Raw genomic sequence first — 43,076 nt, 5'->3', positions numbered from 1 at the left:
AGCCCGTGCCCGGCCTCGTCCTGCACCTTGGCGAACAGGATCGCCTTGCGGCGCAGCGACGGGGCACGGGTGATCCACTCCCCCTCGGGCTGCATACCGATGATCTCCGAGTGGGCGTGCTGCGCGATCTGCCTGATCAGCGTCCTGCGGTAGCCCTCCGGCATCCAGTCCCGCGGCTCGATCCGCTGGTCACGCGAGAGCGTCGCATCGAAGTGCTCCTGGAGCTGCCCCTCCGGGGGTGCCTCGGCGGCGTGTGACGCGGCCATCTGTACCACCTTCCCTACCGACCATTCGTTCGGTCGGCATCATGGTTGAGTTCTTCGTGGTCTGACAAGTGACGTCAGCCGGCTCAGCGTCCGGTGAAGGACGGCTGCCGGCCCTCGAGGAAGGCCCGCACCGCGGTCCGGTGGTCCTCGGTCCTGCCCAGCCGCTCCTGGGCCGCCGCCTCGCGTTCCAGTACCACGGGCAAGGCCGCCCCGTCGGTCCGCAGCAGCGCCTTGACCTCGGCGTACGCGGCGGTGGGGCCGGCGGCAAGACGCTTGGCGAGGGCCAGGCCCTCCGCGGCGGCGCCGCCGTCCGGCACGACGCTGTGGACGAGGCCCCACTGTTGTGCCGCTTCGGCGTCGAAGCGGTCGCCGAGGAGCATCAGGGAGGCGGCTCGCGACCGGCCGACCGCCTGTGCCAGAGCCCCGCTCAGACCGCTGTCGGCGGCCAGGCCGATCCCGGTGAAGGCGGTCGAGAAGCGAGCCCCGGCTCCCGCGACCCGCAGATCGGCACAGAGCGCGAGCCCCAGCCCCGCTCCAACGCAGGCGCCCTCGATGGCCGCGACTACAGGCTGCGGCAGCGCGCACAGTTCCTCGACGAGCGGGTTGTATTCGTCCCGGACGATGGCGAAGGCGGAGGCGGGGGCGCTCTCCAGGGCTCGCGCGTGCTCCTTGAGGTCCTGTCCGACGCAGAAGTGCCGACCCTCGGCGGTGAGCAGCACCGCCCGGACGAGGTCGCCGTCGCCGCGCACCCGGCGTATGGCGGCGCTCAGTCCGGCGCGCAACGACACGTCCAAGGCGTTTCCCGCAGAGGGCCTTCGGAGTTCGATGACGGCAACGCCGCCGTCCACGGTGTAGCCGACGCCGTGCCGCGTCTCGTCGGCCGGAAGCGGGCTCGTAACGCTCATTCCCACGTGTAGAACCCCTTTCCGGTCTTGCGGCCGAGCTCCCCACGGGCGACCTTCTCGCGCAGCAGCCGGGGAGGGGCGAAGCGCTCGCCGAGTGTGGCGTGCAGGTGCTCGGCGATGGCGAGGCGTACGTCGAGTCCGACCAGGTCGGTCAGGCGCAGCGGTCCCATGGGGTGCTTGTAGCCGAGCCGCATGGCGTCGTCGATCGCGTCCGGTTCCGCGACGCCCTCCTCGACCATGCGGATCGCCTCCAGGCCCAGCGCCAGGCCGAGGCGGCTGCTGGCGAAGCCGGGCGAGTCCTGGACGACGACGTCCTTCTTGCCGAGGCAGTGGGTCCAGCCGAGGGCCGCCTCGACGGTGTCGGCCGCGGTGTCGGGTGCGACGACGATCTCGACCAGTTCGGAGGCGGGCACGGGGTTGAAGAAGTGCATGCCCAGAAAGCGGGCGGGCCGGGTGAGGGCGGCGGCGAGGTCGGTGACCGACAGGGAGCTGGTGTTGCTGGCCAATATCGTGGTCGGGCCCACCGTCTGCTCGGCGGCGGCGAGGAGCCGGGCCTTGAGCGCGGCGTCCTCGGGAACGGCCTCGACGACCAGGTCGGCGTGCGGGGGCAGGGCGTCGACGGACGGAACCGTCGTCACCCGGGCCAGCACCTCCTCCGCGGGCTCGGCCAGTGCGCCCCGTTCGGAGGCTCTGTTCAGCCCGGCGGCGACGCGGTCCAGCGCCGCGGCCGCGGCCTGCTCGCCGCTCTCCACGACGGTCACGGCCGAACCGGCCGTCGCGAAGGACTGTGCGATGCCGGCGCCCATGCGTCCGCCGCCGATCACCGCGACGACTGTGGGGGCTGAGGTCATGCCCGGCTCCTCTTCTCCAGGAAGCGTGTCATGCGGTCCTTCTTGTCCTGTCCCTCGAACAGCACGGCCTGTGCCAGGTCGTCGGCGACCGGGTGGGCACCGGGTGAGTCGACGACGAGCTTCGTCAGCCGCAGGGCGGTGGCGGAGGAGCGGGCCATGCGGTCGAGCAGGGCGTGCGCCTCGTCCAGCAGCCTGTCCGCCGGTACGACACCGATGACCAGGCCCGCCGCCAGTGCCGCGGGCGCGTCGAGGTTCCGCCCGGCGAGCAGCACCTGCTTGGCGATCGACTCGCCGACCAGCTCGGGCAGGCGCCAGCAGGCCCCGGCCGCGGCGAGGATGCCGAGCCCGGGCTCGGGGTTGCCGAAGACGGCGTCCGGTCCCGCGATACGCAGGTCGCAGGCGTACGACAGTTCGGCGCCGCCGCCCAGCGCCCAGCCGTCGACGGCGGCGAGCGTGGGCATGGGGAGTCTGCGCACGCGCTCGAACAGGCGGCTGTTGATGCCCTGCAGGGCATCGTTCCGGCCGCGCCGCAGCAGCTCGGCGATGTCGGCGCCGCCCGCGAAGACACCGCCGTGCCCGGTGAGCAGCAGCAGCTTCGGATCGGCTTCCAGCAGACCGCACACCTCGTGCAGTTCGGCGATCATGCGGCCGCTGATGGCGTTGCGGGCCTCGGGCCGGTGCAGGGTGACGACGACCCGGTCCTCGCGTTCCTCGACGAGCAGCGTCTCGTAGGCGGTTGCGGTGCTCATACGCGCTCCACGAGCATCGCGACGCCCTGGCCGACTCCCACACACAGCGTCGCCAAGCCCCGGCGGGCGTCCTCGCGCTCCAGCCGGCCGAGCAGCGTCAGCAGAATGCGGGCGCCGGAGCAGCCGAGGGGATGGCCGAGCGCGATGGCGCCGCCGTCGGCGTTGACCCTCTCCTCGTCGAGCTTGAGACGGCGCATGACCGCCAGGGCCTGCGCGGCGAACGCCTCGTTCAGCTCTACCGCGTCCACGTCCCGGGCCTGCCATCCGGCGCGGGCCAGGGCCTTCTCCGTGGCGGGAACCGGGCCGAGGCCCATGACATGGGGCTGGACGCCGGCCGACGCGGAGGTGACGATCCGCGCCCGCGGGGTGAGCCCGTACCGCTCCACGGCTTCGGCGCTCGCGACCACCAGCGCGGCGGCGCCGTCCGACAGCGGCGAGGAGGAACCGGCGGTGACGATGCCGTCCTTGCGGAAGATGGTCCGCAGAGCACCGAGCCTCTCCAGCGTCGTGCCGGGGCGCGGCCCCTCGTCGCGGGTGACCTCACCGTCCTTCACCGGAACCGGCACGATCTCGCGGTCGAAGCGCCCCGCCTCCCGTGCCGCCACGGCCCGCTGGTGACTGCGCAACGCGAACGCGTCGGACTCGGCACGCGTGATGCCGTCCAGGGCCGCGACCTCCTCGGCCGTCTCCCCCATCGCCAGGGTCACCTTGACCGTCTCGGGACCGGCCCCCGCGGGCACCGCCCGGTCGGCGGCGGCGAAGCGCGGGTTGGTGAAGCGCCAGCCCAGCGAGGTGTCGTGCACCTCCCCCGGCTTGGCCCAGGGGGTGCCGGGCTTGGCCATCACCCAGGGGGCGCGGGTCATGGACTCCACCCCGCCCGCGACCACCAGGTCCGCTTCCCCGGAGCGGATCGCCTGGGCGGCGCTCGCGACCGCGGTCAGCCCGGAGGCGCAGAGCCGGTTGACCGTGTAGCCGGGGACGGTGTGCGGCAGCCCCGCCAGCAGCACGGCCATGCGCGCCACGTCCCGGTTGTCCTCACCCGCCTGGTTGGCGGCCCCCAGGACCACCTCGTCCACGGCCTCGGCCGGGATCCCGGCACGGCGCACGGCCTCAGCCACCACCAGGGCGGCCAGGTCGTCGGGACGCACGGAGGCCAGTACGCCGCCGTAGCGGCCCTGCGGGGTGCGCGCGCCGTCGATCAGGAAGACGTCGTCAGACATGGGCGGACTCCTCGAAGGGAACGGGCCGACGCGACTGCAGCGTCGCGAAGCGGCCGGTGACGAAGGCGGGGTCGGACAGGGTGGCGCTGGCTGCCGGGTTGGCGGCACTGCCGTGGAAGTCGCTGAAGGCGGCGGACTGGTTGACGAAGACGGCGCCGGTCAGGTTCTCCGACAGATGCACGCCGGCGTCCAGAGCGGTCTCGCGGGCCGCCGCCAGCACGTCGTCGTCGGTGGTGTACACGGAGGCGGTCAGCGCGCCGTACCGCCGGACGGTTTCGTGCAGGAGCCGCAGGCCGTGCGCGGTGGAGTCGGTGCCGATGACGAACGAGACCGGGCCGAACCACTCGCTGGTGTACGTCTTCTCGTCGGCACCGGCGTCGAGCCGGGCCACCAACGGGGTGCGGACGACCGCGTCGGGGTGTTCGGGGTGCGCCACCTCCCGGGAGGGGTGCGCGATACGGCCGCTGAGGACCGTCGCCGCTTCCTCCAGCCGGTTCAGGACGCCCTCGTTCACGATCGCGCCCAGGGTGCCGGCGGCACGCGCGGGGTCGCCGAGCAGCTTGTCCAGCGCCGTACCCAGGTCGGTGGCGAACTCGTCGGCCGTGCGCGGCCCCTGGTCGGTGGTGAAGCCCTCGCGCGGGACCAGGATGTTCTGCGGGGTGGTGCACATCTGGCCGCTGAAGAGGGCGAGCGAGAAGGCCAGGTTGCGCAGCAGTCCCGCGTAGTCGTCGGTGGAGTCGACGAGGACGGTGTTGAGTCCGGCCTTCTCGGTGTGCACGGCGGCCTGGCGGGCGTTGGTCTCCAGCCAGTCGCCGAACTCGCTCGACCCGGTGAAGTCCACGATGCGCACATCGGGGTGCGTGGCCAGGGCGGTGGCGGTGCGCTCGTCGGGGCGCTGGGCGGCGAGCAGTACCACGTCCGGCTCGAATCCGGCCTCCGTCAGGACCTCACGGGCGATGCGCACCGTGATGGCCAGCGGCAGCACGGCCCGCCGATGCGGCTTGACGATCACCGGGTTGCCGGTGACCAGGCTCGCGAACAAGCCCGGGTAGCCGTTCCAGGTGGGGAAGGTGTTGCAGGCGATCAGCACGGCGACGCCGCGTCCGACCGGGGTGAAGGTCTTGTCCATGGCGAGCGGGCCGCCCCTGCGCTGCGGCTTGCTCCAGCGGGCGGTGGCCGGGTGGCGCTTCTGCTCGTACCAGGCGTACGCCACCGCTTCGAGCCCGCGGTCCTGGGCGTGCGGGCCACCGGCCTGGAAGGCCATCACGAACGGCTGGCCGGTGGTGTGCTGGACGGCGTGCGCGATCTCGAAGCTCGCCGCGTTCAGCCGGGCCAGGATCTCGGCCGCGACTCCGGCCCGGGTGTCGGGGCTGGCGGCGCGCCATGCCGTGGCAGCGGCCTTGGCCGTGGCGACGGCCGTGTCGGGGGCGAGGTAGGGGTAGGTGACGTCGAGCGGGAAGCCGTAGGGCGAGAACTCGGTGGCGGGGACGGTGCCGGCGGTGGGGTGTCCTTCGAGGGGGAAGGCGTTGCCGAGGAGGGCGCGGAAGGCGGCCTCGCCCTGCTGGGGCGCCTCGGCTCCGTAGTCGGAGGTGCTGGGTGTCTCCGGGTACGGAGTCCAGTAGCCGCGGTCGGCGGCGTGCTCCACGGCCTGCTGGAGCAGGGCTGCGTGGCGGGCGTAGAAGTCGGTGGACATGGGGAACTCCTGGCCGAACGTTCGGTAGATCGATGGACGTAGTCCGCCCAGGGGCGGATGCGCGGAAGGCTGGAGGTCAGGGACTGAGAGTCGAGGCTGAGGAGTGTTGGGCCGGGCTGAGGCCTACGGATGAGGTCGGCGGATCAGACGTCCGCGAGCAGGATCGCCGGGCGCTCCACGCAGTCGGCCACGAAACGCAGGAAGCCACCGGCCACTCCGCCGTCGCAGACCCTGTGGTCGAAGCTGAAGGAGAGCTGTGTGACCTTGCGGACCGTCAACTCGCCGTCCACGACCCAGGGTTTGTCGACGAGGCGGCCCACGCCGAGGAGGGCGGCCTCCGGGTGGTTGATGATCGGTGTGGATCCGTCGACGCCGAACACCCCGTAGTTGTTGAGGGTGAAGGTGCCTCCGGTCAGCGCGTGCGGCGGCAGGTTCCCGCCGCGGGCGAGCTCGGTCAACCTGGCGAGTTCGGCGGCCAGTTGGACGGTCGTCATGAGGTGGGCGTCGCGGACGACCGGGACGACCAGCCCGCGTTCGGTCTGGGCGGCGAACCCCAGGTGCACCTCGTCGTAGCGGAGGATCTCCCGGCGCTCGGTGTCGACGGTGGAGTTCAGCTCGGGGAAGCGGCGCAGTCCGGCCACACAGATGCGGGCGAACAGCGCCAGCAGGCCGATGCGGGTGCCGGTGCCGGCGGACTCCAGCGCCCTCTTGGCCTCGAGCAGCCCGGTCGCGTCCACGTCGACCCAGGTGGTGGCGTCGGGGATCTCGGTCCGGCTGCGGGAGAGCTTGTCGGCGACGGCGCGGCGGACTCCGCGCAGGGGGATGCGCTCGGGGCCGGCCGCCGTGGTCGGCTCCTGCGGTGCGGGGTCGGGGGCCGCGGCCCCGTCGGCCGGGTTCGGGCTCGCAGTCTGCCCGGCCCGGGCGATGGCCTGCTCGACGTCCCTTCTGAGGACGACTCCCGCCGGGCCGGACGGTGACACGCCGGTGAGGTCGATGCCGTGGTCCCGGGCCATCCTCCGAACGAGGGGCGAGATCGCCCGGGGGGCGTGCGATGCGGTGGCGGTGGCGGCCGAGGTGTCGGGTGCGGGGTGCGACGCGGATACGGCGCCGCCCGCCGGTGCGGCACTGTCGACCGCGCCGGATCGCTGCGCGGCACTGGCGCTCCGGGCGGCTCCGGCAGACGCGGTGCTCGCGGACGGGCCCGCTGCCGCTGCGGCGCGCCGACGGCGGCGGCGCGAGGTCGTCGGGCCGTGGCCGGTGCCGTAGCCGATCAGCACATTGCCGGATCCGGCCTGTTCCTCCTCCCGGTAACGCTCCGCCGCCGCGTCGGCCGGCACCACCGGCTCCGGTGCGCCACCCGTCTCCTCGGACCGGGGCCCGCAGGCGGACCCGTCGGCCCCGGCGGGGGCGCCCGCCCCCACGGTGATCAGCGGCTCCCCCACCGCCAGCGCCGCGCCCGCCTCCGCGTGCAGCCGGAGCACGGTGCCCGCGTACGGGACCGGCACCTCGACCGCGGCCTTGGCGGTCTCGACCTCGACCACGACCTGGTCGACGGTCACGGTGTCGCCGACGGCGACCTTCCACTCGACGATCTCGGCCTCGGTCAGCCCTTCGCCGAGGTCGGGCAGCCGGAACAGCTGCTCCAGGCGCGTTGCCGTGGTCATGCGACCGCTCCCTTCAGCAGATGCCGGGTGTCCGGTTCGTCGCCGAACTGGAGGCGATCGACGGCGTCGAGGACCCGGTCGACACCGGGCAGATGCGCGTGCTCCAGCTTCGGTGGCGGATACGGGATGTCGAAGCCGGCCACTCGCAGTACGGGTGCGGCCAGCGAGTGGAAGCAGCGTTCCTGGACGCGCGCGGCGATCTCCGCCCCCACCCCGGCGAAGCCCTGTGCCTCCTGCACGACCACACAGCGCCCGGTCCGCCGTACGGAAGCCGTCACCGTCTCGTCGTCGAAGGGGACGATCGTGCGCAGGTCGACGACCTCCAGCTCGATGCCCTCGGCCGCCGCGGCCTCGGCTGCGGCCAGCGCCACCGGGACCGACGGCCCGTACGCGACGACCGTGGCGTCACGCCCCTCCCGCCGTACGGCAGCCCGCCCGAACGGCAGCGCACCGCGCCGCTCCAGGTCGGTGTCCTCCCTCGACCAGTACAGCTTCTTCGGCTCCAGGAAGACCACCGGGTCCGGGTCGGCGATGGCGTCCCGCAGCAGCCAGTACGCGTCCTCGGCGGTGGCCGGGGTGACGACCTTCAGGCCGGGGGTGTGCGCGTAGTAGGCCTCGCTGGAGTCGCAGTGGTGCTCGACTCCGCCGATCCCGCCCGCGTACGGGACGCGGATCACCATGGGCAGCGTGAGCCGCCCCCGGGTCCGGTTGCGCAGCTTGGCGACGTGGGAGGCGATCTGCTCGAACGCCGGGTAGGCGAAGGCGTCGAACTGCATCTCCACCACGGGCCGGAAGCCGCCCATCGCCATGCCGACGGCGAGTCCGACGATGCCGGCCTCGGCGAGCGGGGTGTCGAAACACCTCTCCTCGCCGAAGTCGCGGGTCAGTCCGTCGGTGATGCGGAAGACGCCGCCGAGCGGGCCGACGTCCTCGCCGAAGACGAGCACGCGGTCGTCCTCGCGCAGTGCGTCGCGCAGCGCGGCGTTGAGCGCCTGCGCCATCGTGACCTTGGCGGCCTTGGTGGCCTTTGTGGTCTCGGCCATGGGTCAGTCCTCCTGAGTCAGGGCGGTCTCGGCGAGCTCGGCCGCCAACTGGGCGCGCTGCTCCAGCAGTTGAGGGGTGGGCTCGGCGTAGACGTGGTCGAAGAGCTCCATCGGGTCGGCGGTGGTGTCCGCGTTCATGCGGGTGCGCAGGTCCGCGGCCAGGGCTTCCGCCTCCTCCCGTACCGCCGCCGCGTCGGCGTCGGTGAGGGCGCCACGGGCCCGCAGGTGTGCCTCCAGCCTGCTGAGGGGGTCCGCGGCGCCCCAGCGCTCGACCTCCTCGGCGTCGCGGTAGCGGGTCGCGTCGTCGGCGTTGGTGTGCGCGTCCATGCGGTAGGTGTGCGCCTCGACCAGGACGGGGCCGTGCCCGGCGCGGGCGTGCGCGACGGCGTCGGTGAGCACCGCGAGCACGGCGACCAGGTCGTTGCCGTCGACCTGCTCGGAGCGCACCCCGTAGCCGATGCCCTTGTAGGCGAGGGCGGGCGCCGCGGTCTGCCGGGCCAGCGGGACGGAGATCGCGTACTTGTTGTTCTGGACGAAGAAGACGACCGGCGCGCGGAGGACGGCCGCGAAGTTGAGCGCCTCGTGGAAGTCGCCCTCGCTGGTGGCGCCGTCGCCGATCAGGGCCATCGCCACGCCGTCCTCGCCCTTGCGGCGCTGCGCCTCCGCCATGCCGGTGGCGTGCAGCACCTGGGTGGCCAGCGGGGTGCACTGAGGGGCTACGCGGGTGGCGGCCGGGTCGTAGCCGCAGTGCCAGTCGCCGCGCAGCAGGGTGAGCACCTCGACCGGGTCGATGCCTCGGGTGACCAGGGCGACGGAGTCCCGGTAGGTCGGGAACAGCCAGTCGTCCGGGCGCAGTGCGAGCACGGCGCCGATCTGGCAGGCCTCCTGGCCCCGGCTGGACGGGTAGACGGCGAGCCGGCCCTGCTTGGTGAGCGCGGTGGCCTGCGTGTCGAAGCGGCGCCCCAGGACCATCCGCCGGTAGGCCTCGCACAGGGCCTCCGCCGAAGGCTCGTGGTAGCCGGCCGGGGGCTTGGCCACGGGGGTGCCGTCCTCGGCCACGAACCGCACCGGCGTGAGGGACGGCAGGAGGCCTTGGACCGTCTGTCGGAGGCTCTTCACGGACATGGAGGGCGCTCGCTTTCTCTGGACGCTTGACAGGAGAATGGTGACGACGAGGGAATATGTGTTCAAGACTTCGCGTGAACCGCAGATGAAGTGCCGAATTCCGATGTTCTGGAGAGCAATGTGTCCGAGATGGACTCACCGGCGGGGGCCGTGCCCGGACGAACTGCCGTCCCGCTCGACGACACCGACCGCCAGATCCTGGCCCGGCTGCTGAAGGACGCCCGCCAGTCGGTCCGCGCGCTGGCCGAGCAGGTGCACATCTCGCGCGCCAACGCCTACACGCGCATCGGCAGGCTGATGGCCGAGGGGGTGATCACCGGCTTCACCGCGCAGCTGAACCCCAAGCGGGCGGGCCTCGGCACGAGCGCCTACATCACGTTGAGCACCGAGCAGGCCGCCTGGCGGGACATCTCACGCGAGCTGCGCGAGATCCCGTACGTGGAGCATGTCTCCCTGGTGACGGGCGACTTCGACGTCCTGGTGCTGGTGCGCGCGCCGGACAACGAGGCGTTGCGCTCGGTCGTGCTGGAGAGCATCCAGGGCGTTCCCGGGGTGCGTTCGACACGGACCTGGCTGGTGTTCGACGAGGTGCGGGGGCGCGGGGCGGACTGGACGGGCTGACCGGGGGTACCGGCCGGCCCGTCAGGCGCCGACGAGTTGCTCGGGGTCGCGCACGGCCGGGCGTACGGCAGTGGCGAGGCGGCCGCGCGAGCGCACCACCCGGAACCGTCCGGTGACGAAGTGCGCGCCCCCGCCCGGCGGTTCGGGCGCGGCCGAGGACGGGTCGGCAGGGAGGTCGTCGGCGAGGTTCTCCACCAGGTGGACCCCGGCGTCGAGCGCCGCCGCCTCGGTGGCCGCCAGCACCAACGGGTCGGTCGAGTGCACCACGGCGAACAGCGCACCGTGGCGGCCGACCGTGCGGCGGAAGATCTCCAGGCTGTGCGAGGTCGAGTCGGTGCCCACCAGAAAGGAGACCGGCCCGGGCCACTCCCGGGCGTAGACCCGTTCGTCCCGCGCCCCCAGCCGGACCACGAGCGGGCTGCGCAGGTCGGCGCCGGGATGGTCCGGATGGTGCAGCGCCCCGGAGGCGTGCACCACCGCGCCGTATCGCGCGGCCTGCGTCAGCCCCATGCGCACCTCGTCGTCGACGATCGCGCCCAGCAGCCTCGCCACGCGTGCCGGGTGCCCGAGCAGCCGGTCGACGGCCTCGCCGAGGTCGGCGCCGAGGTCACGGAGGGTCTTGCGCCCCTCGTCGGTCGCGATGCCCGTCGCGGGCACCAGGATGTTCTGCGGTGTCGTGCGGACCGTTCCGTTGCACAGGCACAGGGAGAGCGCGAGGCCGTGCAGCAGGCCCCGGTAGTCCTCGGTGGAGTCGAGGACCACGGTGTTCAGCCCGGTCCGGTGGGCGAACACGGCGGCCTGCCGGGCGTGTTGCTCCAGCCAGTCGGCGAACCGGGCCGGGCCGGTGAAGTCGACGATGCGCACCGCCGGGTCCGTGGCCAGCCGCTGCCGCAGGGGCTCCCCGGGTGTCGCCACCGCCAGGGTGACGAGGTCGGGGTCGTGTCCGGCCTCCGCCAGCACCTGCCGCGCGACGCGCACGGTGATCGCCAGCGGCAGCACGGACCTGGGATGCGGGGCCACGATCACCGGGTTGCCGGTCACCAGGCTGGCGAACAGGCCCGGCCAGCCGTTCCAGATCGGATGCTCGGGGCAGCCGACGAGCAGCGACACACCGCGCGGCGCCAGTGCGCAGGTGCCCGCCATCGCCAGCGGTTCCTTGCGGCGGCGCGGACTCTCCCAGCGCAGGTCCGCCGGAACGCGCTCCGACTCGGCGAACGCGCGGGCCACCACCTCCAGTGCGCGGTCCTGGGCGGGTGGCCCGGCGGCCCGGAAGGCGGCCGCAAGGGACCGGCCCGTGGTGTGGTGCACGGCGAGCGCCAGTTCATGGCTGCGGGTGTTCAGCCTGCGCAGTATCTCCACCGCCACCCCGGCCCGCTGGTACGGCCCGGCGGCCCGCCAGCCGGCCATCGCCCGGCCGGCGGCCGCGACCAGCGCCGCTGGGTCGCACCGCGGATAGCCGATGTCCATGGCGATGCCGTACGGCGAGGACTCTGTGCACACCCGGCCGAGTTCACCGGGCTGGCCGAGCTCGAAGGCGCGGCCCAGCAGCGAGCCGAACACCTTCTCCGCGGTCCGTGTCGACCTCATGCCCGCGTCGGTGCCACCCCGCCCCGCGCGGGTGAACGGTGCGCAGCACTCACCGGCCGCCACGGCCCGTACCGCCTGCTGGAGCAGCTCGCGATGCCGCTCGTACGGCCCCACGCGCATGGCTGTCAGCCTCTCCAGCTCGCGGCGAGCGCGAGCAGGGCGTCGTTCTCCGCCCGCAGCCCGATCGTCACCCGGACGCCCTCGCCGACGAACGGGCGCACGACGACGTCGTCGGCGAGGCAGTGCAGGGCGAAGTCCCCGCTTTCACCGGCGAGCGGCAGCCAGACGAAGTTGGCCTGGGAATCAGGGACTTCGAAGCCGATGGCACGCAACCGCCGTGTCACCCGTTGCCGTTCGGCGACGGTGATGGCGGCCCGCCGGACGACCTCCGCGTGCTCGCCGAGGGCGACCATCGCCGCCTCCTGGGCGAGCGCGCTGACGCTGAACGGGATCTGGGTCTTGCGGACGTGCGCGGCGATGCCGGGCGGGCCCACGCAGTAGCCGACCCGCAGCCCGGCCAGGCCGTACGCCTTGGAGAAGGTCCGCAGCACCACCACGTTCGGCCGGTCGCCGAGCAGCGCGAGGGCATCGGGGACCAGCTCGGGGTCGGCGTACTCCCGGTACGCCTCGTCGACGACGATCAGTACGTCCCCCGGCACCCGGTCCGCGAAGTCGCGCAGCGCCTGCTCGCCGACCGCGGTGGAGGTGGGGTTGTTGGGGTTGCAGACGAAGACCAGCCGGGTCCGGTCACTGACCGCCTCGGCCATGGCGTCGAGGTCCAGCCCGTGCGCACGCAGTGGGACCTGCACCGCCGTACCGCCCGCCACCGTCGTGAGGATCGGGTACGCCTCGAAGGACCGCCAGCCGAAGACGACCTCGTCGCCGGGCCCGACGACCGAGTGCAGCAGCTGTGCGCAGACCTCCGAGGACCCGGCGCCCACCGCGATCCGCTCGACCTCGACGTTGTGGTGCTCGGCGAGGGCCTGTACGAGTGCCGTGGCGCTCAGGTCGGGATACCGCGACACCCCGCCTGCCATTTCCGCGAGCCTCGCCGCGACACCGGGCAGCAGCCCGTACGGAGACTCGTTGCTGGCCAGCGCGACCGCACCGGGCATTTTTCGGCCGGGGACGTAGGCGGGCAACTGGGCCAGGGACGAACGGACGCGCACCATGCTCGACTCGCTTCTGCAGCGGCGGGGCCGGAAGTCGTGCCTCCGGGCACTTGACAGGAGAATCGTGGACAGCAATCGACAAACGTTCAACCAATTGGGAAATCAGGCGACAGACTGCCGCTCCGCCACTCCTGTACCAGCAAGTAGTCCCGCCGAGCCCCCGTCGGAACCGCTCCCGCAAGACGGACTGCCCAGCCCCCCAAGCGTGTGTTGATCACAAGTCGGCTACATGCCCCTTCCCGGTCCCCCAGCCGCCGCCGCGCTCCGCAAAGACTGCCCCCACTCCGCGAGGCCGCCGGCGCCTCGCCCGCGCCGATCGAGGGAGACCATGTCCAGGCCCCAGCTCGCCCACGGGTCGTTGACGTCACTGGCGGCAGCTCTGACGCTGCTGACAACCGGCTGCGCGGAAAAGGCCGACGGCGCACAGGCCGCCGCCGACGCCTGCCGAGCGGACGGTGGCTGGTCGGCCGAGAAACAGGCGGAGTGGCTGCGCCAGGAAGTGTCGTTCCCCGACGAGGCGGCGGCCGAGGGCGCGGCGGTGGTGGTCGGTTCGCACACCGGCACGCCCCTGTGCGAACCGATCGCGGTGCAGGTTCAGTTCTGGGAGGCCACCGCCACGACGACGGGGATGGACCTGAGGTCAGTCCTGCGCATCCGCCTGACCACCGACGGAAGCAAGCCCCGGACCATCGGCTTCCCGGCGGGCCTCTCCCCGGAGGAACGCGACGACTGCACCGGCGTCCTCATGGCGACGTACCCGGGCGCACCCCTGGCGCAGACCGAACTTCCCGCCGCCACAGCCCGCTTGACGCCTGCCTCCACAACGGCGGACACCACATTCGGCACCACCCGAGTCGCCGCCCAGCGTCTCCTCCCGCCGACGACCGCGTGCAGCACACACGGAGGGCCCACACCGAACCCGTGGGGCGTCAACCATCCGTGACCCACTTCACCGACAGAACCTGTCCGTCGAGCTTCGACCCTGGCTGGACCGTGGCGCAACGAGTGCGCCCCGATGTGGGGCGATTCACCGCCGGGGTCCCACTGGGCAGGTGGGCCATGGCCATGGGTGTTCCCGTGGCCACCGGCAGTGATCGAAAGCCGTAGGCTTCTGTCACTTCCTCCAGTTCCTTCCGCAGCGCTCGAAGACCCGCAGTCGACGCAGCACGGGCATGAGCACCTCGTCGTGGCGCAGACGCAGGGATGACCACCAGGAGTGACCGCCCCGGGAGACGGAGATCCGCATGCTCCGGGCCTACCCTTGGGCATGCGCACGCCCCGCGCGCCGCCGAGCATGGAGGTGACCGGCGGGAACGGCCCAGGAGGAGCCATGCCGACTCTGCACATCGAGCATCCGATCAAGGACTTCGCCACCTGGAAGTCGGCCTTCGACCGCTTCGCCCCGCAGCGCGCGGACGCGGGCGTCCGCCACTACCGCGTCCAGCAGCCCGTCGACGACCCCAACTATGTCGTCGTGGACCTCGACTTCGACGAGGTCGCCGACGCCGAGCGGTTCCTGGGGTTCCTCAGGACGCGGGTGTGGTCCTCCGCCGAGAACGCGCCGGCGCTGGCCGGTGCGCCCCGGACGCGGATCCTGGAGACCGCCGACGAGGGATGAGTCCTCCCGGAGCTACGTCAGCGCCCCCAGCGGATCGTCCAGCACCGGCTGCCACGCCAACTCGGCCGCGCCGACCAGGCTGTTGTGGTCGAGGGTGCAGGCGAGGATCGGGACGCCGCCGCTCTGGCCCCACAGGCTGCGGTCGGCGACGACCGCGCGCAGGCGGTCGGGGTCGGCGTCGAGGAGGGTGCGGTGCAGGCCGCCGAGGATGATGCGGTCGGGGTTGAGGATGTTGACCAGGCCGGCCAGGCCCAGGCCGAGGCGGTCGATGAGGGCCTCGGTGGCCGTGCGGACCGCCGGGTCGTCGTACTGGGTGCGGATCAGGTCCTTGGCCTGCTGGAGCAGGGAGACCTCGGGCCCGGGCTCGCGTCCGGCCGCGGTGAGGAGGGCCAGCGGATCGGCCTCGACGTCGAGGCAGCCGCGGCTGCCGCAGTGGCAGGGGCGGCCCTCGGGGTTGACGGTGAGGTGGCCGACCTCCAGCGCCAGGCCCGAACTGCCGGTGTGCAGGCGGCCGTCCAGCACGAGTGCGCCGCCGACGCCCCGGTGCCCGGTGGCCACGCACAGCAGGTCGCGGGCGCCGCGGCCCGCGCCGTGCCGGTGCTCGGCGAGCGCGGCGAGGTTGACGTCGTTACCGGTGAAGGCGGGTCCGGTGATGCCGGCCTCGCGCACGCACTCCGTGAAGATCCGGCGCACGGGCGCGCCCACGGGCCAGGCGAGGTGCAGCGGATTGAGAGCCAGGCCGTCGGGTTCGGCGACCGCGGAGGGGACGGCCAGGCCGGCGCCGACGCAGCGTCTGCCCGTGGTGCGCAGGAGCTCGGCACCCGCCTCGACCACCGAGCCGAGGACCTTCGCCGGATCGGCGTCCACGATCTCGCAGCCGGGCGTGGTGGCGACGATACGGCCGCCGAGACCGACCAGCGCCGCCCGGAACCCGTCGGCGTGCACCTGCGCGGCGAGCGCGACGGGCCCGTCCTCGGCGACCGCCAGCCGGTGCGAGGGCCGCCCCTGCGAACCGGCCGCCGCGCCGGGCCGGGCATCGACCCGGATCAGCCCGAGCGCCTCCAGTTCGGCGGCGACCGCGCCGGCCGTGGCCCGGGTCACGCCGAGCTCGGCGGTGAGCACGGCACGGGTGGGCGCGCGTCCGGTGTGCACGAGCTCCAACGCGGGCCCGAGCGCACCGCGCCCCCGGTCCAGCCGCGTCCTCGAGGTGGTCCCTTCCCCCGCCGGCCGGGGGTCCGCCTTGCCGCTCATGAGGGCGAGTCTCCCATGATCCGCAGGTGTGGCGGCCTACAGCCCGCTCACTCTGAGCGTGATGTTCAACCGCCCGGTCAGCCCCAACTCCGGCGGTGCGGTGCCGGGCTGCACCTTCGGTACGCCGTGGTAGGCGAGCCGCGAGGGGCCGCCGAAGACGAAGAGGTCGCCGCTGCGCAGCTGAAGGTCCGTGTACGGCCGGGTCCGGGTCTCGGTGTTGCCGAAGCGGAAGACGCAGGTGTCGCCGAGGCTCAGGGACACCACCGGGGCGTCCGACTTCTCGTCGCTGTCGCGGTGCATGCCCATGCGGGCGTCGGCGTCGTAGAAGTTGATCAGCGCGATGTCGTACGACGTGTCGGAGCACGTTGCCTGCGACTCGCCCAGCGCCTCCCGCACCGCGCGGCGGCCCAGCTCGCCCAGCCACCCGGGGAACGGCTTGACCGGAGCGCCGTCGCCGTCGACGACCGTGCCGGCGTAGCCGTACGGGTACCAGTGCCGGCCCAGGCAGACCTGCCGGGCGGTCATCGTGCCGCCGCCGGGCGTGCGGACGGTGCGCAGGCCGGCCGGTGGGCGCGCCCATGCGCGGCAGGCCTGAAGCAGCTCGCGCTGGCTCCCGGCGTCCAGCCAGTCGGGCACGTGCACCGCGCCCGGCGCGACCTGCGTACGCTCCCGGGGGAACAGCTCGGCGTCCATGCCTTCCATCCTCCCCCACCGGCTGTGAGCTGCGGCTCGGCCGGCAGCGGGTGCGGATGTGTCCCCGGGGTCGCTTAGCCTTGACGCACGATGAACGACCGTATGACGACGCCGTGGGGCGAGCTCGCGCCGACCCGTTTCCCCGAGGACCCGCGTGACCGGCTGCGCGCCTGGGACGCCTCCGACGAGTACCTCCTCAGGCACCTGGCGGAGCAGGAGATCCCGCTGTCCGGCACGGTCGTGGTGCTCGGGGACCGCTGGGGCGCCCTCGTCACGGCGCTCGCGGCGCACCGGCCGGTGCAGATCACCGATTCCTGTCTGACGCAGGAGGCCACCCGGGCCAACCTCGCCCGGCAGGGCGTCGAGCCCGGTGCCGTCCGGCTGCTCACCACGCAGGATTCGCCGCCGGCCCGCATCGACGTCCTGCTCGTGCGGGTGCCGAAGAGCCTGGCGCTGCTGGAGGACCAGTTGCTGCGGCTGGCGCCCGCGGTGCACGAGGGCACGGTGGTCGTCGGCACGGGCATGGTGAAGGAGATCCACACCTCGACGCTGCAGTTGTTCGAGCGGATCATCGGCCCGACCCGCACCTCGCTCGCCGAGAAGAAGGCCCGGCTGATCTTCTGCACGCCTCAGCCGTCGTCGGAGCGGCCCGCGAACCCGTGGCCGTACACCTACACCCTCCCGGACGGCATCGGTGCCGTCTCGGGGCGCACGGTCGTCAATCACGCCGGGGTCTTCTGTGCCGACCGGCTCGACATCGGGACGCGGTTCTTCCTGGGGCATCTGCCGGGTGGGCAGGGCGCCCGGCGGGTGGTGGATCTCGGGTGCGGCAACGGGGTCGTGGGTACGGCGGTGGCGCTGGCGAATCCGCAGGCCGAGGTGCTGTTCGTCGACGAGTCGTTCCAGGCCGTGGCCTCGGCGGAGGCGACGTACAAGGCGAACGGGGTGCCGGGGCACGCCGAGTTCCGTGTCGGGGACGGGCTGGCGGGTGTGCCGGCCGGGAGCGTCGACCTCGTGCTCAACAATCCGCCGTTCCACTCGCACCAGGCGACGACCGACGCGACGGCCTGGCGGATGTTCACGGGGGCGCGGCGTGCGCTGCGGCCGGGCGGTGAGCTGTGGGTGATCGGCAACCGGCATCTCGGGTATCACGTGAAGCTGCGGCGGCTGTTCGGCAACAGTCGACTGGTCGCGAGCGACCCGAAGTTCGTGGTGTTGAGGGCTGTCAAACGGTAGGCCTCACGGGGACCCCAGCACCTGGATGATGCGGGCCACCGCCTGCACCATCGCCTCCCGCCCCACACTCAGGTACTTGCGTGAGTCGACCGCCTCGGGGTGGGCGGCGAGGAAGTCGCGGATGGCTGCCGTCATGGCGATGTTGAGGGCCGTGCCGACGTTGACCTTGGCGATGCCGCCCGCGACCGCCGCGGTCAGTTCGGTGTCGGGCACGCCGGAGGAGCCGTGCAGGACGAGGGGGACGTCCAGCGTGGCGGCAAGGCGTTTGAGGAGGTCGTGATCGAGGGTCGCGGTGCGGGTGGTCATGGCGTGGGAGCTGCCGACGGCGACCGCGAGGGCATCGACGCCGGAGTCGGTGACGAAGGCGTGGGCCTCGGCGGGGTCGGTGCGGGCGCCGGGGGCGTGGGCATCGAGGGGCGGCTCACCGTTCTTGCCGCCGAGGCGCCCCAACTCGGCCTCGATCCAGAGGCCTTGGGCGTGCGCCCAGTCGACGGCCGCCTTCGTCGCGGCCAGGTTGTCGGCGTACGGCAGGCGCGCCGCGTCGTACATCACGGAGCTGAAGCCGGCAGCTGGGGCCTGGCGCAGGAGGTCGTCGCTCTGGACGTGGTCGAGGTGCAGGGCGACCGGGACGGCGGCGCGCTCGGCGGCGGCGACGGCGGCGCGGGCCAGCGGCAGCAGCCGTCCGTAGCGGAACTTGACGGCGTTCTCGCTGACTTGGAGGACGACGGGTGAGCGCACGGATTCCGCACCGGCGATGACGGCCTCGACGTGCTCCAGGGTGATGATGTTGAAGGCGGCGACGGCGGAGCGGGCCTGTGCGGCGCGGCTGATGAGCTCACCGGTGGTCACGAGGGGCACGAGCTCTCCTTAGGGCGCGAGGATGACCGAGCGGGTGAGGTGGCGCGGCCGGTCCGGGTCCAGACCGCGCAGCGCGGCGACGGCGACCGCGAGCCGCTGGGCGCGCACCAGTTCGGCGAGCGGGTCGAGGCGGCCCTCGATCCACCACCCGCCCGTGGCGCGCACCTGGTCGGCCAGCCCCTCGGGTGCCTCGCCGAACATCCAGGTGGCGGTGGAGTCCGTGGTGATGCTGATCGGGCCGTGCCGGTACTCCATCGCCGGGTAGGCCTCGGTCCAGGACAGCGACGCCTCGCGCATCTTCAGCCCGGCCTCATTGGCCAGGCCGACGGTCCAGCCACGGCCCAGGAAGGTGAACTGGGTGCACTGCGCGAGCCCTTCGGGCAGGTCGGTGGCGAGCGCGGTGCGGGCGTCGGCCACGGCCGCGTCGGTGTGCAGGCCTAGGTGGGCGCGGAGCAGGGTGAGAGCGGTGGTGGCGAACCGGGTCTGCACTACGGACCGTTCGTCCGCGTAGTCCAGGACGACGACCTCGTCCGCGGACGCCATGACGGGCGTGTCCGGGTCGGCGGTGACGGCCGTGGTGCGCGTCCGCCCCTTCAACCGGTCGAGCAGGTCGAGGACCTCGGTGGTGGTGCCGGAGCGACTGAGGGCGAGGACCCGGTCGTAGGCCCGCCCCTGCGGGAACTCCGACGCGGCGAAGGCGTCCGTCTCCCCCTGGCCCGATCCCTCGCGCAGTGCGGCGAACGCCTGCCCCATGAAGTACGACGTCCCGCAGCCGACGATCGCGACCCGCTCCCCCGGCGCCGGCAGGACCCCGCCGAGGCCGGTCGCCTCCGCCGCGGCGCGGGTCCAGCACTCGGGCTGGCTGCTCAGCTCGTCCTCGACATGTGTCATACCGCCACCCTCCCCGATCCTGATTGTTCCTGCAAGATATCGCCGAGTTTCGAGCAACATCAAGCAATTCTGCAGGAGTGGTGTGCGCTAAGGTCGCCGGAGATCGAGGAAGGGAGGGCGGATGTCGCGCGATGACCGCTGGAAGGCGCTGCTGGAGCTGCTCGTCGAGCGGGGCCGGCTGGACGTCGAGCAGGCGGCCGCCGAGCTGCAGGTCTCGGCCGCCACGATCCGGCGCGACTTCGACCAGCTCGCCGAGCAGCAGATGCTCGTCCGCACGCGGGGCGGCGCGGTCGTGCACGGGGTGTCGTACGAACTGCCGCTGCGCTACAAGACGGCCCGGCACGCCTCCGAGAAGCAGCGCGTGGCGAAGGCGGTGGCCGGCCTCATCGCGCCCGGCGAGGCGGTCGGGCTGACCGGCGGGACCACGACCACCGAGGTGGCGCGCGCCCTGGCCGTGCGCGGCGACCTGGCGTCCGGGACGCCCGCGCTGACCGTCGTCACGAACGCGCTCAACATCGCCAATGAGCTGGCCGTGCGACCCCAGTTCAAGATCGTGGTGACCGGCGGGGTCGCGCGCCCCCAGTCGTACGAGCTCGTCGGACCGCTCGCGGACGGGGTGCTCGCCCAGATCACGATCGACGTGGCGGTGCTCGGCGTCGTCGCCTTCGACGTCACGCACGGCGCCGCCGCGCACGACGAGGCGGAGGCGGCGATCAACCGGCTGCTGTGCGAGCGGGCCGAGCGGGTGATCGTGGCCGCGGACTCCAGCAAGCTGGGCCGACGGGCGTTCGCCCGGATCTGCGCGGCCGACGCGGTGGACACGCTGGTCACGGACACCGCGGTCGACACGGAGACGGTGCGGCGCTTCGAGGAGGCGGGTCTGAAGGTCATCGCGGTCTGACCGGCGGTCCCGCGCCCGATCCGGGCACTCGTCCGCCCGATGCGACCTACGCTGGGTGCGAGGCGCATGGCGGGCCCCAGGGAGGCTGCGATGAGCACGACACCGATCGACCACGGCGGACCGGCGGCTTCGCGGTATCTGCCGATCGCCGAGCACGGACTGATCGGCGATCTGCGCAGTGTGGCCCTGGTCGGGACGGACGGCACGATCGACTGGTACTGCTGCCCGGCCTTCGACGCTCCGAGCGTCTTCGCGGCGATCCTGGACGCGGAGCGGGGCGGATGCTTCGAGCTGGCGGCCGCGGTGCCGGCGAAGACCAAGCAGTTCTACTTCCCCGACACCAACGTCCTGATCACACGGTTCTTCACCGCCGACGGCGTCGGCGAGGTGCAGGACTTCATGCCGGTCGACGGCGACTCGGTCGAGGCGGAACGCCACCGGCTGATCCGGCGTGTGGTGTGCGTCCGCGGGTCCATCCCGTTCCGGACGCGCGTGGCGCCGCGTTTCGACTACGGCGCCGCGCCGCACACCGTCCGGATGGTCGGCGACGTCGCAGTCTTCGAGTCGGAGAAGCTGTCGCTCGGGCTGACCGCGACCGTGCCGCTGGAGGTCGACGGCCTGGACACGTGCGCCGAGTTCAAGCTCGCCCAGGGCGAGTCGGCGGTGTTCGCACTGGACCAGGTGGGCGGCGAGCTGACCCCGCGCCGGTGCGCGCGGATCGAGGCCGAGGAGCAGTTCAACAGCACGGTGGCGTACTGGCGGCGCTGGCTGTCGGCCTCCAAGTACCGGGGCCGCTGGCGGGAGATGGTGCACCGCTCCGCCCTCACCCTGAAGCTGCTCACCTACGCGCCCACCGGCGCCATCGTGGCCGCACCGACGGCAAGCCTGCCCGAGCAGCTCGGCGGCGAGCGCAACTGGGACTACCGGTACGTGTGGGTGCGCGACGCCGCGTTCTGCGTGTACGCCCTGCTGCGGCTGGGCTTCACGGGTGAGGCCGAGGCGTTCATGAGGTTCCTGACCCAGTACGTCAGCCGGGGCGACGGCTGTCACGCCGGTCCGCTGCAGATCATGTACGGCATCGACGGCCGCACCGATCTCACCGAGCGCGAACTCGACCACCTGGAGGGACATCGCGGATCCGCCCCGGTGCGGATCGGCAACGCCGCGGCCGACCAGCTCCAACTGGACATCTACGGCGCGCTGATCGACTCCATCTACCTCTACGACAAGTGGGCGGAGCCGATCTCCAGCGACCAGTGGGACGACGTGTGCGGACTGGTGGACTGGGTGTGCGCGAACTGGGACCAGCCCGACGAGGGCGTCTGGGAGACCCGTGGCGGCCGCAAGAACTTCCTGTACTCGCGGCTGATGTGCTGGGTGGCGATCGAGCGGGCCATCCGCATGGCCAACCGGCGCGGCCTGCCCGCCGATCTGCCGCGCTGGCGGGAGTGCCGGGACGCCATCTACCGGCGGATCATGAAGCGTGGCTGGTCCGAGCGGCGCCAGGCCTTCGTCCAGCACGAGGACGGCGACGTGCTCGACGCGGCCGTGCTGATGATGCCGCTGTCGAAGTTCATCGCGCCGACCGACCCCAAGTGGCTGTCCACCCTGGACGCCCTCACCCAGGAGCTGGTGTCCGACTCGCTGGTCTACCGCTACGACCCGACGGCCAGCCCCGACGGACTGCGCGGCGACGAGGGCACGTTCTCGATCTGCTCGTTCTGGTACGTCGAGGCCATGGTCCGGGCCGGTCGGATCGACGAGGCCCGGCTCGCCTTCGAGAAGATGCTGACGTACGCCAACCATCTGGGCCTGTACGCCGAGGAGATCAGCCGGACCGGCGAGCAACAGGGCAACTTCCCGCAGGCGTTCACCCATCTCGCGCTGATCAGTGCGGCCTTCAACCTGGACCGTGCCCTGGGATGAGACGCGCGGTCAGGTGCCGCCCTGGAGATAGATCCCGGCGGTGACGTCGGGGCCGGTCTCCACGCGCGTGGTCGCGGGAGATGGGGGACGGCGTGGCGGGCGGCCTCGGGTGCACATCCAGCGCACCCCTCAGTGCCCGTGTCCGGGGGTTTCCGCGTGCGCGGACTCGGTCCCCTCTGCGGACTCGTGCGCTGACCCCCTTGGCTTCTGTGCGGTGGCCGAGGTTCCGGCCCGCACCGTGAACGCCGCGGTGTGCACCTCGCCCTCGTGCTTGAAGTCGAGGAACAGGCGGTACGTGCCGCCGCTCGGCGCCGTGGCCGTGAACGAGATCTCCGGGCCGGGCTTCGTCGTGCCGTCGCCGGGTTCGCCGTTCGGGTGGACGTGGAGGTAGGCGAGGTCGCCGGAGCGCAGGGCGACCAGATGGCCGTAGGCACCGAGGTAGGGCTGGAGGTTCGTCACCGGGCGGCCGCCCCGCGAGACGTTCAGCTTCAGCTCGCTCGCCTTGCCGGGGAGCAGACCTCCGCTCAGACGGACCTCGTAGCCGTCGATCCTCACGGTGGAGTTCGACGCGGGCAGTTTCTGCGGCCGGTAGGAGCCCGAGGCCGCCAGGTCGGCGCCGAGGGTGAGGTTCTCGGCACCCTTCTTCGCCGGGGTGAAGTCGGCGAAGACGCGGTAGCCGCCCGCGCGGGGCAGTTCGAGCGGGATGCTCCAGGTGCCGTCGGCGGCGCGGGTGGGGTGCAGATGGCGGTAGGTGACCAGATCGCGTGAGGCCACGATGAGGTGGAGTTCCTTGTCGTGCTCGCGCTGGTAGGCGGTGACGGCGCGGCCGCCGCTGTCGCGGATGACGAAGCGCAGGTCGGCGCGGGTCCCGGCGGTGACGTTCGGGGTCCTCAGGTCGAGGGTGTAGCCGCCCTCGGAGATCTGCAGCCCGCCGGGCGGCTCGGCCTGATGCCCGCCGTGGCCGCCCCCTCCCTCCGGCGCCGACGACGCCTCGGTGTGGCTGTCGTGGCGGGCCGGCGTGGGGTCATCGACCACGGGGTCGAGGCCCTTGCCCACGCCGTAGGCGGTGCCGAAGGTCGCGGCCAGCGCGGCGGCGAACGCGGTGATCTTCAGTCCGGCATGCATGGCGGTCTCCTGTGGTCCAGGCCCTTCGGAAGGACGGGGTATGGGCTTTCAATGCAGCTCACCATACCCCCGGGGGGTACTAAGTCAAGCCCGATTCAGACCTTGCATTACTTACCCCCTGGGGGTATACAGGACTCCGGCAAGCATACCCCCGCCCCGTATGGCATGCCTTATCGGGGCCGACACGCAACCGCACACCCGGGAGGACCCATGTCCACGACCACCTACGCCGTCTCCGGTATGAGCTGCGGCCACTGCAAGGCCACCCTCACCAAGGTCATCGGCGAGCTGGACGGCGTCACCGAGGTGGGCGTCGATCTCGCGGCCGGCCAGGTCACCGTCACCAGCACCGCCGAGCCCGACGACGCCCGGATCGCCGAGGTCGTCGACGAAGCCGGCTACGAGCTGACCGGCCGCGCCGCCTGACCCGCCCCCGAACCGTCCGGGGCTCGGCCGCACCGGGCCCCGGACCCCACCCCGCACGAGGAGCAGCGATGACCACCACCGCGTCCCACCCCACCACCGAGGTAGAACTCGCCATCGGCGGCATGACCTGCGCCTCGTGCGCGGCGCGCATCGAGAAGAAGCTGAACCGCATGGACGGCGTGACCGCCACCGTCAACTACGCCACCGAGAAGGCCAAGGTCAGCTACGGCGGCGACACCTCCGTCCAGGACCTGATCGCCACCGTCGAGGCGACCGGGTACACCGCGCAGGAGCCTGCACCGCCCGTGCGCGACGCCCCGGAGCACAGCACGGACGACGATGAACTACGGCCCCTGCGGCAGCGGTTGGTCACCGCCGTGACGCTGGCCGTCCCCGTCATCGCGATGGCCATGGTCCCCGCCCTGCAGTTCGAGTACTGGCAGTGGCTGTCGCTGACTCTGGCGGCGCCCGTCGTGACGTACGCGGCATGGCCCTTCCACAAGGCGGCGTTCACCAATCTGCGGCACGGCGCCGCCACCATGGACACGCTGATATCGGTCGGTACGTCGGCCGCGTTCCTGTGGTCGCTGTGGGCGCTGTTCCTCGGCAGCGCGGGCGAGCCGGGCATGACGCACCCCTTCGAGCTGACCATCTCCCGCGGTGACGGCTCCGGGAACATCTATCTGGAGGCGGCCGCCGGAGTCACCGCCTTCATCCTGGCCGGGCGCTACTTCGAGGCCCGCTCCAAGCGCAGGGCGGGCGCCGCGCTCAAGGCCCTGCTGGAACTGGGCGCCAAGGACGTCACCGTCCTGCGCGCCGACGGCACCGAACAGACCGTTCCGGTCTCGGAGTTGAAGGTCGGCGACCGCTTCCTCGTGCGTCCCGGCGAGAAGATCGCCACCGACGGGACGGTCGTCGAGGGTTCGTCGGCGGTGGACGCCTCGATGCTCACCGGCGAGTCCGTGCCGGTCGAGGTCGCCGAGGGCGACCCGGTCACCGGCGCCACGCTCAACGCGGGCGGTCGCCTCGTCGTCGAGGCCACCCGCGTGGGCGCCGACACCCAACTCGCCCGGATGGCCGCGCTGGTGGAGGACGCGCAGAACGGCAAGGCCGCGGCGCAGCGGCTCGCGGACCGGATCTCCGCCGTCTTCGTGCCGGTCGTCATCGCCCTCGCCCTCGGCACCCTCGGCTTCTGGCTCGGCAACGGAGCCGGACCGGCCGCAGCCTTCACCGCCGCGGTCGCCGTACTGATCATCGCCTGCCCGTGCGCCCTGGGGCTGGCCACGCCGACCGCGCTGATGGTGGGCACCGGGCGGGGTGCCCAGCTCGGCATCCTGATCAAGGGCCCGGAGGTGCTGGAGTCCACGCGCAAGGTGGACACGATCGTCCTCGACAAGACGGGCACCGTCACCACCGGCCGGATGACGCTGCTGGCGGTGCACGCCGCGGACAACCCCGGCGAGGCCGAAGTCCTGCGGCTCGCCGGGGCGCTGGAGCACTCCTCCGAGCACCCGATCGCCCGCGCGGTGGCCGACGCCGCGCTGGAGAAGCTGGGGTCGCTGCCGACGCCGGAGGACTTCGCGAACGTGCCCGGTCTCGGCGTCCAGGGCATCGTCGACGGTCACGCCGTCCTGGTGGGCCGGGAGCGGCTGCTGGAGGACTGGGCGATGGAACTGCCGGAGGACCTGCGGCGGGTCAAGTCCGAGGCCGAGGCATCCGGTCGTACCGCCATCGCGGTCGCCTGGGACGGGGAGGCGCGGGCGGTCCTGGAGGTCGCCGACGCGGTGAAGGAAACCAGCCCGGAGGCGATCCGCCGGCTGCGCGCCCTGGGCCTCACCCCGATCCTGCTGACCGGCGACAACAAGGCCGTCGCCGACGCCGTCGCCCGTGAGGTCGGCATCGCGCCCGAAGAGGTCATCGCCGAGGTGCTGCCGCAGGACAAGGCCGATGTCGTCAAGCGGCTGCAGGGCGAGGGCCGTTCGGTCGCCATGGTCGGCGACGGCGTCAACGACGCGGCCGCACTGGCCCAGGCCGACCTGGGCCTGGCCATGGGCACCGGCACGGACGCCGCGATCGAGGCCGGTGACCTGACCCTGGTGCGCGGTGACCTGCGCGTCGCCGCCGACGCGATCCGCCTCGCCCGCAGGACGCTGGGCACCATCCGGTCGAACCTGTTCTGGGCCTTCGCCTACAACGTCGCCGCCCTGCCGCTCGCCGCGGCCGGACTGCTCAACCCGATGATCGCCGGAGCGGCCATGGCCTTCTCGTCGGTCTTCGTCGTGGCCAACTCGCTGCGGCTGCGGTCGTTCCGGGCGGCGAACTGACTCCTACCGACTGGCTCCTCACGAAGCAAGGGAGCGCCGCGCAAGCGGCGCCCCCTTGTCTTCCTGTACGGTCTCTCAGCCGCTCCTGGACATGCCGGCCCGTCGGATATGAACCGCAGTCAGGGCCAAGGCCAACGGTCCCGGCGCCAGGAAGGCGAGCGGCAGCAGCATCCACGCGCACAGGGCGGCCGTCGCGACCGCCAGCAGCACCAGTCCGCTGCCGCCCGGGTCCGCCACACCGTCCCGCGCTGCCTCCCGCACGGCAGTCGGCCAGTCCGTGAGCGACTCGGGGCGGGCGCAGGCCCTGAGACCCACGACCAGGGCTGCCGCCCCGATGGCACCCGCCGCCACCGCGAACAGCGGCGCCCCCGGCAGCCCCGCCCCCGCCAGCGCCAGGTCGGCGGCGAACAGCAGCGCGCCCGCGAGGGCGACGGCGCCCGCCATGAGATCACCGGCCCGCAGCCGTCGCCGTAGCAGCTCGAAGTACCTCCCGGCGGTGGCCGGTTGCCCCTCCCCCGCGCCTCGCAGCACCGCGCACGCGGTCGACAACGCGGCCGGGAGCGTCACCACGGGCAGGCTCACGACGGCTGTCGCGAGGCCGACGCTCAGCATGTCGGCGAACAGGGTCATCCGCGGGCCGAAGACCTCGCCCGGCTCACGGGAGGAAAGGTCACGCATCCCGCTCACCCCTTGAGCCCGGAGCTCGCCATGCCCTCCACCAGGAAACGCTGGAAGGCGAGGAAGAACAGCACGATCGGCAGCAGCGCGATCACGGACATCGCGAACATCGGGCCGAACGCCGAGGTGCTGGAGGCGTCCACGAACGACCGCAGGGCGAGCGTGAGCGTGAACTTGTCCGGGTCGAAGAGGTAGATGAGCTGGGTGAAGAAGTCGTTCCACGTCCAGATGAAGGTGAAGATCGCCGTGGTGATCAGCGCGGGGCGGGTGAGGGGCAGCACCACCTTGAAGAAGCTGCGGAAGGGGCCGCAGCCGTCGATGCGGGCCGCTTCTTCCAGCTCGCGCGGCAGTCCACGCATGAACTGCACGATGAGGAAGACGAAGAAGGCTTCCGTGGCGAGGAACTTCGGCAGGATCAGCGGCCAGTAGGTGTTCACCAGGCCGAGTTGGTTGAAGATGATGTACTGCGGGATCAGCACCGCGTGGTGCGGCAGCATGATCGTCGCGATCATGAAGGCGAACAGCGGTCCGCGGAAGCGGAACCTGAGGCGCGCGAAGGCGTAGGCGGCGAGCGAGCAGCTGATCACGTTGCCGAGGACGGCGCCGCCCGCGATGAGCAGCGAGTTGCCGAGCAGCCGCCAGATCGAGACGTCGTTCACGCCGTCGAGCGCGGTCTTGTAGTTGGACCACTCCAGGTGGCTGGGCAGCAGGTTCAGGCTCGCGATGACCTCGTCGGCGGGCTTGAGCGAGGTGGCCAGCAGCCACGCCAGCGGGTAGAGCATCACGAGCAGCGCGACCAGGCAGCCGACGTGCAGGACGATCCGGCCCCGGCGAACCGGCTTGTGGGCTACGGCGGTCGATGTCATCGGTCCCCCTCGGAGGCGTAGAAGACCCAGGAGCGCGAGGTGCGGAACAGCACCGCCGTGACGGCGCCGATGACGATCAGCAGCACCCACGCCATGGCGGAGGCGTAGCCCATGTGGGAGGCGACGAAGCCGCGGTCGTAGAGGTAGAGGGTGTAGACGAGGGTCGAGTCGGCGGGGCCGCCCTTGCCGGCACTGAGCGCGAAGGCGGGTGTGAAGACCTGGAAGGCCTGGATGGTCTGCAGAACGAGGTTGAAGAACAGGACCGGGGACAGCATGGGCACGGTGACGGACAGGAACTGCCGCCATTTCCCGGCCCCGTCCACGGCCGCCGCCTCGTACAGCTCGCCGGGGATCTGCTGGAGGCCCGCGAGGAAGATGACCATCGGGGCCCCGAACTGCCACACCGTCAGCAGCGCCACGGCGAGCAGTGCCCAGCCGGGCTTGTTGACCCAGCCGCCGGTGCCGAGCAGGTTGTCCACGGTGCCGCCGTCGTTGAAGACGGCGCGCCAGACGAGGGCGATGGACATCGACGCGCCGAGCAGCGAGGGGGCATAGAACGCGGACCGGTAGAAGCCCTTGCCGCGTCTCATGCCCTTCAGGGCGAGCGCGACGACGAGGGCGAGCGCGAGTTGCAGGGGTACGGCGATGACGACGTACGTCAGGGTGGTCAGCACCGAGCGCCAGTAGCGCGGGTCCTCGGTGAACATCTGGACGTAGTTGCGCAGTCCCACCCAGCGCGGCGGGTTGAACAGGTCGTAGTCGGTGAAGGACAGGTACAGCGACACGGCCATCGGCAGCAGGGTCAGGACGGTCGCGCCGAGCACCCACGGGGAGAGGAACACCCAGGCGGGGCCCTGGCGTTCGCGCCTGGGACGGCGTTTCGGGGTGGCGGCGGTGGCGGGCCGCGCCTTGGTGGGGATCGTGGTGGTGGTCATGACCTCAGCTCCGCCTTCGCCTCGGTGATGTAGTTCTCGGCCGCCTCGCGGGGCGACATGCGCTCGTACGACACCTGGTCGTAGTCGCGCTGGAAGGTGGCCTGCAGGGCGTTGTCACCCGAGGGCGGGGCCTGCGGCGGGTCCTTGAGGGAGCCCTCCAGGGAGGCCTGGTAGGCGGAGATCGTCTTGTCGAAGTCCTTCAGTTGCGGCTCGATCGACTCGCGGACGGACTCGTTGACCGGTATGCCGCGGGTGGCGCCGAGGATCTTCGCGGCCTTAGCGTCGTTGATGAGGAAGTCGACGAGCTGGGCGGCCTCCTTCGGGTGAGCGGTGCCCGCGCCGACGCCGAGGAACATCGACGGCTTGAAGTACTGGCCGGGGGTGCCGTCCTCGCCGGTCGGCATCGGGGCGAGCGCGATGCCGCTCGGTATCAGGGCGAGGAAGCCGCTGGCGGGTGCGTCCCAGTTGGCGTCGGTGACGGCCTTGCCGCGCCCGAGCGGGGTGTTCTCCACGGAGCCGTCGAGCTGCGTGGTCTGCTCGGCGGGCGAGACGACTCCCTCACGCCGGAGTGTGTCGGTGAAGGTCCACCAGCGGGTGAGGTCGTCGGCCGTGAAGCCGAGCCGGCCGTCCTTCGTGTAGAGGGACTTGCCCCGGCCGCGCAGCCACACCTCGAAGGCGTCCTCGCTCTGGCCGGGGTCGGTGGCGCCGGGCTTGCCGGTCTTCTCCGCCAACGCCCGCATGGTGTCGGCCCATTCGCTCCAGGTCCAGCTCCTGCCCGGGAGCGGCACGCCGGACTCCTTCCACGCCTTGACGTCGTAGGCGACGGTCTCGGTGCCGCGGCCCTGCGGAATCGCGTACTGCCTGCCGTCCAGCCGGCCGGTGGCGAGCAGTCCCGGGTCGATCTCACCGGTGCGCAGTACGGCCTTCTGCCGCGCCAGGACGAGCAGGACGCCGCCGGAGGCGTACTGGTCGATCTGCCGGTAGTCGAGCTGCATCACGTCGGGGGCGTCGCCGCCCGCGGCCTGGGTGGCGAGCTTCTGCTTGTAGGCCTCGTAGGCCGAGAACGACGTCTGTACCCGGATGTCCGGGTGCTGTTTCTCGAACAGGGCGACGGCCTGCTCGGTCCGCTCCGCGCGGTCGGGGTTGCCCCACCACGTGTAGCGCAGCACGACCTTGCCGCCGCCGACCGACTCCCCGGATCCTGAGCAGCCGGCCGGCACCGCGCAGAGCACGAGTGCGGCGGCCGATGCGCAGAACCCCTTTGTCCTGTGTCCGGGCATGCCGAGGTCACCTCTCTTCTCCTCGGTCCTTCTGTTGGCCCCCCTCCGGCCCCCCTGAGGCTGTTACTCGCCTTGGTACGGCAGCGTGGTCCCTGGCAGGTTGTACTCGTCCCGGCGACCGCACATCCCGAATCCGCCGACCCTGGTGGGCTCGGCCTCGTACGCGGTCGCCTCGCCGAGATACGCCGGTTCGCCCGCCTCCAGCGCATCCAGCTGGGCGCCCGTGCGCTCGGCCGTGGCGCGCGCACCCGCCCGCCACAGCTCCTGCCACTTCGGCACCTTGGCCCGCACCAGCCTGGCCGCGGCGCGCTGGAATTCCAGGTACGGGCCGTTGTCACCGGCGACGAGGGCCTCCCGCAGGGAGACGTAGCCCTCGACGGCGAGGTCCCTGCGGCGCCGCGCGGCAGCCGCCGTGTCCGGTCCCGTGCCGGGCGGGAGCGTGGCCTCGGCCGCGTAACGCTCCGCATCCGCCAGCACGTCCGGCGGGAACGTGAAGACGGCGTCCCCCGCCTCGGGCAGCCCGCTGTTCTGCATCAGCACCGTGACGCGCAGATCCCCGCCCTGCACCATCCGGTGCACGGTCCCGGGCGTGAACCAGGCGACCGAGCCCGGCTCCAGAGGGATCTCCCGGTAGCCGTCGGGGCTCAGCGTCTGCACGGCGCCCCGCCCGCCCGTGACGACGTACGCCTCCGTGCACACCAGATGCAGATGCGGGCTGCCGCCGCACACGCCGTCGGCGGCCTCCCAGTCGTAGGCGCTGAGGTGGGACAGGCCGACGGCGCCGGGCAGGGGATGCGGAAGGGCCGGCTTCACCACGGCAGCCCCTCCAGGTGAGCGCCCACCCGCTCCCGGTCCCAGGCCCCGTCGGCGAAGACCACGCGGTAGCGGTACGCGAAGGACTCGCCCGCAGGCAGCTCGAACTCCTCGAAGAACGCCCAGGAGAACGCCACCGTCGGGAACGGCTCCGAGCGGACGAACCAGTGCGACTCGTGGATCGCGGACCGCTCGTCGAGGTTTTCGGGCGCGTGCGCGAAGACGATCGTGGAGTGGCCGTCGACGTCGTCGTGCTCGGTGGTGAAGGCGAGCCACGGGCCCTGACTGCCCATCAGCTTCTCGGCGTCCGCGTCGGATTGCGGGGCGAGGACGGTACCGCCGGTGAAGTCGCGCGGTCCGCGCCACTGCAGGCCCGTGTAGCCGGCCATCTCCCGGCCCGCGGTCGTCGGGGAGCCGAACGCGAGTGGCTGGTCACGGACGTTGGTCAGCTTGATCGACCAGTCCAGGGCCCAGGCACCCGCCTCCTCGTCGACCGAGTGGACGGCGATGCCGCGCACCTCCCGCGCCCACTCCGCGCCGCCGTTCTCGACCCAGGTGAGCTCCTCACTGAAGGAGAGCCGGTCGTCCGCGACCGTGAACTGCGCGAAGCCGTCGTGCCGCATCGAGCCGACCCGCTCCGGCAGGGGCAGGTAACCCTGGCCGTGCACGTAGCAGTTGCCGCCCCAGAAGTTCTGCCCCGACAGATGGCTCGCCGTCATCTGCAGGCCCTTGTGCCAGCGGTGGTCGCTGGGCCGGTAGCCGGTCACGGTGTGCCCTGCGAGGGTGCGCACGGGATGGGCATAGGGCTTGCGGGACTCGAAGGCCTCCGGGTCGGGGCGGTAGACGTACCGCAGGATCTCGGTGCCGTTCGCGGCCGTCACCGAGATGTGGTCGCCGTGCGCGTGGGTGACGCGGATGCTCATGCGCGCTCCTTGGGGGCCCAGTGGGGGTGGTCGCCGTGCATGGCCGGGTAGAAGGGGTCGCCGGGCGTGATCTCGCCCGCGAGCACGGGGCGGCCCGTGAACGCGGCCTTGTAGAGGGCCGCGGCGAAGTCGAGGGTGGCCCGGGCGTCCGGGCCGCTGCCGGGCGGGCGGACACCGTTGTCGTAGGCGTCGAGGAGGGCTCCGAGCTGTGCCGTGTGCGAGCTGGGCAGGTCGGCCGCGGGGCTGCGCCAGGCGGTCGCGCGCTCGGAGGGGACGTGCGGGGCCGGGGTGTAGACCCAGTCGTCGTTGCGGTGGCCGTACAGGTGGGTGAGCTCGACGGTCGCGTCGGCGCAGTCGATGCGGATGCGGCTGACCTCGTGCGGGGACAGCACGCTGTTGACGACGGTGGCCAGGGCGCCGTTCTCGAACCGGACGAGGGCCGTCGAGACGTCCTCGCTCTCCGTGTCGTGCACCAGGCGCGCGGCCATGGCCCGCATCTCCGCCCACGGGCCGAGCAGATGCAGCAGCAGGTCGAACTGGTGGATGCCGTGCCCCATGGTGGGCCCGCCGCCTTCGCTGGCCCACTTCCCGCGCCACGGCACCGCGTAGTACGCGGCGTCGCGGTGCCAGGTCGTCTGGCAGTGCGCGACCAGCGGGGCGCCCAGCTCACCGTCCGCGATCAGCTCACGCGCGTGCACGGCGCCGGAGCCGTACCGGTGCTGGAAGATCACCGACGCGTACGCCCCCGACGCCTCCTCGGCCGCCGCGATGTCGTCGTACTCGGCGAGCGACAGGCACAGCGGCTTCTCGCACAGGACCCAGGCGCCCGCCTTGAGCGCGGCGACCGTCTGCTCCCGGTGCAGCGACGGCGGCGTGCCGATCAGGACCAGGTCGGGGCGTACGGCGTCCAGCATGGCGTCCGTCGAGGTGTATCCGGCGACCTGCTCGCCCGCGAGCTGCCGGAAGGCGTCCAGCCGGGCCTGGTCCACATCGACGGCGGCGACCAGCTCCACCCGGTCCGCGTGGTGTCTCAGCGCGGGGAGATGGCTGCCGCTGACGATGGCGCCGGTGCCGATCACGGCGACGCGGCGGCGGGCGGGACTTGGGGACATGCAGTTCTCCTCGGACGGCCGGCGGACAGCCCGCTTCAGAAAGCGCTTGCACTTCGAGGGCGACCCTAGGCAGGGACCTAATGTCAGGACAACCCCTCTGCGGCGAGATGGACAAAGCCCGACCCGTACGGCTTCCGCCCACCGTCGGCACGCTGCCCTCCCCGGCCCCGGCTCAAACGGACAAGATCGCCGGACGGCTCTGGATAGTGGAATGCCTCAACTCCGGCTCCTGGAGGGGGCGTTGACAGCCCGCGGAATCCGCGTCACGGTGATGACCCGTCGCTCCCGGGAGGTCGCCATGGCAGCAGCCGGTACCGATGCGGATTTAGTGGCGCGGGTACGCTCCCTGCGGCCACTCGTCCGCGAACACGCGGTGCGCGCGGAACAGCAGCGGCGGGTGGCGCCAGAGGTCGCCGCCGCGCTGGCGGAGGCCGGGATCCACCGGATGAACGTCCCCCGGCGGTACGGCGGCCACCAGAGCCGGCTGCGCACCCAGGTGGACGCGGTCGCCGAGATCGCCGCGGCCTGCGGCTCGACCGCGTTCAAGACGATGATCCAGGCCGGCTGCTCCTACATCGCGGCGCTGTTCCCCGACGAGGCGCAGGACGAGATCTTCACCAGCCCGGACGTCAGGGTCGGCGGCACGCTCGTCCCGGACGCGACGGCGGTCCGCTCGGACGACGGCTACGTCGTCAGCGGCACGTCCGCCTTCGCCACCGGCTGCCACGACGCCGACTGGCACCTCCTGACGGTCCGCGTCCGGTCCGAGTCCGGCGACGGGCCGCCCGAGGTGCTGTGGACCGCCGTACCGATGGCCGAGCTGGAGATCCTCGACGACTGGTACGTCTCGGGGCTGGCCGCAAGCGGCAGCAACAGCGTCGTGGCGCGGGACGTGCTCGTGCCCGCTCACCGGGTCCTGCCGGTCGGGCCGCTGCTGGGCGGCGCGTTCCCGTCGAAGGCCAACGCCGAGGACCCGTTCTACCGGATGCCCGTCCTGCTGCTGTTCTGCGCCTGGACCGCGCCGATCGCGCTCGGCCTGGCCCGCTCGGCGCTGGCGGAGTTCACCGAGCGCAGTCACCGGCGGGGCATCACGTACACCTTCCACCAGCGCCAGAACGAGGCGACGGTCACCCATCTCCAGGTGGCCGAGGCGGCCATGAAGATCTCCTGCGCCGAGTTGCTGACCGCCGACTACGTCGCCCTGATCGAGGCGCGGGCCGGGTCCGGCGAACCGTACACGCCCGAGGAGCGGGCCAGGATCCGGGCGCAGAGCGGCTATGTCACGCGCCTGTGCAAGGAGGCCGTCGATCTGCTGGGCTCCGCGTCCGGGGCCTCGTCGCTGCACCGGGAGGTGCCCGTCCAGCGGGCCGTGCGCGACCTGCACGCGCTGAGTCTTCACTCGTTCGTGAATCCGGCCACCAACCTGGAGATCTACGGCCGGGTGCTGTCCGGGCTCGACCCGGGTACGCCGTTCATCTAGAGCGTTTCTGCCCCTGCCAGGAACCGCCGCAGCCGGGTCAGCGGCCAGGTGTTGATCACGTCGTCCTCGGTGAGCCAGCCGCGCTGTGCCGTGCCCACGCCGTAGCGCAGGTTGGCCAGGTGGATGACGGCGTGTGCGTCGCTGTCGACGGCGAACTTCACCCCGTGCCGCCTGGCCCGCAGGATGTCCTCGTCGCGCAGGTCGAGCCGGTCGGGGTGGGAGTTGATCTCCAGGGCCGTGCCGGTGCGCGCGCAGGCGGCGAAGACCGCGTCGAGGTCGGCGTCGACGGCGGGGCGCTTGCCGATGATGCGGGTGGTGGGGTGGCCGATGATGTGGACGTGCGGGTTCTCGCAGGCCCGGACGATGCGCCGGGTCATCGCCTCGCGGCCCTGGTTGAAGTGCGAGTGCACGGACGCCACGCACAGGTCGAAGCCGGCGAGGAACTCCGCCGGCCAGTCGACGTCCCCGTCGGGGCCGATGTTCAGCTCCGCGCCGTGCAGCACCCGCATGCCGCCCCGCTTGCCGCCCTTGCCGTACGCACGGTCGAGTTCGCGGACGCGTTCGCGCTGGGCCAGGATCCGCTCGTCGGTCATCCGCTGCATGGCCATGTCGGGCCCGTGGTCGGTGACCGCGTAGTAGGCGTAGCCGCGCTCGGCGGCCGCGGCGACCATCTCCTCCAGCGACGCGAGCCCGTCGGTGAGGTCGGTGTGGGTGTGCAGATCGCCCCGGATGTCCTCCTCCTGGATCAGGCCGGGCAGCTCGCCGCGCAGCCCGGCCTCGATCTCGCCGCGGTCCTCGCGCAGGGTCGGCGGGATCCAGGGCAGGCCGAGGCGGGCGTACACGTCCTCCTCGGTCTCGGAGACGATCTTCTTGCCGCTCTCGACGTCGAAGAGCCCGTACTCGGAGAGCTTGAGCTTCTTGTGGACGGCCATCTCCCGGGTGCGGATGTTGTGCGCCTTGGAGCCGGTGAAGTACTGCATGGCCGCGCCCCAGGAGTCCGGCGGTACGACGCGCAGATCCACCTGGAGGCCCTTGCTGGTGCGGATCGACGTCTTCTTCTCGCCGTGCGCGATGACCTCCGAGACGTACGACAGCTCGGTGAAGGCCCGCATCACCGGCTCCGCCCGCTGCGCCGCGACGAGGATGTCGATGTCGCCGATCGTCTCGCGGACGCGGCGCAGCGACCCGGCGTAGGAGCACCGCTTGCAGCCGGTGACCTGCGACATCTCGGCGACGATGTCCTCGGCGAGGCTCATGGCGACGTCGATCAGGACCCGGTCGCCGGAGGACTGCAGCAGGGAGATGCCGTGCAGGATGTTCTCCTCGGTCTTCGGCCCGAAGCCCTTCAGGTCGCGCAGCCGCTCCTCGTGGATGGCGTCCGCCAGTTCCTCGGTGGTGGAGATGCCCAGCTCCTCGTAGAGGACCAGGGCCTTCTTCGGGCCGAGCGTGGGGATCGCCGTGAGCTGCCGGACCCCGGCGGGGATCTTCGCCCGCAGTTCCTCGACGGAGGACACCTGGCCGGTGCCGAAGTACTCGATGATCTTCTGGGCGGTCGACTTGCCGACGTTGGGGATCTCCTGGAGCCCCTTCACGTCGAGCGTGGACACGTCGGCGTGATAGCCGCCGATCGACCGAGCGGCCTTTTCGTAGGTACGCGCCCTGAACGCGTCTCCTCCGGTGATGGAGATCAGATCCGCGTACTCCTGGAACAGCGCGGCGACCTCGTCGTTGGACCGAGCCACACCTCCAGGGTAGGCAGGGTGCGGCCGGGCGGCGCGCGCCGGACGGACCCGGGCGCGCGGACCGCCGTTTGCCTACTGGTCCCTACTGGCCCAGGGGCGTGGGCGGCGTGGTCGTGGTGTCGAACACGGGCGTGGTCGGCATCGGCGGGTGTGCGGGCGTCGCCCGTTCCTTCGCCAGGGCGCCTGCGATCCTGCGGGCCAGAAGGGGGTCGGCGGGCAGGGTGTGGGAGGCGAACCAGCGGGCGCCGGAGGGGTCGGGGGACGGTTCGACGAACTCGGCGCCCGCGTAGTCGTCGAGCGGCGGGTCGTAGACGTATCCCGCGACCACACCATGGCTCACCAGGCGATCGAGGAGAACGTCGCGGTCGTGGACCAGGAGCGGCACCCGGAACAGGGACGGCGGGCCGTCGGCCGCCCGGTCGCGCAGGGCCGGGGTGGCCCAGGTGGTGCCCGCCAGCAGGGAGACACCGGCCCGGCGCCGGGCGAGGTCGCCGTCGAGCAGGGACATCCGCAGCTCCAACTGCCCCCGGACCAGGGCCCCGTGACGGGAGCGGAAGCCGTGCAGGTCGACCCGTACCCAGGGCTCGTACGCGGTCAGGCTCGGCGCCTGGCGCGCACTGCCGGCGAGGCGGGGCGCGTGCAGGGCCATCCGGAAGTCGTCGCGCTCCAGCAGGTTCAGGCGCTGCATCGTGCGCCACACGGGCCGCACCAGGTGGAGCGTGCGGACGGCGGACCGCGCCAGGGGGCGCAACGTGGTGGCCAGGTCGTCGCGCAGCCGGCGCGGCGTCAGCAGGTCGTCGCGCAGCAGCTCCAGTTCCCGCCGGGTGCGCGTGTCCTCGACGGCGAGGAAACCGCCGGCCATCGCCGCCACATGCTTGGACAGGCTGAACGCCGCCGCCGTGCCGAACGTCCCGATCGGCTGCCCGTCCACATGCGTGCCGATGGCGTGCGCCGCGTCCTCGAACAGGGGGATCCCCAACGCGTCACAGCGGCGGCGCAGTTCGACGATGCGGTCGGGCATGCCGTACAGGTTCGTGGTCAGGACGGCGTCGACGTTGCGCCAGGTCGACTCGGGTACGGCGGCCGGGTCGATGTTGCCGTCCCACTGGGACACGGGAGCCTGCACGGGGCGCAGTCCGGCCGCGAGCACGACGAAGAGGATCACGTCGTCGTTCACCGGGGACATCAGCACCCGGGCGCCCGGCCGGCACCAGCGCCGCAACGCCAGGTACAGGGCGAGTCGGGCCGACGGCGTGTAGACGCATTCGCGTCCGATACGCCGTGTCATCATCGCGGCGAGCCGCGATCCGTACGGCATGGTCACCTCTTCCGTGGAAGGGTACGAAGAAGGATCGCCCGGTGCGGGCGGGCGCACACGCGGGGGTCGGTCGAGGCCGCTGTGCGGGGAGTTGGAGACAGCGAGGGGCCGGGATACGGCGCCGACGCGTGACGTTGACGAACGAGCGGGGCCCGGCTCAGCGGGCGCGGGCTCCCACGCCCGGTGGATGGGTCGGGCCCGAGGTGCGCAGTGTTCCGACGGTTTTCAGCAGCCGGTCGGCGGGCTCGCGCAGCCTGGGGTGGGCCAGGACCGTGTTCCGCAGGCCGCGCACCGGTCTGCGCCACATCCGGTGGGCCGCCGCCACCGGGTGAGCGCGCGCCGCGAACCCTTCGGCCACACGGAGTTCACGGGTCTTGAGCCAGTCCTTGTACTCCTTCTCGCCGCGTCCCATGTCCATGAGCGTCACACCGTCACGGCCCGCGGCCTCGGCCATCCTCAGGTGCATCATCAGTCCGGGCGAGTAGTAGCCGAACTCGGGGTCGTAGGCGGTGAACCAGGCCGCGAACACCGTGCGCGACCGCGGCCCGAAGTGGGCGGCGACCGGCCGGTCACCGGCGTACACCACGGACAGGACGCCGGTGAAGTACTCCTCGCGGACCTGGAAGAGGTGCTCGACCAGATCGACGATCCACGGTCTGGAGAACCGGTCCATCCGCCCCGTCCTGCGGTACTGGGCGGACTTCCAGCGCATGAGCGTGCGCAGCACACGCGGGTCGCGCTCGTCGTAGACGAACCGCACCTCGCCCGCGTCCCGGCCCAGCCGGCGCTCCTTCTTCAGCGTCGTCTTGGCCAGCCCCGGGTACGTGGCCCGCAGCCACTCCGGGTAGCCGCCCTCGCCGGGCTTCAGGTCGAGCACGGGGGAGGCGAACGTCCCCGTGATGTACGGGGCGAACGGCTGCTGCTCCTCCACGAGGTGATCGAACTCGAAGACGGACAGCCCGCAGGCCCGCAGCAGGTGCCGGGTGTCCCAGGTGACGCCCGGCCGGTGCACCAGCGCCTGGCAGTCGGACAGCCCCAGCCCGATGGCCCGCCCGACGCCGTACGCGTTGCGCTCGTACGGGAAGAAGCCGACGGCCTCGCCGTTCTCGTGGAGCACCGCCACCCGCGCTCCGCCGCGGTACCTGCCCACACCGATCGTGAACTCCGGCGCCAGAAAGGGATTGGCGTAGTCCGGCGACTCGTCCATCGCCCGGTGCCAGGCCCGGACCTGCGACTCGCTCAGCTCCTCGGGTCTGTGAATCGTGATGGCGTTCGTGGACCGCATGGCGACCGCTCCCCCCGGAATCCCCCCAAGGCGCGCTTATCGGCGCCTCGCCACATTTTCCCCCAAGTCGAACCCTGTGGCGAGGCTCAAACGTCGCGAAACAGTACGCACGCTGTCAAGGTGCCGGTACGAACCTTTAGCTGCGCTTGGTGTGTTCGGCACCCTTCTGCTCAACTCGCTTCTCTCGTAACGTCATTGCCGCTTGAGGTGGCCATGACGATGGAAGGGGCTTCATGGGCAGAGGTCTGCTGTCTCTGGTTCTCGCCGCGGTCACGGGGGCCGCGTTACTCGCGGCCCCCGCGGCCGCCGCACCGACCCCACCGTCCGGATCGGCCGCGCCGCCCGGCCCCTCCGATGTGTACCGGCCGGTGCGTGGGCCGGCCGCCCCCGCGGAGTACCGCTACCTCCAGAAGACCCTGCCGGGTGAGTCGCTTCCGCGCCACGCCCATGACCTCGCCACCGCACAGGCCCGTGAACTGCCGACCGTCGGCGGGCGCTGGAAGAGCGTCGGGCCCACCAACATCGGCGGGCGGGTCGTCTCCCTCGCCCTCGACCCGAAGCGTGCCGACACCGTGTACGCGGCGGCCGCGAGCGGCGGGCTGTGGCGCAGCACCGACGCCGGCGCGACGTTCCACTCGGTGTGGCCCGACAGCTGGACGCAGGCCATGGGCGCGGTGGCCACCGGCCCCGACGGCACGCTGTACGTCGGCACCGGCGAGCCCAATCCGGGCGGCGGGAGCATCACCTACGAAGGGACGGGGCTGTACCGCAGCCGGGACGGCGGCCGTACCTGGAAGCCGGTCGGCCTGCGTGACTCCGGCGCGATCAGCGCCATCACCGTCGACCCCGCGAACCCGCGCCGCATCTACGTGGCAGCGGCCGGCTCGCTCTACAACGGCGGCGGCGACCGCGGCGTCTACCGCTCGGAGGACGGCGGCACCACCTGGAAGCGGATCCTCGCCGGCGCCAACGAGTTCACCGGCGCCACCGAGATCGCCGTCGACGGCGACCGGCTCTACGCCGTGCTGTGGGACCACCGCAGGACACCCGAGCTGCGGACGTACGGCGGTGTCGGCTCGGGTGTCTTCCGCAGCACGGACGACGGCGCGACCTGGCGGCGGCTCGGCGGCGGACTGCCCGCGGCCGGCCCGGACGTGGGACGCATCGGCCTCGCGGTCGCGGGCGAGAAGCTCTATGCCATCGTCAACAGGACCAGCGGCCCCTTCGAGGGCTTCTACGCCTCGGCCGACGGCGGCGACAGCTGGACCCGCACTCCGGCCGATGACACTCTGACGGGCTCGCAGTCCAGCTTCGGCTGGTGGTTCGGCAAGGTGTGGACCGACCCCCGGGACAGTGCGCACGTCCATGTGGCGGGCGTGCCCCTGATGACCACGAAGGACGGCGGCGGCACCTGGACGGCCGACGACACCGGCATGCACGTCGACCAGCACGCCATGGTGTGGGACCCGCGTCACCCGGGCCGCGTCTACCTCGGCAACGACGGCGGCGTCTACCGCTCCGACGCCGGCGGCGACGGCGGCTGGGTCAAGTCCCGGCACCAGCCGTACACCCAGCTCTACAGTGCGGCGATCAGCCCGCAGGACGTCACCCGGATCTCGGGCGGCGCCCAGGACAACGGCTCGCTGCGGTCCTGGGGCGGGGAGACGTTCAACGAGTACCTCGGCGGCGACGGCGAGGAGAACCTGATCAACCCGACCGACGTGAACAACGTCTACGCCTGCTACCAGTACGGCAACTGCTTCAGCTCCACCGACGGCGGCGACACGCTCACGTACTTCGCGGACCGGACGACGTACAAGCGCCGGAACTGGTTCACGCCGGTGGTCTTCGACCCGCAGAACCCGAAGGTCCTCTACTACGGCTCGGAGGTGCTGAACCGCTCCACGGACGGCGGCGCGACCTGGCAGCCCATCAGCCCCGACCTGAGCGGCGGCCCGGGCCCCGACCCGATCTACACCAACTACGGCACGATCACCTCGGTCGCCCCGGCGTCCGACGGGCGGACCGTCTACGCCGGAACGGACGACGGCCGCGTCTGGGTCACGAGGGACCTCGGGGCGAGCTGGACGAAGCTGGCCGAGGGACTGCCCTGGGTGACCCGGGTGGTCGTGGACCCGAAGAACCCCGACCGTGTCTGGACCACCCATTCCGGATACCGCTCGGGCTCCCCGCTGGCCCATGTCCACGGCAGCACCGACGGCGGACGGCACTGGCGGAACCTGTCGGGCGACCTCCCGGCCGCGCCCGTCAACGACCTGGTCGTCGCCCGCGGCGGCATCCTCCACATCGCCACCGACCAGGGCGTCTTCACCAGCGTCAAGGGCGGCGGCCACTGGCTGCGCCTCGGCCGCGGCATGCCGCAGGTGCCGGTCGACGACATCGAGTACGACGCCGGGCACCACCGCCTGGTGGCCGCTACCTTCGGCAGGGGCTTCTACGAGCTGACCACGGCCTGAGCACCGACCGGCCCGGCGCACCCGGATGCGGCGGTGAGCACCTCGACCGCCGCATCCGCCCCGCGCTCCTGCGGCTCGCCCGCGCTCAGCCGCCCTGGCCGGCGATGTTGACCATCCAGGTGATGCCGAAACGGTCCGTACACATGCCGAAGACGTCGCCCCACATCTGCTTGTCCAGCGGCACGGTCACATGGGCGCCGTCGGACAGCTTCTCCCAGTAGCCGCGCAGTTCGTCCTCGTCGTCGCCGCTCAGGCTCACGGAGAAGTTGTTGCCCGGCTTGTGGTCGTCCGTGGGCGTGTCGGCGCCCATCAGCGTGAAGCCGCTGGGGGTCTCGAGCATGCCGTGCATGATCTTGTCGGCCATCGGGGTGTCCTTCTGGCCGAACTCGCCGTACGTGTTGAGCGTCAGGGTGCCGCCCAGGACCTCCTTGTAGAACTCCATCGCCTGCCGGGCGTCACCGGCGAACGTGATGTAGGGGTTGAGACGCGAGGCCATGATTCCTCCCAGGACAGGGCCAGAAGCCGACTACTGGGAAGCTAGCGCGGGCCACTGACAATGGCCCGCGCTCACGCCCGGATGGCCTACGGCACCGGGCTACAGGGTCCGCTCCAGCCGGTCCGCCACCAGCTTCACGAAGCGGGCCGGATCCTTGGGCTGGCCGCCCTCGGCGAGCACCGCCAGCGTGTGGAGCAGCTCCGCGGACTCGGCGAGGCCCGCGCGGTCCTCGCGCTCCTTGTACGCCTGGTGCAGGCCCTTCACCAGCAGGTGGTCGGGGTTGAGCTCCAGGATCCGCTTGGTGCGCGGCACCTCCTGACCCATCGCCCGGTACATGTTCTCCAGGGCCGGGGTCAGGTCGTGCGCGTCGGACACGACACAGGCCGGGGAGACGGTGAGCCGCGTCGACAGGCGCACCTCCTTGATGTCCTCGTCCAGCTGCTCCCGCATCCAGCCGAGCAGCCCGGCGTACTCCTCGGCCTGCTTCTCGCGCGCCTCGTCGGCCTTCTCGTCCCCCTCGGCGCCGAGGTCGATCTCTCCCTTGGCGACCGACCGCAGCTTCTTGCCCTCGTACTCGCCGACGGTGTCGACCCACACCTCGTCGACGGGGTCGGTGAGCAGCAGCACCTCGATGCCCTTGTCCCGGAACGCCTCCATGTGCGGGGAGTTCTCGATGCTCTGCCGGGACTCGCCGGTGATGTAGAAGATGTCGTCCTGACCGTCCTTCATCCGCTCCACGTACTGCGCGAGCGTGGTCGGCTCGTCCTCGGCCTGCGTGGTCGCGAACGAGGCGACGGCGAGGATGGCCTCACGGTTGTCGGAGTCGGTGACCAGGCCCTCCTTGAGGACCGTGCCGAACTCCCGCCAGAAGGTGCCGTAGCGCTCCTTGTCCTTGGTCATGATCTCCTTGACCGTGGACAGGATCTTCTTCGTCAGCCGGCGCTGCATCATCCGGATGTGCCGGTCCTGCTGGAGGATCTCGCGGGAGACGTTGAGCGAGAGGTCCGCCGCGTCGACGACGCCCTTGACGAAGCGCAGGTAGGGCGGCAGCAGCGCCTCGCAGTCGTCCATGATGAAGACGCGCTTCACATAGAGCTGGACGCCGCGCTTGAAGTCCCGCGTGAACAGGTCGTGCGGGGCGTGCGACGGGATGAACAGCAGCGACTGGTACTCGAACGTGCCCTCCGCCTGCAGCCGGACGGTCTCCAGCGGCTCGCGCCAGTCGTGGCTGATGTGCTTGTACAGCTCGTGGTACTCGTCGTCGGACACCTCGTCACGCGAACGCGCCCACAGGGCCTTCATCGAGTTCAGCGTCTCGGGCTCGGGTGCGTCGTCGCCCTCCCCCGCCTCCGGGACCATCCGGATCGGCCAGGTGATGAAGTCCGAGTAGCGCTTGACGATCTTCCTGATCGTCCACGGAGAGGTGTAGTCGTGCAGCTGGTTCTCGGGGTCGGCGGGCTTGAGGTGGAGCGTGACGGACGTGCCCTGCGGCGCGTCGTCGACGGTCTCCAGCGTGTACGTGGCCT

At 71.9% G+C, this 43,076-nt stretch carries 39 protein-coding genes (1 of these 39 cut by a window edge); 10 read left to right on the top strand and 29 right to left on the bottom strand.

Translation table 11 applies throughout. From position 1 onward, the window contains the following. From ACIBU0_RS41480 to pdhA, 9 genes are all read right to left on the bottom strand, one after another. Positions 1–266: Phenylacetic acid catabolic protein (locus tag ACIBU0_RS41480; protein WP_398829313.1), on the bottom strand; the 266-nt coding region annotated here is incomplete at its 3' end. A gap of 83 nt (positions 267–349) precedes the next feature. Then, a complete protein-coding gene (locus ACIBU0_RS41475; RefSeq protein WP_398829310.1) occupies positions 350–1,171 on the bottom strand; it encodes an enoyl-CoA hydratase/isomerase family protein in 822 nt (273 codons plus the stop codon). Next, positions 1,168–2,022: a 3-hydroxyacyl-CoA dehydrogenase family protein gene (locus ACIBU0_RS41470; RefSeq protein ID WP_398829308.1), complete on the bottom strand. Its 855-nt coding sequence runs from the start codon at positions 2,020–2,022 to the stop codon at positions 1,168–1,170. The genes ACIBU0_RS41475 and ACIBU0_RS41470 overlap by 4 nt, the downstream gene beginning before the upstream one ends. Continuing rightward, the gene (locus ACIBU0_RS41465) at positions 2,019–2,771 is read right to left on the bottom strand and encodes an enoyl-CoA hydratase/isomerase family protein (protein ID WP_398829306.1); all 753 of its coding nucleotides are present in this window, start codon (positions 2,769–2,771) and stop codon (positions 2,019–2,021) included. The genes ACIBU0_RS41470 and ACIBU0_RS41465 overlap by 4 nt, the downstream gene beginning before the upstream one ends. Then, on the bottom strand, positions 2,768–3,991 hold the full coding sequence (locus ACIBU0_RS41460; RefSeq protein ID WP_398829303.1) for a thiolase family protein: 1,224 nt from the start codon (positions 3,989–3,991) through the stop codon (positions 2,768–2,770). Before ACIBU0_RS41460 ends, ACIBU0_RS41465 begins: the two co-directional genes overlap by 4 nt. Then, positions 3,984–5,684, bottom strand: a complete 1,701-nt coding sequence (gene paaN, locus ACIBU0_RS41455) for a phenylacetic acid degradation protein PaaN (protein WP_398829300.1) — start codon at positions 5,682–5,684, stop codon at positions 3,984–3,986. Before paaN ends, ACIBU0_RS41460 begins: the two co-directional genes overlap by 8 nt. Before the next feature lie 143 nt (positions 5,685–5,827). Then, positions 5,828–7,348, bottom strand: coding sequence for a dihydrolipoamide acetyltransferase family protein (locus ACIBU0_RS41450; protein ID WP_398829298.1), 1,521 nt, complete (start codon positions 7,346–7,348; stop codon positions 5,828–5,830). Then, positions 7,345–8,391 carry an alpha-ketoacid dehydrogenase subunit beta gene (locus tag ACIBU0_RS41445; protein ID WP_398829295.1) on the bottom strand — a complete coding sequence of 349 codons (1,047 nt, stop codon included), beginning with the start codon at positions 8,389–8,391 and terminating at the stop codon, positions 7,345–7,347. The genes ACIBU0_RS41450 and ACIBU0_RS41445 overlap by 4 nt, the downstream gene beginning before the upstream one ends. Positions 8,392–8,394: 3 nt before the next feature. Beyond that, a complete protein-coding gene (gene pdhA, locus ACIBU0_RS41440; RefSeq protein WP_398829293.1) occupies positions 8,395–9,516 on the bottom strand; it encodes a pyruvate dehydrogenase (acetyl-transferring) E1 component subunit alpha in 1,122 nt (373 codons plus the stop codon). A gap of 129 nt (positions 9,517–9,645) precedes the next feature. Here pdhA and ACIBU0_RS41435 point away from each other — a divergent pair, with 129 nt between their 5' ends. Next, a complete protein-coding gene (locus tag ACIBU0_RS41435) occupies positions 9,646–10,137 on the top strand; it encodes an Lrp/AsnC family transcriptional regulator (RefSeq protein ID WP_398829327.1) in 492 nt (163 codons plus the stop codon). A 21-nt stretch (positions 10,138–10,158) separates the two neighbouring features. On the opposite strand, the gene ACIBU0_RS41430 is transcribed toward ACIBU0_RS41435, so the two are convergent. Continuing rightward, entirely contained in the window at positions 10,159–11,844 is a 1,686-nt protein-coding gene (locus tag ACIBU0_RS41430; protein ID WP_398829290.1) for an aldehyde dehydrogenase family protein, read from the bottom strand. Positions 11,845–11,849: 5 nt separating this feature from the next. Then, positions 11,850–12,896, bottom strand: a complete 1,047-nt coding sequence (hisC, locus tag ACIBU0_RS41425) for a histidinol-phosphate transaminase (protein WP_398829288.1) — start codon at positions 12,894–12,896, stop codon at positions 11,850–11,852. A gap of 328 nt (positions 12,897–13,224) precedes the next feature. On the opposite strand from hisC, the gene ACIBU0_RS41420 reads away from it, so the two are divergent. Then, on the top strand, positions 13,225–13,839 hold the full coding sequence (locus ACIBU0_RS41420; RefSeq protein ID WP_398829286.1) for a hypothetical protein: 615 nt from the start codon (positions 13,225–13,227) through the stop codon (positions 13,837–13,839). A 171-nt stretch (positions 13,840–14,010) separates the two neighbouring features. On the opposite strand, the gene ACIBU0_RS41415 is transcribed toward ACIBU0_RS41420, so the two are convergent. Next, positions 14,011–14,142, bottom strand: a complete 132-nt coding sequence (locus ACIBU0_RS41415) for a hypothetical protein (protein WP_398829283.1) — start codon at positions 14,140–14,142, stop codon at positions 14,011–14,013. An 84-nt stretch (positions 14,143–14,226) separates the two neighbouring features. Between ACIBU0_RS41415 and ACIBU0_RS41410 the strand changes: the two genes are divergently transcribed. Continuing rightward, positions 14,227–14,514, top strand: a complete 288-nt coding sequence (locus ACIBU0_RS41410; RefSeq protein WP_398829281.1) for a hypothetical protein — start codon at positions 14,227–14,229, stop codon at positions 14,512–14,514. Positions 14,515–14,526: 12 nt separating this feature from the next. Here ACIBU0_RS41410 and ACIBU0_RS41405 read toward each other — a convergent pair whose 3' ends face one another. Together ACIBU0_RS41405 and ACIBU0_RS41400 are read right to left on the bottom strand one after the other, a co-directional pair. Next, positions 14,527–15,765 (bottom strand): ROK family protein, encoded by a 1,239-nt coding sequence (locus ACIBU0_RS41405; protein WP_398829279.1) that lies wholly within the window; start codon positions 15,763–15,765, stop codon positions 14,527–14,529. Positions 15,766–15,801: 36 nt separating this feature from the next. Further along, positions 15,802–16,458, bottom strand: a complete 657-nt coding sequence (locus ACIBU0_RS41400) for an alpha-ketoglutarate-dependent dioxygenase AlkB family protein (RefSeq protein WP_398829276.1) — start codon at positions 16,456–16,458, stop codon at positions 15,802–15,804. Between the two features lie 102 nt (positions 16,459–16,560). On the opposite strand from ACIBU0_RS41400, the gene ACIBU0_RS41395 reads away from it, so the two are divergent. Continuing rightward, on the top strand, positions 16,561–17,694 hold the full coding sequence (locus ACIBU0_RS41395) for a methyltransferase (RefSeq protein ID WP_398829324.1): 1,134 nt from the start codon (positions 16,561–16,563) through the stop codon (positions 17,692–17,694). 3 nt (positions 17,695–17,697) lie between these two features. On the opposite strand, the gene ACIBU0_RS41390 is transcribed toward ACIBU0_RS41395, so the two are convergent. Then, positions 17,698–18,552 carry a ketose-bisphosphate aldolase gene (locus ACIBU0_RS41390; protein WP_398829273.1) on the bottom strand — a complete coding sequence of 285 codons (855 nt, stop codon included), beginning with the start codon at positions 18,550–18,552 and terminating at the stop codon, positions 17,698–17,700. Positions 18,553–18,561: 9 nt separating this feature from the next. Further along, positions 18,562–19,443, bottom strand: a complete 882-nt coding sequence (locus ACIBU0_RS41385) for an SIS domain-containing protein (protein WP_398829271.1) — start codon at positions 19,441–19,443, stop codon at positions 18,562–18,564. Positions 19,444–19,564: 121 nt separating this feature from the next. Here ACIBU0_RS41385 and ACIBU0_RS41380 point away from each other — a divergent pair, with 121 nt between their 5' ends. Further along, the gene (locus ACIBU0_RS41380; RefSeq protein WP_398829269.1) at positions 19,565–20,344 is read left to right on the top strand and encodes a DeoR/GlpR family DNA-binding transcription regulator; all 780 of its coding nucleotides are present in this window, start codon (positions 19,565–19,567) and stop codon (positions 20,342–20,344) included. A gap of 90 nt (positions 20,345–20,434) precedes the next feature. Then, positions 20,435–22,270 carry a glycoside hydrolase family 15 protein gene (locus ACIBU0_RS41375; RefSeq protein ID WP_398829266.1) on the top strand — a complete coding sequence of 612 codons (1,836 nt, stop codon included), beginning with the start codon at positions 20,435–20,437 and terminating at the stop codon, positions 22,268–22,270. A gap of 129 nt (positions 22,271–22,399) precedes the next feature. Here the strand turns inward: ACIBU0_RS41375 and ACIBU0_RS41370 are convergent, their stop codons facing one another. Next, on the bottom strand, positions 22,400–23,395 hold the full coding sequence (locus ACIBU0_RS41370; RefSeq protein ID WP_398829264.1) for a hypothetical protein: 996 nt from the start codon (positions 23,393–23,395) through the stop codon (positions 22,400–22,402). 210 nt (positions 23,396–23,605) lie between these two features. Between ACIBU0_RS41370 and ACIBU0_RS41365 the strand changes: the two genes are divergently transcribed. Continuing rightward, positions 23,606–23,821, top strand: coding sequence for a heavy-metal-associated domain-containing protein (locus ACIBU0_RS41365; RefSeq protein WP_398829262.1), 216 nt, complete (start codon positions 23,606–23,608; stop codon positions 23,819–23,821). 68 nt (positions 23,822–23,889) lie between these two features. Further along, positions 23,890–26,145 (top strand): heavy metal translocating P-type ATPase, encoded by a 2,256-nt coding sequence (locus tag ACIBU0_RS41360; RefSeq protein WP_398829260.1) that lies wholly within the window; start codon positions 23,890–23,892, stop codon positions 26,143–26,145. 75 nt (positions 26,146–26,220) lie between these two features. On the opposite strand, the gene ACIBU0_RS41355 is transcribed toward ACIBU0_RS41360, so the two are convergent. The 7 genes from ACIBU0_RS41355 to ACIBU0_RS41325 form a co-directional block, all read right to left on the bottom strand. Next, positions 26,221–26,823 (bottom strand): hypothetical protein, encoded by a 603-nt coding sequence (locus ACIBU0_RS41355; protein WP_398829258.1) that lies wholly within the window; start codon positions 26,821–26,823, stop codon positions 26,221–26,223. 5 nt (positions 26,824–26,828) lie between these two features. Then, positions 26,829–27,689 (bottom strand): carbohydrate ABC transporter permease, encoded by an 861-nt coding sequence (locus ACIBU0_RS41350; protein ID WP_398829256.1) that lies wholly within the window; start codon positions 27,687–27,689, stop codon positions 26,829–26,831. Further along, the gene (locus ACIBU0_RS41345; protein WP_398829254.1) at positions 27,686–28,624 is read right to left on the bottom strand and encodes a carbohydrate ABC transporter permease; all 939 of its coding nucleotides are present in this window, start codon (positions 28,622–28,624) and stop codon (positions 27,686–27,688) included. Before ACIBU0_RS41345 ends, ACIBU0_RS41350 begins: the two co-directional genes overlap by 4 nt. Beyond that, complete coding sequence (locus ACIBU0_RS41340; protein ID WP_398829252.1) at positions 28,621–29,904, bottom strand: ABC transporter substrate-binding protein; 1,284 nt, start codon at positions 29,902–29,904, stop codon at positions 28,621–28,623. Before ACIBU0_RS41340 ends, ACIBU0_RS41345 begins: the two co-directional genes overlap by 4 nt. A gap of 63 nt (positions 29,905–29,967) precedes the next feature. Beyond that, a complete protein-coding gene (locus ACIBU0_RS41335; RefSeq protein WP_398829250.1) occupies positions 29,968–30,720 on the bottom strand; it encodes a cupin in 753 nt (250 codons plus the stop codon). Further along, complete coding sequence (locus ACIBU0_RS41330; RefSeq protein WP_398829248.1) at positions 30,714–31,640, bottom strand: PmoA family protein; 927 nt, start codon at positions 31,638–31,640, stop codon at positions 30,714–30,716. Before ACIBU0_RS41330 ends, ACIBU0_RS41335 begins: the two co-directional genes overlap by 7 nt. Continuing rightward, positions 31,637–32,752 carry a Gfo/Idh/MocA family protein gene (locus ACIBU0_RS41325; RefSeq protein ID WP_398829246.1) on the bottom strand — a complete coding sequence of 372 codons (1,116 nt, stop codon included), beginning with the start codon at positions 32,750–32,752 and terminating at the stop codon, positions 31,637–31,639. The genes ACIBU0_RS41330 and ACIBU0_RS41325 overlap by 4 nt, the downstream gene beginning before the upstream one ends. A 298-nt stretch (positions 32,753–33,050) precedes the next feature. On the opposite strand from ACIBU0_RS41325, the gene ACIBU0_RS41320 reads away from it, so the two are divergent. Continuing rightward, complete coding sequence (locus ACIBU0_RS41320; RefSeq protein WP_398829243.1) at positions 33,051–34,232, top strand: flavin-dependent monooxygenase; 1,182 nt, start codon at positions 33,051–33,053, stop codon at positions 34,230–34,232. On the opposite strand, the gene polX is transcribed toward ACIBU0_RS41320, so the two are convergent. From polX to ACIBU0_RS41305, 3 genes are all read right to left on the bottom strand, one after another. After that, complete coding sequence (gene polX, locus ACIBU0_RS41315) at positions 34,229–35,974, bottom strand: DNA polymerase/3'-5' exonuclease PolX (RefSeq protein ID WP_398829241.1); 1,746 nt, start codon at positions 35,972–35,974, stop codon at positions 34,229–34,231. The two genes, ACIBU0_RS41320 and polX, sit on opposite strands and share 4 nt — an antisense overlap. Positions 35,975–36,056: 82 nt before the next feature. Continuing rightward, positions 36,057–37,292 (bottom strand): DegT/DnrJ/EryC1/StrS family aminotransferase, encoded by a 1,236-nt coding sequence (locus tag ACIBU0_RS41310; RefSeq protein WP_398829239.1) that lies wholly within the window; start codon positions 37,290–37,292, stop codon positions 36,057–36,059. Between the two features lie 157 nt (positions 37,293–37,449). Continuing rightward, positions 37,450–38,577 carry a GNAT family N-acetyltransferase gene (locus ACIBU0_RS41305; protein ID WP_398829236.1) on the bottom strand — a complete coding sequence of 376 codons (1,128 nt, stop codon included), beginning with the start codon at positions 38,575–38,577 and terminating at the stop codon, positions 37,450–37,452. 233 nt (positions 38,578–38,810) lie between these two features. Here ACIBU0_RS41305 and ACIBU0_RS41300 point away from each other — a divergent pair, with 233 nt between their 5' ends. Further along, positions 38,811–41,054: a WD40/YVTN/BNR-like repeat-containing protein gene (locus ACIBU0_RS41300; protein WP_398829233.1), complete on the top strand. Its 2,244-nt coding sequence runs from the start codon at positions 38,811–38,813 to the stop codon at positions 41,052–41,054. An 85-nt stretch (positions 41,055–41,139) separates the two neighbouring features. Here ACIBU0_RS41300 and ACIBU0_RS41295 read toward each other — a convergent pair whose 3' ends face one another. Both ACIBU0_RS41295 and htpG read right to left on the bottom strand, forming a co-directional pair. Next, positions 41,140–41,550 carry a VOC family protein gene (locus ACIBU0_RS41295; protein WP_398829230.1) on the bottom strand — a complete coding sequence of 137 codons (411 nt, stop codon included), beginning with the start codon at positions 41,548–41,550 and terminating at the stop codon, positions 41,140–41,142. A gap of 99 nt (positions 41,551–41,649) precedes the next feature. After that, positions 41,650–43,076, bottom strand: partial view of a molecular chaperone HtpG gene (gene htpG / locus ACIBU0_RS41290; protein ID WP_398829228.1) — the 3' portion only. 472 nt of this gene lie beyond the right edge of the window; only the last 1,427 of its 1,899 coding nucleotides appear in the window; the start codon falls outside the window, past its right edge — the gene reads right to left on this strand; the stop codon is at positions 41,650–41,652.

The organism is Streptomyces sp. NPDC049627, assembly GCF_044465645.1.
Lineage (GTDB): Bacteria > Actinomycetota > Actinomycetes > Streptomycetales > Streptomycetaceae > Streptomyces.
The sequence above is the reverse complement of the archived record's forward strand: the minus strand, read 5'-3'. Positions and strand labels throughout refer to the sequence as shown.

Bases quoted from the DNA above. Each gene is read 5' to 3' on its own strand.
- ACIBU0_RS41320 (WP_398829243.1), top strand. From the start codon at position 33,051: ATGGCAGCAGCCGGTACCGATGCGGATTTAGTGGCGCGGGTACGCTCC.
- ACIBU0_RS41375 (WP_398829266.1), top strand. From the start codon at position 20,435: ATGAGCACGACACCGATCGACCACGGCGGACCGGCGGCTTCGCGGTAT.
- ACIBU0_RS41430 (WP_398829290.1), bottom strand. From the start codon at position 11,844: ATGCGCGTGGGGCCGTACGAGCGGCATCGCGAGCTGCTCCAGCAGGCG.
- ACIBU0_RS41475 (WP_398829310.1), bottom strand. From the start codon at position 1,171: ATGAGCGTTACGAGCCCGCTTCCGGCCGACGAGACGCGGCACGGCGTC.
- ACIBU0_RS41450 (WP_398829298.1), bottom strand. From the start codon at position 7,348: ATGACCACGGCAACGCGCCTGGAGCAGCTGTTCCGGCTGCCCGACCTC.
- ACIBU0_RS41385 (WP_398829271.1), bottom strand. From the start codon at position 19,443: ATGACACATGTCGAGGACGAGCTGAGCAGCCAGCCCGAGTGCTGGACC.
- ACIBU0_RS41295 (WP_398829230.1), bottom strand. From the start codon at position 41,550: ATGGCCTCGCGTCTCAACCCCTACATCACGTTCGCCGGTGACGCCCGG.
- ACIBU0_RS41410 (WP_398829281.1), top strand. From the start codon at position 14,227: ATGCCGACTCTGCACATCGAGCATCCGATCAAGGACTTCGCCACCTGG.
- ACIBU0_RS41445 (WP_398829295.1), bottom strand. From the start codon at position 8,391: ATGGCCGAGACCACAAAGGCCACCAAGGCCGCCAAGGTCACGATGGCG.
- ACIBU0_RS41460 (WP_398829303.1), bottom strand. From the start codon at position 3,991: ATGTCTGACGACGTCTTCCTGATCGACGGCGCGCGCACCCCGCAGGGC.
- ACIBU0_RS41465 (WP_398829306.1), bottom strand. From the start codon at position 2,771: ATGAGCACCGCAACCGCCTACGAGACGCTGCTCGTCGAGGAACGCGAG.
- ACIBU0_RS41345 (WP_398829254.1), bottom strand. From the start codon at position 28,624: ATGACCACCACCACGATCCCCACCAAGGCGCGGCCCGCCACCGCCGCC.
- ACIBU0_RS41420 (WP_398829286.1), top strand. From the start codon at position 13,225: ATGTCCAGGCCCCAGCTCGCCCACGGGTCGTTGACGTCACTGGCGGCA.
- ACIBU0_RS41355 (WP_398829258.1), bottom strand. From the start codon at position 26,823: ATGCGTGACCTTTCCTCCCGTGAGCCGGGCGAGGTCTTCGGCCCGCGG.
- ACIBU0_RS41360 (WP_398829260.1), top strand. From the start codon at position 23,890: ATGACCACCACCGCGTCCCACCCCACCACCGAGGTAGAACTCGCCATC.
- ACIBU0_RS41300 (WP_398829233.1), top strand. From the start codon at position 38,811: ATGGGCAGAGGTCTGCTGTCTCTGGTTCTCGCCGCGGTCACGGGGGCC.
- ACIBU0_RS41350 (WP_398829256.1), bottom strand. From the start codon at position 27,689: ATGACATCGACCGCCGTAGCCCACAAGCCGGTTCGCCGGGGCCGGATC.
- ACIBU0_RS41380 (WP_398829269.1), top strand. From the start codon at position 19,565: ATGTCGCGCGATGACCGCTGGAAGGCGCTGCTGGAGCTGCTCGTCGAG.
- ACIBU0_RS41370 (WP_398829264.1), bottom strand. From the start codon at position 23,395: ATGCATGCCGGACTGAAGATCACCGCGTTCGCCGCCGCGCTGGCCGCG.
- ACIBU0_RS41365 (WP_398829262.1), top strand. From the start codon at position 23,606: ATGTCCACGACCACCTACGCCGTCTCCGGTATGAGCTGCGGCCACTGC.
- hisC (WP_398829288.1), bottom strand. From the start codon at position 12,896: ATGGTGCGCGTCCGTTCGTCCCTGGCCCAGTTGCCCGCCTACGTCCCC.
- ACIBU0_RS41340 (WP_398829252.1), bottom strand. From the start codon at position 29,904: ATGCCCGGACACAGGACAAAGGGGTTCTGCGCATCGGCCGCCGCACTC.
- paaN (WP_398829300.1), bottom strand. From the start codon at position 5,684: ATGTCCACCGACTTCTACGCCCGCCACGCAGCCCTGCTCCAGCAGGCC.
- ACIBU0_RS41470 (WP_398829308.1), bottom strand. From the start codon at position 2,022: ATGACCTCAGCCCCCACAGTCGTCGCGGTGATCGGCGGCGGACGCATG.
- pdhA (WP_398829293.1), bottom strand. From the start codon at position 9,516: ATGTCCGTGAAGAGCCTCCGACAGACGGTCCAAGGCCTCCTGCCGTCC.
- ACIBU0_RS41325 (WP_398829246.1), bottom strand. From the start codon at position 32,752: ATGTCCCCAAGTCCCGCCCGCCGCCGCGTCGCCGTGATCGGCACCGGC.
- ACIBU0_RS41405 (WP_398829279.1), bottom strand. From the start codon at position 15,765: ATGAGCGGCAAGGCGGACCCCCGGCCGGCGGGGGAAGGGACCACCTCG.
- ACIBU0_RS41310 (WP_398829239.1), bottom strand. From the start codon at position 37,292: ATGCCGTACGGATCGCGGCTCGCCGCGATGATGACACGGCGTATCGGA.
- ACIBU0_RS41435 (WP_398829327.1), top strand. From the start codon at position 9,646: ATGGACTCACCGGCGGGGGCCGTGCCCGGACGAACTGCCGTCCCGCTC.
- ACIBU0_RS41305 (WP_398829236.1), bottom strand. From the start codon at position 38,577: ATGCGGTCCACGAACGCCATCACGATTCACAGACCCGAGGAGCTGAGC.
- ACIBU0_RS41330 (WP_398829248.1), bottom strand. From the start codon at position 31,640: ATGAGCATCCGCGTCACCCACGCGCACGGCGACCACATCTCGGTGACG.
- ACIBU0_RS41415 (WP_398829283.1), bottom strand. From the start codon at position 14,142: ATGCGGATCTCCGTCTCCCGGGGCGGTCACTCCTGGTGGTCATCCCTG.
- ACIBU0_RS41400 (WP_398829276.1), bottom strand. From the start codon at position 16,458: ATGGACGCCGAGCTGTTCCCCCGGGAGCGTACGCAGGTCGCGCCGGGC.
- ACIBU0_RS41395 (WP_398829324.1), top strand. From the start codon at position 16,561: ATGACGACGCCGTGGGGCGAGCTCGCGCCGACCCGTTTCCCCGAGGAC.